This window comes from Glutamicibacter sp. (assembly GCF_050701915.1).
In the GTDB taxonomy this organism is placed as follows: domain Bacteria; phylum Actinomycetota; class Actinomycetes; order Actinomycetales; family Micrococcaceae; genus Glutamicibacter.
In genome coordinates this window covers 1-56539 of sequence record NZ_JBOGEG010000021.1, presented here as the reverse complement: position 1 = coordinate 56539, position 56539 = coordinate 1, and the positions used below count along the sequence as shown (strand labels likewise).

Annotated in this window: 56 protein-coding genes (1 of these 56 cut by a window edge); 39 read left to right on the top strand and 17 right to left on the bottom strand. The window is 63.0% G+C overall.

The genetic code is table 11. From position 1 onward, the window contains the following. The 3 genes in view from miaB to dapF are tightly spaced (at most 32 nt apart) and all read left to right on the top strand, a layout consistent with a single transcriptional unit that may run on beyond the window. Positions 1-413: the end of a tRNA (N6-isopentenyl adenosine(37)-C2)-methylthiotransferase MiaB gene (miaB, locus tag ACRDT3_RS12805; RefSeq protein ID WP_431493341.1), read on the top strand. It extends 1117 nt beyond the left edge of the window; the window shows 413 of its 1530 coding nt (coding positions 1118-1530); the start codon falls outside the window, past its left edge; the stop codon is at positions 411-413. A gap of 4 nt (positions 414-417) precedes the next feature. Then, on the top strand, positions 418-1320 hold the full coding sequence (miaA, locus tag ACRDT3_RS12800; RefSeq protein ID WP_431493340.1) for a tRNA (adenosine(37)-N6)-dimethylallyltransferase MiaA: 903 nt from the start codon (positions 418-420) through the stop codon (positions 1318-1320). A 32-nt stretch (positions 1321-1352) separates the two neighbouring features. After that, on the top strand, positions 1353-2288 hold the full coding sequence (gene dapF, locus ACRDT3_RS12795) for a diaminopimelate epimerase (protein ID WP_431493339.1): 936 nt from the start codon (positions 1353-1355) through the stop codon (positions 2286-2288). Positions 2289-2357: 69 nt separating this feature from the next. On the opposite strand, the gene ACRDT3_RS12790 is transcribed toward dapF, so the two are convergent. Then, on the bottom strand, positions 2358-2963 hold the full coding sequence (locus tag ACRDT3_RS12790; RefSeq protein WP_431493338.1) for a class I SAM-dependent methyltransferase: 606 nt from the start codon (positions 2961-2963) through the stop codon (positions 2358-2360). A 326-nt stretch (positions 2964-3289) separates the two neighbouring features. Here ACRDT3_RS12790 and hflX point away from each other — a divergent pair, with 326 nt between their 5' ends. The 3 genes from hflX (at position 3290) to ACRDT3_RS12775 (ending at position 8128) form a co-directional block, all read left to right on the top strand. Further along, complete coding sequence (gene hflX, locus ACRDT3_RS12785; RefSeq protein ID WP_431493337.1) at positions 3290-4951, top strand: GTPase HflX; 1662 nt, start codon at positions 3290-3292, stop codon at positions 4949-4951. Beyond that, complete coding sequence (locus ACRDT3_RS12780; protein ID WP_431493336.1) at positions 4944-6941, top strand: ATP-dependent DNA helicase; 1998 nt, start codon at positions 4944-4946, stop codon at positions 6939-6941. Before hflX ends, ACRDT3_RS12780 begins: the two co-directional genes overlap by 8 nt. Before the next feature lie 110 nt (positions 6942-7051). Next, positions 7052-8128 carry a glycoside hydrolase family 76 protein gene (locus ACRDT3_RS12775; protein ID WP_431493335.1) on the top strand — a complete coding sequence of 359 codons (1077 nt, stop codon included), beginning with the start codon at positions 7052-7054 and terminating at the stop codon, positions 8126-8128. A gap of 59 nt (positions 8129-8187) precedes the next feature. On the opposite strand, the gene lexA is transcribed toward ACRDT3_RS12775, so the two are convergent. Next, positions 8188-8907, bottom strand: a complete 720-nt coding sequence (gene lexA / locus ACRDT3_RS12770) for a transcriptional repressor LexA (protein WP_105658157.1) — start codon at positions 8905-8907, stop codon at positions 8188-8190. A gap of 258 nt (positions 8908-9165) precedes the next feature. Here lexA and ACRDT3_RS12765 point away from each other — a divergent pair, with 258 nt between their 5' ends. From ACRDT3_RS12765 to ACRDT3_RS12730, 8 genes are all read left to right on the top strand, one after another. Next, complete coding sequence (locus ACRDT3_RS12765) at positions 9166-9519, top strand: LysM peptidoglycan-binding domain-containing protein (RefSeq protein WP_431493334.1); 354 nt, start codon at positions 9166-9168, stop codon at positions 9517-9519. An 81-nt stretch (positions 9520-9600) separates the two neighbouring features. Further along, a complete protein-coding gene (locus tag ACRDT3_RS12760) occupies positions 9601-10707 on the top strand; it encodes a histidinol-phosphate transaminase (RefSeq protein WP_431493333.1) in 1107 nt (368 codons plus the stop codon). A gap of 22 nt (positions 10708-10729) precedes the next feature. Next, positions 10730-11350, top strand: coding sequence for an imidazoleglycerol-phosphate dehydratase HisB (gene hisB, locus ACRDT3_RS12755; protein WP_013348471.1), 621 nt, complete (start codon positions 10730-10732; stop codon positions 11348-11350). Next, positions 11351-11986, top strand: a complete 636-nt coding sequence (gene hisH / locus ACRDT3_RS12750) for an imidazole glycerol phosphate synthase subunit HisH (protein ID WP_431493332.1) — start codon at positions 11351-11353, stop codon at positions 11984-11986. A 2-nt stretch (positions 11987-11988) separates the two neighbouring features. Continuing rightward, positions 11989-12138, top strand: a complete 150-nt coding sequence (locus ACRDT3_RS12745; protein WP_431493331.1) for a hypothetical protein — start codon at positions 11989-11991, stop codon at positions 12136-12138. 27 nt (positions 12139-12165) lie between these two features. Beyond that, on the top strand, positions 12166-12903 hold the full coding sequence (gene priA / locus ACRDT3_RS12740) for a bifunctional 1-(5-phosphoribosyl)-5-((5-phosphoribosylamino)methylideneamino)imidazole-4-carboxamide isomerase/phosphoribosylanthranilate isomerase PriA (RefSeq protein WP_431493330.1): 738 nt from the start codon (positions 12166-12168) through the stop codon (positions 12901-12903). Between the two features lie 221 nt (positions 12904-13124). Further along, on the top strand, positions 13125-14006 hold the full coding sequence (locus ACRDT3_RS12735) for an SseB family protein (protein ID WP_431493329.1): 882 nt from the start codon (positions 13125-13127) through the stop codon (positions 14004-14006). Between the two features lie 41 nt (positions 14007-14047). Further along, positions 14048-15385 carry an MFS transporter gene (locus ACRDT3_RS12730; protein WP_431493328.1) on the top strand — a complete coding sequence of 446 codons (1338 nt, stop codon included), beginning with the start codon at positions 14048-14050 and terminating at the stop codon, positions 15383-15385. Here the strand turns inward: ACRDT3_RS12730 and ACRDT3_RS12725 are convergent. Next, positions 15382-15927, bottom strand: coding sequence for a GNAT family N-acetyltransferase (locus ACRDT3_RS12725; protein ID WP_431493327.1), 546 nt, complete (start codon positions 15925-15927; stop codon positions 15382-15384). The genes ACRDT3_RS12730 and ACRDT3_RS12725 overlap by 4 nt on opposite strands. Before the next feature lie 104 nt (positions 15928-16031). Beyond that, entirely contained in the window at positions 16032-16397 is a 366-nt protein-coding gene (locus ACRDT3_RS12720; RefSeq protein ID WP_013348478.1) for a DUF1844 domain-containing protein, read from the bottom strand. 330 nt (positions 16398-16727) lie between these two features. On the opposite strand from ACRDT3_RS12720, the gene infC reads away from it, so the two are divergent. From infC to ACRDT3_RS12675, 9 genes are all read left to right on the top strand, one after another. After that, the gene (gene infC / locus ACRDT3_RS12715; RefSeq protein WP_388023856.1) at positions 16728-17378 is read left to right on the top strand and encodes a translation initiation factor IF-3; all 651 of its coding nucleotides are present in this window, start codon (positions 16728-16730) and stop codon (positions 17376-17378) included. Positions 17379-17543: 165 nt separating this feature from the next. Continuing rightward, a complete protein-coding gene (gene rpmI, locus ACRDT3_RS12710) occupies positions 17544-17738 on the top strand; it encodes a 50S ribosomal protein L35 (protein WP_013348480.1) in 195 nt (64 codons plus the stop codon). A 104-nt stretch (positions 17739-17842) separates the two neighbouring features. Further along, a complete protein-coding gene (gene rplT, locus ACRDT3_RS12705; protein ID WP_431493326.1) occupies positions 17843-18493 on the top strand; it encodes a 50S ribosomal protein L20 in 651 nt (216 codons plus the stop codon). A 135-nt stretch (positions 18494-18628) separates the two neighbouring features. After that, positions 18629-19483: a TrmH family RNA methyltransferase gene (locus tag ACRDT3_RS12700; protein WP_431493325.1), complete on the top strand. Its 855-nt coding sequence runs from the start codon at positions 18629-18631 to the stop codon at positions 19481-19483. A 25-nt stretch (positions 19484-19508) separates the two neighbouring features. Continuing rightward, the gene (locus ACRDT3_RS12695; RefSeq protein ID WP_431493324.1) at positions 19509-19949 is read left to right on the top strand and encodes a (deoxy)nucleoside triphosphate pyrophosphohydrolase; all 441 of its coding nucleotides are present in this window, start codon (positions 19509-19511) and stop codon (positions 19947-19949) included. An 84-nt stretch (positions 19950-20033) separates the two neighbouring features. After that, positions 20034-20663, top strand: a complete 630-nt coding sequence (locus ACRDT3_RS12690; RefSeq protein ID WP_431493323.1) for an LppM family (lipo)protein — start codon at positions 20034-20036, stop codon at positions 20661-20663. Between the two features lie 142 nt (positions 20664-20805). Beyond that, positions 20806-21885 (top strand): phenylalanine--tRNA ligase subunit alpha, encoded by a 1080-nt coding sequence (gene pheS, locus ACRDT3_RS12685; protein WP_431493322.1) that lies wholly within the window; start codon positions 20806-20808, stop codon positions 21883-21885. Between the two features lie 3 nt (positions 21886-21888). Further along, complete coding sequence (pheT, locus tag ACRDT3_RS12680) at positions 21889-24432, top strand: phenylalanine--tRNA ligase subunit beta (protein WP_431493321.1); 2544 nt, start codon at positions 21889-21891, stop codon at positions 24430-24432. A 154-nt stretch (positions 24433-24586) separates the two neighbouring features. Continuing rightward, the gene (locus tag ACRDT3_RS12675) at positions 24587-24796 is read left to right on the top strand and encodes a hypothetical protein (RefSeq protein WP_431493320.1); all 210 of its coding nucleotides are present in this window, start codon (positions 24587-24589) and stop codon (positions 24794-24796) included. Here ACRDT3_RS12675 and ACRDT3_RS12670 read toward each other — a convergent pair. The 4 genes from ACRDT3_RS12670 to ACRDT3_RS12655 form a co-directional block, all read right to left on the bottom strand. After that, positions 24793-25023, bottom strand: coding sequence for a GNAT family N-acetyltransferase (locus ACRDT3_RS12670; RefSeq protein WP_431493345.1), 231 nt, complete (start codon positions 25021-25023; stop codon positions 24793-24795). The genes ACRDT3_RS12675 and ACRDT3_RS12670 overlap by 4 nt on opposite strands. Next, a complete protein-coding gene (locus tag ACRDT3_RS12665; RefSeq protein WP_431493319.1) occupies positions 24993-25274 on the bottom strand; it encodes a hypothetical protein in 282 nt (93 codons plus the stop codon). The genes ACRDT3_RS12670 and ACRDT3_RS12665 overlap by 31 nt, the downstream gene beginning before the upstream one ends. Positions 25275-25350: 76 nt before the next feature. Further along, positions 25351-25944 (bottom strand): hypothetical protein, encoded by a 594-nt coding sequence (locus ACRDT3_RS12660; protein ID WP_431493318.1) that lies wholly within the window; start codon positions 25942-25944, stop codon positions 25351-25353. Positions 25945-25989: 45 nt separating this feature from the next. Then, entirely contained in the window at positions 25990-26262 is a 273-nt protein-coding gene (locus ACRDT3_RS12655; protein WP_431493317.1) for a hypothetical protein, read from the bottom strand. Positions 26263-26396: 134 nt separating this feature from the next. On the opposite strand from ACRDT3_RS12655, the gene ACRDT3_RS12650 reads away from it, so the two are divergent. Next, the gene (locus ACRDT3_RS12650; protein ID WP_431493316.1) at positions 26397-27098 is read left to right on the top strand and encodes a hypothetical protein; all 702 of its coding nucleotides are present in this window, start codon (positions 26397-26399) and stop codon (positions 27096-27098) included. Here the strand turns inward: ACRDT3_RS12650 and ACRDT3_RS12645 are convergent. Then, a complete protein-coding gene (locus ACRDT3_RS12645; RefSeq protein ID WP_431493315.1) occupies positions 27087-28070 on the bottom strand; it encodes an N-acetyltransferase family protein in 984 nt (327 codons plus the stop codon). The genes ACRDT3_RS12650 and ACRDT3_RS12645 overlap by 12 nt on opposite strands. Positions 28071-28188: 118 nt before the next feature. On the opposite strand from ACRDT3_RS12645, the gene ACRDT3_RS12640 reads away from it, so the two are divergent. After that, positions 28189-28662, top strand: a complete 474-nt coding sequence (locus tag ACRDT3_RS12640) for a GNAT family N-acetyltransferase (RefSeq protein WP_431493314.1) — start codon at positions 28189-28191, stop codon at positions 28660-28662. Positions 28663-28722: 60 nt separating this feature from the next. On the opposite strand, the gene ACRDT3_RS12635 is transcribed toward ACRDT3_RS12640, so the two are convergent. Continuing rightward, complete coding sequence (locus ACRDT3_RS12635; protein ID WP_431493313.1) at positions 28723-29244, bottom strand: phosphoribosyltransferase; 522 nt, start codon at positions 29242-29244, stop codon at positions 28723-28725. Positions 29245-29538: 294 nt separating this feature from the next. On the opposite strand from ACRDT3_RS12635, the gene ACRDT3_RS12630 reads away from it, so the two are divergent. Beyond that, entirely contained in the window at positions 29539-31053 is a 1515-nt protein-coding gene (locus ACRDT3_RS12630) for a DUF5129 domain-containing protein (protein WP_431493312.1), read from the top strand. After that, positions 31053-31733 carry a 4'-phosphopantetheinyl transferase family protein gene (locus ACRDT3_RS12625; RefSeq protein ID WP_431493311.1) on the top strand — a complete coding sequence of 227 codons (681 nt, stop codon included), beginning with the start codon at positions 31053-31055 and terminating at the stop codon, positions 31731-31733. Before ACRDT3_RS12630 ends, ACRDT3_RS12625 begins: the two co-directional genes overlap by 1 nt. A 22-nt stretch (positions 31734-31755) precedes the next feature. Here the strand turns inward: ACRDT3_RS12625 and ppk2 are convergent, their stop codons facing one another. The 5 genes from ppk2 to ACRDT3_RS12600 all read right to left on the bottom strand — a co-directional run bounded on the left by ppk2 (position 31756) and on the right by ACRDT3_RS12600 (position 40094). Further along, positions 31756-32652 carry a polyphosphate kinase 2 gene (gene ppk2 / locus ACRDT3_RS12620; protein ID WP_431493344.1) on the bottom strand — a complete coding sequence of 299 codons (897 nt, stop codon included), beginning with the start codon at positions 32650-32652 and terminating at the stop codon, positions 31756-31758. Between the two features lie 131 nt (positions 32653-32783). After that, the gene (locus ACRDT3_RS12615; protein ID WP_431493310.1) at positions 32784-34085 is read right to left on the bottom strand and encodes a M1 family metallopeptidase; all 1302 of its coding nucleotides are present in this window, start codon (positions 34083-34085) and stop codon (positions 32784-32786) included. 13 nt (positions 34086-34098) lie between these two features. Beyond that, positions 34099-38034, bottom strand: coding sequence for a Pls/PosA family non-ribosomal peptide synthetase (locus tag ACRDT3_RS12610; RefSeq protein WP_431493309.1), 3936 nt, complete (start codon positions 38032-38034; stop codon positions 34099-34101). Positions 38035-38199: 165 nt separating this feature from the next. Next, positions 38200-39123, bottom strand: a complete 924-nt coding sequence (locus ACRDT3_RS12605; protein WP_431493308.1) for an amidohydrolase family protein — start codon at positions 39121-39123, stop codon at positions 38200-38202. A 2-nt stretch (positions 39124-39125) separates the two neighbouring features. After that, positions 39126-40094, bottom strand: coding sequence for a quinone oxidoreductase family protein (locus ACRDT3_RS12600; protein WP_431493307.1), 969 nt, complete (start codon positions 40092-40094; stop codon positions 39126-39128). A 180-nt stretch (positions 40095-40274) separates the two neighbouring features. On the opposite strand from ACRDT3_RS12600, the gene argC reads away from it, so the two are divergent. From argC to ACRDT3_RS12565, 7 genes are all read left to right on the top strand, one after another. Further along, positions 40275-41306 (top strand): N-acetyl-gamma-glutamyl-phosphate reductase, encoded by a 1032-nt coding sequence (gene argC, locus ACRDT3_RS12595; RefSeq protein WP_431493306.1) that lies wholly within the window; start codon positions 40275-40277, stop codon positions 41304-41306. Further along, positions 41303-42517 (top strand): bifunctional glutamate N-acetyltransferase/amino-acid acetyltransferase ArgJ, encoded by a 1215-nt coding sequence (argJ, locus tag ACRDT3_RS12590; protein WP_431493305.1) that lies wholly within the window; start codon positions 41303-41305, stop codon positions 42515-42517. Before argC ends, argJ begins: the two co-directional genes overlap by 4 nt. A gap of 21 nt (positions 42518-42538) precedes the next feature. After that, positions 42539-43492: an acetylglutamate kinase gene (argB, locus tag ACRDT3_RS12585; protein ID WP_431493304.1), complete on the top strand. Its 954-nt coding sequence runs from the start codon at positions 42539-42541 to the stop codon at positions 43490-43492. Then, positions 43489-44751, top strand: coding sequence for an acetylornithine transaminase (locus ACRDT3_RS12580; protein ID WP_431493303.1), 1263 nt, complete (start codon positions 43489-43491; stop codon positions 44749-44751). The genes argB and ACRDT3_RS12580 overlap by 4 nt, the downstream gene beginning before the upstream one ends. A 52-nt stretch (positions 44752-44803) precedes the next feature. Next, positions 44804-45763, top strand: a complete 960-nt coding sequence (gene argF / locus ACRDT3_RS12575; RefSeq protein ID WP_431493302.1) for an ornithine carbamoyltransferase — start codon at positions 44804-44806, stop codon at positions 45761-45763. 1 nt (position 45764) lies between these two features. After that, a complete protein-coding gene (locus tag ACRDT3_RS12570; RefSeq protein WP_431493301.1) occupies positions 45765-46268 on the top strand; it encodes an arginine repressor in 504 nt (167 codons plus the stop codon). Positions 46269-46380: 112 nt separating this feature from the next. After that, positions 46381-48255, top strand: a complete 1875-nt coding sequence (locus ACRDT3_RS12565) for a hypothetical protein (protein ID WP_431493300.1) — start codon at positions 46381-46383, stop codon at positions 48253-48255. Positions 48256-48335: 80 nt separating this feature from the next. Here the strand turns inward: ACRDT3_RS12565 and ACRDT3_RS12560 are convergent, their stop codons facing one another. Then, positions 48336-48887 carry a macro domain-containing protein gene (locus ACRDT3_RS12560; RefSeq protein ID WP_431493299.1) on the bottom strand — a complete coding sequence of 184 codons (552 nt, stop codon included), beginning with the start codon at positions 48885-48887 and terminating at the stop codon, positions 48336-48338. A 252-nt stretch (positions 48888-49139) separates the two neighbouring features. Between ACRDT3_RS12560 and argH the strand changes: the two genes are divergently transcribed. The 5 genes from argH (at position 49140) to tyrS (ending at position 56133) form a co-directional block, all read left to right on the top strand. Further along, a complete protein-coding gene (argH, locus tag ACRDT3_RS12555) occupies positions 49140-50555 on the top strand; it encodes an argininosuccinate lyase (RefSeq protein WP_431493298.1) in 1416 nt (471 codons plus the stop codon). Between the two features lie 121 nt (positions 50556-50676). Continuing rightward, a complete protein-coding gene (locus ACRDT3_RS12550; RefSeq protein ID WP_431493297.1) occupies positions 50677-51417 on the top strand; it encodes a maleylpyruvate isomerase family mycothiol-dependent enzyme in 741 nt (246 codons plus the stop codon). A gap of 105 nt (positions 51418-51522) precedes the next feature. Beyond that, positions 51523-52062: an adenine phosphoribosyltransferase gene (locus tag ACRDT3_RS12545; protein ID WP_431493296.1), complete on the top strand. Its 540-nt coding sequence runs from the start codon at positions 51523-51525 to the stop codon at positions 52060-52062. Positions 52063-52340: 278 nt separating this feature from the next. After that, positions 52341-54623 carry a HelD family protein gene (locus ACRDT3_RS12540; RefSeq protein WP_431493295.1) on the top strand — a complete coding sequence of 761 codons (2283 nt, stop codon included), beginning with the start codon at positions 52341-52343 and terminating at the stop codon, positions 54621-54623. Positions 54624-54813: 190 nt separating this feature from the next. Then, positions 54814-56133 (top strand): tyrosine--tRNA ligase, encoded by a 1320-nt coding sequence (gene tyrS, locus ACRDT3_RS12535; protein ID WP_431493294.1) that lies wholly within the window; start codon positions 54814-54816, stop codon positions 56131-56133. 110 nt (positions 56134-56243) lie between these two features. Here the strand turns inward: tyrS and ACRDT3_RS12530 are convergent. Next, on the bottom strand, positions 56244-56539 hold a 296-nt coding region (locus ACRDT3_RS12530; RefSeq protein WP_431493293.1), incomplete at its 5' end, for a hypothetical protein.

Below are 56539 nucleotides of genomic sequence, written 5' to 3'. Positions count from 1 at the left end.
AGGAGCGCTACGAGCGCTTGACTGCGCTCCAAGACCGCATTGCCAAGGAAGAGAACGCGAAGCAGCTGGGCCGCACCGTAGAAGTGATGGCCACCGAACAGTCCGGCCGCAAGTCCGGGGAAACCCGGCGTCTATCCGGACGCGCGCAGGACCAGCGCCTGGTGCACTTCTCGGTTCCTGGCGGTGCCCAAGCCCCGCGCCCAGGCGACCTGGTCACCCTGCCCATTACCGAAGTGGCATCATTCCACCTGATTTCCGATCCAACCGCTGACCAGTACTCCCTGCGCCGTTCGCGTGCCGGGGATGCCTGGGACCGTGCCCAAGCCGAAAGCTGTGGCGTACCTTCCCCAGCTGCGAACGGCTCCATCGGCCGCACGAGCTTGGGCATGCCAACCTTGAAAGTGCGTAGCTAAGTACATGACCAATTCGAACCTGCCGGTCATTGCCATCGTCGGCCCCACCGGTACCGGCAAGTCAGATTTGGCCATCGCCCTGGCCCGGGAGCTGGGCGGGGAAATCGTCAATTCCGACGCCCTGCAGTTCTACCGCGGCATGGATATCGGCACCGCGAAGCTGCCGGTGGATGAACGCGGAGGCATCGAGCATCATCTGCTCGACACCATGGCCATCGCCGAGGAAGCTTCCGTCGCTGCCTTCCAAGCCCAAGCCCGTGACCACTTCGCCCAAATCCGTGCCCGCGGCAGGATTCCGGTGATGGTTGGCGGCTCTGGACTGTACGTGCGCGCAGCACTTGACGTCATTGATTTCCCGCCGACGGATCCAGGCGTCAGGAAACGGCTGGAGGCTGAGGTCGAGGCCGAAGGCGACGGACCTCTGCGCTGCCGTTTGGCCGAGGTAGACCCGGTTTCCGCTGGACGCAACTTGGACTTGCGCCGCGCGATCCGGGCCCTTGAAGTCTACGAGATTTCTGGTCGGGCCTTCAGCTCCTTCATGCCGCAACGTGAGTATTCTGCACCGGCAATCCAGATCGGTTTGAACTATGACCGGCATGCATTGCACGAAGCACTGGAAGCCCGCGTGCACAAGATGGATGCCATGGGATTAGCCGAAGAAGTCGCAGGACTTCTTGAACAAGGATTACGCGACGGCAAGACCGCCTCGCGTGCCATCGGGTACCAGCAGTACATTGACTACTTAGATGGGCAGATCACCCGAGCCGAAGCCATCGACCAGACGATCATCGCCACACGCAAGTTCGCGCGACGGCAGATCACCTGGTTCAACGCAGATGAGCGGGTCAACTGGCTGAACCCGATCGAACCGGGACTGCTGGAAAAAACGCTAAAGATCATTGGCTAGCCAACGTACGTACGAAAACTCTAGGAGCATTGATGTACCGCACCGAACTAGGACAGCTGGCTGGACAACGTTTTGCCAAGGGCCACGCCACCGGCAACGACTTCGTACTGGTGGCAGACCCGGAAGCAAAGCTCGACATCAACCCCGAACAGGTAGCGGCCCTGTGCCACCGCCGATTCGGCATTGGCGGCGACGGGCTCATCCGTGCCGTGCCGACCTCCAAGGTTCCCGGATACGAAGAGCAGTTCCTGGAGAACCCCAAGGCCTACTGGTTCATGGATTACCGAAACAACGACGGTTCCATCGCCGAAATGTGCGGCAACGGTGTGCGTGCTTTCGCGCACTACCTGATTGCCGAAGGGCTGGTGAGCCTCCAGGTGGGGCAAAGCTTCCAAATCGGCAGCCGTGCAGGCGTCAAGGAAATTACCCGCCTGGTCGATGGCTACGCGGTGAACCTGGGCCCTTGGGGCTTGATCTTCGAACAGGAAGCCACCGAAAAATCCGTGGACTCCATGGTCAAGCCACGTGGCTGGGAACAAGCGCTGCCAGCCTTGAGCATCACCATGGGCAACCCGCACACCGTTGTGGCGTTGCCCGATACCCGAATGCTCGAAGAATTGGACCTGTTCCAGGCACCAGAGGTATCTCCCGTTCCTGCCAACGGCACCAACGTGGAATTCGTGGTTCCTTCCGAACCGCTGATTGAAGAAGACGGAGTTGCCCAAGTCCAGATGCGCGTCTATGAACGCGGGGTAGGAGAGACCCTCTCCTGCGGTACCGGTGCCTGCGCGGCTGCTGCTGCGGTACGCTACTGGGCGCGCAGCACCGCGCTGATCAATCAGTGGGCTGTTACGGTGCCAGGAGGCATAGTCGGCGTTGAATTCCGCGGCAATGCAAGTGGCGAAGAAGATACGATCCTCAGCGGTCCAGCAGATCTGGTTGCGCGCGGGATCATCGGTTCGGAGTAGAACTGATCCGGTCCATCGAAAAACCGCAGATTGACGGGGCAAGTCAATCTGCGGTTTTCCATCGGGCATTTAGGCCGGGCGCGCTACCTTCAGCACACGGAAGGCCTTGGCGGTCGCTTCGCGGGTGATCTTCCAATCCGAGGGAAGCTGTTCAACCAGCCACTTCTGCAACGAATCACTGCCAAGGTTCTTCTGCACAACCATCCATGCCTCACCGCCCGGGGCCAAACGCGGCAACCAAAGCATCAGCAACTCATGCAGGGCATCCTTGCCGATGCGAATTGGCGGGTTGGACCAGATGGTATCGAATTGCAGGCCCGGATCCACGGAATCAGGAGTGCCGACAACAACGTTGGACAAGCCGAACGCCGTGGCGTTCAAGCGGGCCAGGTCGATGGAACGCTCGTTCACGTCGACGCCGTAGACCTCGGACTGCGGGGACTGCTCCGCAGCGGCCAAGGTGATGGGCCCCCAGCCGCACCCGATATCCAAGATGCGTCCGCGAGGGGTTGGCACGTACTGCAGCAATACCGCCGTGCCTTTATCCAGCCCGGCAGGGGAGAAAATTCCCGAGGCCGTCTGCACTTTGCGCAGCGAGCCGTTGAGCTCGACTTCGATGGTGCGACGTTCGTCTGCTGAGGCCGGGCTGGAGGTGAAGTAGTGATCCGAGGTCATAGGCAAAGTTTATCGTCCAGTTCGGTTACCCCAAAGATCAGCGTCGGCAACGTGAGCAAAGCGATATAGGCACGACTCGATATCACTGATAGAGTTTTCCCTATGACTTTCATTTTCGTCTAATACGTAATCCTCTTGGTTACCCGCGATTCCATATGCTGGCCGCGCACTGCTTGCGCGCCCACCTGCACGAATCAGCAGACAGCAAAGTCATCTCCCCTTCTTGGCAGTTCTTCTTTTTGGAACCCCGCATTCGCCTTTGCTCACCGGTAACCATGCATTCACCTGTCTGCTAATAGACCTTTACTCCTTGCAAAGGACCACGAATGTTTGATGAACCGACCGAAACTGAACGCGCCACGTCGCAAAGTGGGGTCCACCCGCACTATTCTGGAAAGAGAAGTACTTCTAAGGAGACCATGACTAACTCCGAGTCACACGAGCACGATTCGGCATCTATGGATGATGCCCAGATCCAGGCCGCCATCGATCGAATCCTCGCAGCCGATGATGCACAGAGCCCGCAGGTCCAGCACTTCGGCGAAGAAGAGAATTCCATTTTCGCCGGGCAAGCCACTGCGCTGAACCGTTTTTCCTCCGGCCTCACCCATTTCGACGGGGACCAGGAAGACTTGGACGATCGACGTGCGCTGCGCCGCGTCGCAGGCCTGTCCACAGAACTGGAAGACGTCACCGAAGTCGAATACCGCCAGCTGCGCCTGGAACGCGTCGTGCTGGCCGGCATCTGGAGCGACGGCACCGTTACCGACGCCGAGAACTCCCTGCGTGAGCTCGCCGCTTTGGCAGAGACCGCCGGCTCGGAGGTCCTGGACGGACTGGTGCAGCGCCGCAGCAAGCCGGACCCCTCGACTTTCCTCGGCTCGGGCAAGGCTGAAGAGCTGCGCGGAATCGTTGCGTCATCAGGTGCCGATACCGTGGTTGTCGATGCAGAGCTGGCTCCTTCGCAGCGTCGTGCGTTGGAAGATATCGTCAAGGTCAAGGTCATCGACCGCACCAGCCTGATCCTGGATATCTTTGCACAGCATGCCCAGTCGCGCGAGGGCAAGGCACAGGTTGAACTGGCCCAGCTCGAATACCTGCTGCCGCGCCTTCGTGGTTGGGGCGAATCGATGTCCCGCCAGGCCGGTGGACGCGTGGGTGCCGCCGGTGGCGGTATCGGTTCGCGTGGACCGGGTGAAACCAAGATCGAGATGGACCGCCGCCGCATTCGCGACCGCATGGCGAAGCTGCGCCGCGAGATCAAGGCCATGAAGCCTGCGCGCGAAGCTAAGCGTGCCAATCGCAAGCGCAATGAGGTTCCGGCCGTAGCCATTGCCGGCTACACCAACGCTGGCAAGTCATCGCTGCTTAACCGACTGACCAACGCCGGTGTGCTGGTGGAGAACGCGCTGTTCGCGACCCTGGATCCGACGGTTCGCCAATCGGCGACCGAAGACGGGCTGACCTACACCTTGGCCGATACCGTTGGATTCGTTTCCAACCTCCCGACCCAGTTGGTGGAAGCCTTCCGTTCCACTTTGGAGGAAATCGCCGATTCGGATCTCATCCTGCACGTCGTTGACGGGTCCCACCCTGATCCCGAAGGGCAGATCCAGGCCGTGCGCACCGTGCTCGGCGAAGTCGATGCGTTGAACATTCCAGAGATCATCGTGGTGAACAAGGCCGATGTGGCTGATCCGTTCGTTATCGAGCGCATCCGCAACAGGGAATCCAACACCGTGGTTGTCTCTGCGCACACTGGTGAAGGCATCCAGGAGCTGCTGGAAAAGATCAGCTCCTCGATTCCACGCCCCGGCGTCCAGCTTGAGGTACTCATTCCCTACAACCGCGGGGATTTGATCGCCAAGCTGCACCAGAGCGAATCCGAGATCTTGGAAAGCGAACACCTGGAAGAGGGCACCCGATTGATCGTCAAGGTGCGCGATTCCTTTGCTGCAGAGTTGGAGACCTTCAACCTTCATGGATAAGCAAGAGCAGGCCCTGGGGCTCCTAGAGGCTGCGGTCACTTCCATGGGCGGCGCCATGCGCACCGGCCAGCAGGAAATGGTCAAGCACGTCGTCAGCGCGTTGGAAGACGAAAAGCATTTGCTGGTGCAGGCCGGTACCGGAACTGGCAAGTCGATGGGCTACCTGATTCCGGCACTGGCCCACGCGCAGACCAGCGCCAAGCCAGTGATCGTTTCCACCGCGACATTGGCGCTGCAATCGCAGATTGTTGGACGTGACGTGCCGCGGTTACTCGACTCGCTCAAGGGCAAGCTCTCGCGCCCGATGGATGTCGCCCTGCTCAAGGGGCGCTCGAACTACCTGTGCCAGTACAAGCTCGGTGGCGGGTACCCGGATGACGAAGGCACTCTTTTTTCCATGGATGAGCCGGCAATACCTGCTGGCACCACTTACTCGCCGTTGGCTAGCGAAGTAATGAAACTGCGCGAATGGGCCGAAGAGACCGATACCGGTGACCGCGATGAACTGGTGCCTGGGGTCAGCGACAAGGCTTGGAAGCAGGTCTCGGTTTCGGCCATGGAGTGCCTGGGCTCGCAGAAGTGCCCGATGGCGGACGAATGCTTCTCGGAAATGGCCCGTGCCCGGGCCGCCGAGTCCGACGTCGTCATTACCAACCATGCCTTGCTGGCGGTTTCCGCCTTCGAGGGGCTTTCAGTTCTCCCGGACTTCGAAGTCGCGATCATCGATGAGGCCCACGAACTGCAAGATCGTGTGACCAGCTCGGTTTCGGGCGCGCTCTCCTCGCGCATGGTGCTCACCGCAGCTGGCGGTGCCAAGCGCCATTGCGGTGTCAACGTGGATGAGATGGTCAAGGCCTCAAACCGCCTGGAAAAGGCGTTGACCGGGTTGCCAACAGGCTTGCTGGAACACGGCCTTCGCGAAGACATGGGCATTGCCCTGAACGACATCGTGGAGCAGGCCCGGCTGGCACTGGCGCTGTCCAAGCCCGAAGCCAATGCACCGGCTGATGGTGGCCGCCAGACCGCGCGCTCCCAGCTGCAGGCAGTGATGGATGATGCGATTCGCATGCTCGAATCCGAAGAGCGCCGCGAGGTGCTGTACACCACCCGTCCGCGGGAATTTGTCGAAGGCCGGGGCTACGTCGAGGCTGATGAAAGCCAGCCAGCTACCTTGAACGTGGCACCGTTGTCGGTGGCCGGCAAGCTGCGCGAAGGCCTCTTCGACGGGCGCACCGTCGTACTGACCAGCGCCACCTTGGCCATTGGCTCGCAGTTTGACTCGGTAGCAGGCTCCCTGGGCCTGATGGGCGCCGGCGCACCATCATGGACCGGCGTGGATGTTGGCAGTCCTTTCGATTACCCGAAGCAGGGGATCCTCTACGTGGCCAAGCACCTGCCCAAGCCAGGTCGCCAGCTGGCTGCGGAGACGCTGGATGAGATCGAAGATCTCATCCAGGCCTCCGGTGGCGGCGCCCTGGCGCTGTTCACTTCCAAGCGCTCCGCCGAGGAAGCTGCAAGCATCTTGCGCGAGCGTCTCGACGTGGAAATCCTGTGCCAGGGCGAAGCCAGCATGAAGTCGCTGGTCGAGCAGTTCAGCAGCGAACGCGACACCTGCCTGTTTGGAACCATGACCCTGTGGCAGGGCGTGGACGTGCCAGGCGATTCCTGCCGGCTGGTCATCATCGACAAGATCCCTTTCCCGCGCCCAGATGATCCCATCTCCAAGGCCCGTTCCGAGGACGTGGCCAAACATGGCGGCAATGGCTTCATGCAGGTTGCTGCCACCCATGCGGCGATTCGTTTGGCCCAGGGTGCTGGACGCTTGATTCGTTCGGTCGGGGATAAGGGTGTTGTGGCGATCCTTGATTCGCGCATGGCCACAGCGCGGTATGGCAGCTTCTTGAAAGCTACCCTGCCGCCGATGTGGCCGACTGTCGATAAGAAGGTCATCACTGGTGTTCTCAAGCGCTTGAACCCCGGCGGGGAATAGCCGTAGCTAGAACATGAACTCGAGCTGTCCTTGGATAAGGGGCAGCTCAAGTTCGTTAACCCCTCTCAGCATGATGCTTCCAGATGCACTAATGTCTGTGACAAGAACTGATGCTGCTCGAATCGGAAGGCACTATGGAGTCCATGCAGGAATTGGCACGCCAAGCCGCGATCGACACCCACCGGCGCTTCGGGCGTCGTCTCATGGGGTTGCCCGGAACTTGGATTGGGCAGAGCTACAGCAGGGCGCATCGGTTGCGCGACGGAAGCATGCTCAGCAATCTCAACGGTTTCTCGCACCCCCTTGCGGAGTGGAACTATTGGTGGCAGGCACACTATCTGGATGCCATCATCGATGAGGGCCGCTCGTACTGGGCCGAAGGCAACGAACAACTGGCGCGCGAAGCGCTTGCCCGGGCCAACGGCCTATTGCGCGGCATTCGAATTCGAAACTTCGGGCTTTTGCCCAACTACTTCTTCGACGACATGGCTTGGCTTGCCCTGGCTAGCAGCCGCCTGGCAAAGTTCACCCAGCTCGCGACGGGACAAAAGAACCGCCATGCCGAGGCGGCAGTTCGGGCGCTGGGAAAGCAGCTTCATGCGGGCATGGATGAAGTGCTGGAGGGCGGCCTGTACTGGTCCAGGAAGAAGGACTTCAAGAATACGCCAGCCAATGCACCGGCAGCACTGTTCTTCGCCCGTACCGGGGAGCAGGAGACCGCACGAGAGCTTCTCCAATGGCTGGAGAAGAATCTGTTCAGCGCGAAGCGGGGACTGTATCTGGACGGATTGCGGTTGACCAAGCAGGGACACAGGGTGGAACCAGCGGTCTATACCTATAACCAGGGACCGGTACTTGGCGCGTTGCTTGCGCTTGGTGAGCCAGCCGATCTGGCTCACGCTCAAATACTTATCGAAGCGACCGCGCAGTCGCTGTCAACTGCTGCCGGAGTGCTCTCGTTCAACCGAGGGGGAGACGGCAACCTGTTTGCGGGGATACTGTGCCGATATCTGGCCCTCGCCGGTAACGATAACCGCTTGGAAGCCCAGAGCCGGGAGCGGGCCAAGGGATTGGTCATGGCAACTGCGCGCCATCTTGCTGACCAGGAACCACGCCGGCTTTCGGCGGCAGTCCAACGCTGGATGATCTTCTCGGCCGCTGCTCAAGTTGAGTTGAACACCGGCTAATAGCGGATTAAACCGGAATTGCGCTGGTGCCAGGCACCAGCGCAATTCCCGCACGTATCCTAGAGCGAGCGCATAACCGAGACGACGCGTCCCATGATCGTTGCTGCATCACCCAAAATTGGTTCGTAGCGCGAGTTCTGCGGAAGCAGCCAAGTATGCCCGTCGCGCTGCCGGAAAGTCTTTACCGTGGCTTCCTCATCGAGCAGGGCAGCTACGATGTCTCCGTTGTCCGCCGTCTGCTGGCGACGGACAACTACCCAGTCGCCATCGCAAATCGCAGCGTCAACCATTGAATCGCCGGAAACCTTGAGCATGAACAGTTCGCCGTGGCCTACGAGCTGACGAGGCAACGAGAAAACATCCTCGACGGACTGTTCGGCCAGGATCGGACCGCCGGCAGCGATACGGCCAACCAAGGGAACCATGGTGGTGTCAGCGGAAGTGCTCAGTTCAATGATCTTGGCGTCTTCGCTGGCATCTGGCTCGACTGGCTTCGAAACTTCGGCCTTCTCGGCATCTTCGGCCAGCTGCAGAGGCAGCAGGATTTCCATTGCGCGCGGACGGCGTGGATCCCGACGGATATAGCCGAGCTTTTCCAGTTGGCTCAGCTGGTGGGTGACGCTCGAAAGGCTCTTGAGCCCGACTGCGTCACCAATCTCACGCATCGATGGTGGATAACCGTTCTTGCCGATAGACCGCTGGATCGTCTCCAGGATCTTCTTTTGGCGAATCGTCAGCGAACGTGCATTCGATCGGGGAGTGCGTTGTGAAGCTGACATGAGATTTTGCCTTCCCTAGCAATCATTCGAAAGTTCGTGAGTCCAAACTGTCGGAGCTAGATGGTGAGATGTTTTCATTGCTCGTCTACTTCGAAATCTTAGTAGATAAGCGAGCTTCTTTCAAAGATTTGTTCGAAAACTTCTGGACAAGTTCCGCAAATCTCTGTTAGAACAGATATACGAGGTTCGAACAAGTTTTCGAATCTAGACTTTCGAATACAAATTCGCATCACTTGAATTTCTTGAGGAGACAAAGTCATGGCAACCGTCGCACTTGACTCAAATCAGTCCCAGGCACCACTGAAAATCCGCATCAACCGTCGCGGATGGGCCGTGCTTGTGGGAATGCCCATTTTCGCACTCACCATCGCCGCGGCTTTCTTCATCTCCATGTTTGCCTCTGACGCCCATGCCGCCGCCGATACTCCTGTAGGAGTTGGAACAGTTGATGTCACCGTTATCCCGGGGGATACGCTGTGGAGCCTGGCCCGGGATTATGCCACCGGTTACGACGTGACCTCGGCAGTTGGCCACATCGCGGAACTCAATGCCCTGACCGGCAGTGAAATCCAGGTTGGCGAAACCTTGTCAATTCCGGTCCTTGCCGGCTAGCTTCTCCCGTCTGCTTTGAATTTGTTACCTGCTGCCGTAGCGGATTCACCTGCAGGCACGCTGCGCACGTAGACTTGATGCGTGAATGACCGCAGTGAACTTTTGAGTCAGCTGCCCTTGCGTGAGAATCTCCGCGGGCTATCCCCTTATGGCGCACCACAAATTGACGTGCCCATCCAGCTGAACGTCAACGAGAACACCCATCCGTTGCCACCGACAGTCGTAGACGCCATTGCCCAAGAGGTGGCCAAGGCGGCGGCAACGTTGAACCGGTATCCGGACCGCGAGTTCACCGAGCTTCGCGAACTCCTCGCCGATTACCTCGGCCACTCGCTCACCAAGGACAACATCTGGGCCGCTAACGGCTCCAATGAAATCCTGCAGCAAATCCTGCAAGCCTTTGGCGGCCCCGGCCGTACGGTGATGAGCTTCGGCCCTACCTACTCCATGTACCCGCTGCTTGCCAGCGGTACTGACACGACCTATATCGCCGGTGAACGCGCCGCAGATTTCACCTTATCCGCCGATTCCGCAGCCGCACAGGTTCGCGAGCATAGGCCGAATATCGTTTTCCTCTGCTCGCCGAATAACCCAACCGGCACGGCCCTTGGCCTAGACGTCATCACCGCTGTATACGAAGCCATGAGCGAGCATAACGGCATGGTGATCGTTGATGAGGCGTACGCCGAGTTCTCTTTGGCCAGCACCAAGTCAGCGCTGAGCCTGCTTGAAGGTCGCCAGCGGCTGATTGTCTCGCGCACCATGTCCAAGGCTTTCGGCCTGGCCGGTGCACGCGTTGGCTACTTGGCCGCAGCACCGGAAATCACCGATGCCATCCGCTTGGTGCGACTGCCGTACCACCTGTCGGCAGTAACCCAGGCAACTGCCATTGCGGCCCTGAAGAACATCGAGTTGTTACTGGCCCAGGTGGAAGACATCAAGTCCCAGCGTGACCGCATCGTCACCCGGCTGAAGGAACTTGGCCTCAAGCCATCGGTCTCCGACTCCAACTTCGTCTTCTTCGGTGGCGTCGAAGACCCCCGCGCTATTTGGGAAGGACTGTTGGAAGCCGGCATCATCATCCGCGACAATGGAATCCCGGGAACCTTGCGTGTTACGGCAGGAACCGAATCGGAAACCACAGCCTTCTTGGAACGACTTGCCGAACTGCTCGGCTCGCAGAAGTAATCAAAGACAAGCGAAGGAAGACATGTCTGCCGAATTGATTGGCGCACGTCGCGCCCGCATGGAACGCGTGACCAGCGAATCGTCCGTATTCGTTGAACTGGACCTCGATGGTACCGGGGTCTCTGAGATCAGCACCTCGGTGCCGTTCTATGACCACATGCTGACTGCGCTATCCAAGCATTCGCTCATCGACCTTACCGTGCGCGCAACCGGCGATACCCACATCGACGTTCACCACACCGTCGAGGACACCGCTATCACCATTGGCGAAGTATTGCGCGTGGCACTGGGCAACAAGGCGGGCATCCGCCGCTTCGGCACCTCCTACGCCCCGCTGGACGAGGCCCTGTCCCGTTCGGTAGTCGATGTGTCGGGCCGACCATACCTCGTGCACTCCGGCGAGCCTGCGGGCCAGGAATACCACCTGATCGGTGGTCACTTCACCGGGTCGATGACCCGTCACGTCTTCGAAGCCATCACTTTCCACGCACAGATCTGCGCGCACATCGAGGTGCTCTCGGGTCGCGACCCGCACCATATCGTTGAAGCGCAGTTCAAGTCCTTCGCTCGCGCATTGCGCGAAGCCGTAGAGCGCGACGAGCGCATGGGCGACAAGATCCCATCCACGAAGGGTGCACTGTAAGTGGAAAAGAAAACAGTAGTTGTCCTGGATTACGGTTCAGGCAACGTCCGCTCCGCCGTGCGCGCTTTGGAAGCCGCCGGCGCCGAAGTCGAACTGACCGCAGATCCGAAGAAGATCGTGGCTGCTGACGGCCTGGTAGTCCCGGGTGTTGGCGCTTACGCCTCGGTTATGGAGCAGCTGACCAAAACCGGTTCCCTGCGCTGGATCGGTCGCCGCATTGCCGGCGGCCTGCCGGTATTGGGTATCTGCGTGGGCCACCAGGTCTTCTTTGAAGAAGGCGTGGAACACGGTGTGAAAACCGAAGGCATCGGGGAATGGCCGGGCAAGGTTGAACGCCTGCAGTCAGAGGTCATCCCGCACATGGGCTGGAACACCGTACGCCCGCCGGAAGGATCCAAGCTTTTCGCTGGCATCGAGGGTGAACGATTCTACTTCGTGCACTCCTACGCTGTTCAGAAGTGGGAATTCGACGTAACCCAGCCAGCGATGACCCCGCCACAGGTGACCTGGTCGACGCACGGAACGCCATTCGTGGCCGCCGTCGAAAACGGCCCGCTATCGGCAGTGCAGTTCCACCCGGAGAAGTCTGGCGACGCTGGCGCGCAGCTGCTTCGCAACTGGTTGGGGACCCTCTAAGCATGTGGACCCTTATTTTGGGCGTTGTCGGGGCCTTCCTGGTCGGCGGAGCCATCTCGCTGAAGAGCCAGAAAGCCCATATCTCATGGATCATCGCGCTGTGGGTACTTGCAGGCCTGAGCCTGATCGCAGCCTGGGCCTTGACCTACTAATCACATTACTTCTTCACTAAGGACATCATGAGCGAGCAACCAATCCTCGAACTTTTGCCTGCAGTAGATATCGCTGGCGGACAGGCAGTGCGCCTGGTCCAGGGCGAAGCCGGTTCCGAGACCGGATACGGCGACCCGCTGGAAGCAGCGCTCTCCTGGCAGAACGCCGGCGCTGAATGGCTGCACCTGGTAGACCTGGACGCGGCCTTTGACCGTGGCAGCAATGTTGAAATTGTCCAGCGCATTGCCAAGGAACTGAACATCAAGGTCGAGCTCTCCGGCGGCATCCGCGACGACGCTTCCCTGGACCGGGCCCTGGAATTCGGCGCAACCCGCGTCAACCTCGGTACCGCTGCGCTGGAAAACCCGGAATGGACCAAGCAGGCCATTGCCCGCCACGGTGACAAGATTGCCGTGGGCATGGACGTGCGCGGAACCACCTTGTCCGGCCACGGCTGGACCAAGGACGGAGGCGACCTGTGGGACGTCTTGGCCCGCCTCGAAGATGCCGGATGCGCCCGATACGTTGTCACCGACGTGACCAAGGACGGCACCCTGCGCGGACCAAACGTTGAACTATTGCGCGAAATCGCTGCCAAGACCAGCAAGCCAATTGTCGCCTCGGGCGGCATCTCCTCGCTGGAAGACCTCCGGGTCTTGCGCGAGTTGGTTCCAGAAGGCATCGAAGGTGCCATCATGGGCAAGGCGCTGTACTCGGGCCAGTTCACCTTGCAAGAAGCGCTCGATGTAGCAGGTCGCCACTAGGCCCCATGCTTCATCAGGGAAAGACGATTCAGAAGCTCGCGCTTTTGAATCGTCTTTTTTATTTGTGAAAGCGGAGCTCGTTGTTTCCATCGTCGGGCCCGCGACTGCGCGCGGGCGCTATGGAAAGAAATCTGAAATCCACGGATAGGGGTGTCCAAGCTCATGAATACAGTTTTGAAACTTCCCGCCAACAACCTCGAAACCACCGATAGCATGGAGCTATGAGTACCGAGCAACCTGAATCTGCACCCAAACGCCACCTGCCGGGACATATTGTCGCTGCACTGGCGCAGGCAGGCTCTAGAACCGACTCTGCCGGTCAGGACTGGGAAGGCCGAGACCTTAGCGGTGAAGGCAACCCCCTGCATAATTTCGACAAGGACGACGGCAAGGCCGACGCCAACGTCGTTGCCGCACTGGCGGCCTTGCGCGATGGCACCGCAGGGGAGGGCGAGGTGCACAAATCCTTGTCCGACGCACGCGTCTTCGTTGCGGTGGTAGCCCAGCTCGGTGAAGAAGCCATGACGGAACACGGCTTCGCATCCGACAAGGAAGCCGATATGGCGCTGGTAAAGATCAAGGCTCCAGATGGCCGCATGGCCCTGCCGATCTTCACGACCGTTGAACGATTGCAGGCTTGGCACAAGGAAGCTCGACCGGTGGCGGTTTATGCCCCGCGGGCGGCCCTCTCGGCGGTCAGTGAGGAATGCCAGCTACTGGTGCTGGATCCCGGAAGCGAATTCACCTTCGTGCTTCGACGACCGGGTGTCTGGAACCTGGCCAAGCAGATCGGCTGGATTCCGAGTTATCAGAACCAGCAGATCGCCAACCTGGTGCAGGATGCAACCGAAGGCTTTGGCCAGTTGCAGACCGTCAAGGTTGCCCCGGGCAGGGGAGTCGGCTCGCGCAGCAAGGACGGGCAAGTCGTCCTTGGCGGAGGTCCTGGACCGGAACTGAACCTGCAGTTCGTTTTTGCTCCCGGAACGAGCGATAACGACGCACGAGAAACGACTCGTGCAATCCACGGACGTTTGTCCCAAAACACCGAATTCGCTGAAGCAGTGGATTCCCTCGAACTCAGTTTGCACAGCGCGCCGAACTAAGCCGGCGGGCTCCTTTTGACCAGATAAGGAACTTTCCGGGCATGAAAAGCTACTGGCAGATTTTGCGTCAACCGCAGATCTCACTGTTGTTGCTGATTGGCATGATTGCCCGCCTTCCACACTCTGCATTGAGCATGCTGCTGCTCCTGCACCTGGTGAACAACCTCGGTCAATCCTGGGTTTCGGCGGGTCTGGTCACGGCCGTCATGACCTTGGGCATCGCCATCGGCGCCCCGTGGCGTGGTGCCCGCGTAGATGTCTGGGGGCTGCGCCGCGCGATGATCCCATCGGTGATCGTCGAAACCCTCGTCTGGTGCACGGTGCCGCATGTTCCACTGGTCTGGGTCTACCCGTTGGCCTTCATCGGCGGCCTCTTCGCGCTACCGGTTTTCTCCGTGGTGCGTACCGCGCTGGGCATCATGACCACCGGCGAACAACGCCGTACCGCCTTCGCCTTGGATGCAACCGCCACCGAACTGGTGTTCATTGTCGGACCGGCAAGCGCCGGCATTGTCGCCACCCAGATCAGCAGCGTCATCGGATTGAGCGTTATCGGCGTGACCTCGACGGTTGCCGGGTTGGCGCTGATGATCCTGAACCCGCCAACACGCAGCGATGATCCCAAGGCGCTCGCCTCCCGGGCCAACGTGCACGAAGAGCGCTTGGGCGCGGAAGCCAGCTTCATTGCCGCCGCTCCGATGGGCGTGCCCGAAGTCGAGGGCGAGCTGATCGCAGCCGGCATGAAGTCTGCCCGCGCCCGCATCAAGCAGCGTGGCCGCAACTTCAAGAACCGTTTCAACTGGGTCAGCGCTTCGGTCCTGGCTGTCTTCATAGCCTCGGCCGGGGCAGGCATGCTGCTCACCGGCACAGAAGTGGCCATCGTGGCCGAACTGGACGCGTCGGAGCAGAGCCACCAGCTGGGACTGGTGTTCTTCTTCTGGTGCGGAGCCTCGCTGGTCGGCGGCCTGATCTACGGGTCGATGAAGCGGGTTATTTCCCCACTGGTCCTGCTGCTGAGCATGGCAGTGCTGACCATCCCCATGTACTTTGCGTGGGATACCTGGTCATTGGCGCTGTTCTCGGCAATACCCGGCTTCCTGTGCGCGCCAACGCTGTCGGCGGCCTCTGAGTGGCTCACCGACCTGGTGGCCGAAAAGCGTCGAGGAGAAGCCATGGGCTGGTATGGCTCTGCGATGACCGCTGGCACCGCGTTGGGATCGCCGATCACCGGCATCTTCGTCGACAACCTCGGACCCGCCCCGGCCTTCATCGGCATCGGCGCGATGGCTACGGTCGTCGTGGTGATTGCCCTGATCGCCCAGCAGATCCGCCGCCGCGTACGCCGCGCCCGCCGCCGTCGCCTGGAAACGATCGCCTAGGCACTTGCCGCGGCTTTGAGCAGCGAGTACATGTACATGTCCCGGCGTGCGGTGCCCACCTGTTCCCAGCTGCGCAACAACCCTTCACGCTGGAATCCGCAAGCTTCAGCGGCCCGCCATGACCCCTCATTCCACGGTTCCACGTATAGCTCAACCCGGTCGATTCCCGGATGCTCCAATGCCCAGGCGCCTAGCGCTCCCAACGCGTGCTTGGCAATGCCACGCCTGCGGCACTCCGGCGCGATCCAGTACCCGATGCTGGCCCTGCCATGGTGGGCATTGCGCAGCCATAGGCCGATTTGCCCCACGGCACGATTCGTGGCCGTTTCGGCTATGGCAAATGAGTACCCGCTGCCCTCGGCAACCCGTAGGTGCTGTCGCTCGATGAATGCCGCATAGTCGGCTTCAGTTCCTTGCACCGGGACCGTGGTGATTTGCGTGATGTAGGGGTCCATGGAGGCCTGCCTCACGGCAGGGATGTCGCTGGGCTGGAAGGGGCGGAGCCGGAAAGCGCCGGCGTCGATCACTGGTTGTTCGAGCATCTGCATGATTCCAACCTAGCCCGGTGATCCAAACAACAATGGACCCGTTTCCCCAAAGGAAACGAGTCCATGATGTTAATCTCTTAAAATTCAGCCAATATTACTTAGTTGACCGGTCCGGTGAACTTCTCGCCCGGGCCCTTGCCTGGTGCATCCGGGATGATCGAAGCTTCACGGAAGGCCAGCTGCAGGCTGCGCAGGCCGTCACGCAAAGGTGCTGCGTGCTGCGAGCCAATCTCAGGCGCACCGGCGGTGACTAGGCCTGCCAGCGCGGTGATCAGCTTGCGGGCCTCATCGAGATCCTTCAGCTCATTGGCATCTTCGCCCTCTGCAAGGCCGCACTTAACTGCTGCTGCACTCATCAGGTGGACGGCGGCCGTAGTGATGATTTCAACGGCTGCAACTTCTGCGATATCGCGCACCTGCTGGTCGACAGCGTGCTGGTGCGAGTTGGTGTCTTCGTTAGTCATACTGCTAAGCTTGTCACAGACCGACTCGATGCCGGTACTTCTCGCAGTTCTCCAGCTAGCACTGGACGAGGGATTCGTACTAGTATTGAGCCATGCAAGTGGAGGCCAACTCCCACCCGCTGTCGCCGTTTCCAGGCTTCCGGGTATTTCGGCAGGATTGCAGCAATGCAATCCCCAAGCGCTTACGCAGGAGCAATCCTGTGTTCGGCTTTGTCGTTCTTTTTGGCCTTCGCCTGCAATCGCAGACGGGGGCCTTCTTTGTTTGCGGTCATGGATTACGAATTTCAGGAGTGACACATCAGCGATCCACGCATTAATGAGCGCATTCGCGTGCCAGAGGTACGTCTCGTCGGCCCTAATGGTGAGCAGGTAGGCATCGTCCGTATTGAGGACGCGCTTCGTCTTGCTCTCGAGTCCGATCTGGACTTGGTCGAGGTGGCACCCAGCGCCAAGCCTCCAGTGTGCAAATTGATGGATTTCGGCAAGTACAAGTACGAAGCCGCTGTCAAGGCTCGCGAAGCTCGTAAGAACCAGACCAACACGGTCTTGAAGGAAGTTCGCTTCCGCCTGAAGATCGACACCCACGACTACGAGACCAAGGTCGGCCACGCACTGCGCTTCCTGGGCGCCGGCGACAAGGTCAAGGCCATGATCCAGTTCCGTGGTCGTGAGCAGCAGCGTCCAGAGATGGGCATTCGCTTGCTTGAAAAGTTTGCAGCAGACGTCGCCGAAGTTGGAATCATTGAGTCCAGCCCGCGCATCGATGGCCGAAACATGGTCATGGTTGTTGGTCCGCTGAAGAACAAGGCAGAGGCTCGCCGCGAGCAGCAGCAGAAGTCGGGTGGCCGCAGCGCGGCCAAGCGCAAGATCCGCACCGACGCTCCGGCTGAGACCGAGGGCCAGAATGTCGCAGCTTCCATGGATGATGAAGCCCGCGCCAAGTTGGAGCAGGCACGTCAGGCAGCTGAAGGCGACGCCTAGCCAAGCCTGTTGGGCTTTCGAGCCCGTCGCCGTTCACGGTGAAGGATCTTCTTCCGGGAAGGTCCAACTACAAGAGAACAACAGCGGTCACCTTTATCGGGGCCCGCTTCGGATGATCCCCACCCGGTGCTTTACCGGGTGGAGCACGTAAGGAGAACGGCAGCTATGCCGAAGTTCAAGACTCACAGTGGCGCCAAGAAGCGCTTCAAGCTCACCGGTAGCGGTAAGCTCGCTCGCCAGCAGGCCAACCGTCGCCACTACCTGGAGCACAAGTCCTCGCGCGTTACCCGTCGCCTGGCTTCTGACCAGATCGTCGCTAAGGCCGATGTAAAGACCATCAAGCGGATGCTGGGCCTCTAAGCTCTCCCTTTCGCAATACGGGGAAGCAATACCCCACCACCCATAGATTTCACCCATCCCGCAAAATTGCGGGCACTGGGGAACTGACTTGAAGGAGTACACACGTGGCACGTGTGAAGCGGGCAGTAAACGCCCACAAGAAGCGTCGCGTCGTTCTGGAACGCGCAAAGGGTTACCGCGGTCAGCGTTCGCGCCTGTACCGTAAGGCCAAGGAGCAGCTGCTCCACTCGTTCGTTTACAGCTTCAACGACCGCCGTAAGCGCAAGGGCGACTTCCGCCGCCTGTGGATCCAGCGCATCAACGCTGCATCCCGCGCCAACGGCATGACCTACAACCGTCTGATCCAGGGCCTGAAGGCTGCTGAGATCGAGGTTGACCGTCGTATGCTCGCAGAGCTGGCTGTTTCGGACTCGAACGCTTTCGCCACCCTGGTAAAGCTTGCCAAGGATGCACTTCCAGCTGACGTCAACGCCCCAAAGGCTGCCGCTGCTGAGGTTGCTGCACCTAAGGCTGCCAAGGCTCCAAAGGCTGCTGCCAAGTCCGTTGAGGGCGAAGGCGTAGTCAAGGCCGTTGAAGGCGAAGACGCACCTGAGGGCTTCGTCATCAAGGGCAACGCTGGCTCGAACAAGTACCACGTTCCAGGCTCGACCTGGTACGACCAGACCGAAGCTGAGTTCTGGTTCAACTCCATCGAAGCTGCCAAGGCTGCAGGCTTCGAACCAGCTGGCGGCGAATCCCGTCAGCAGATGAAGTAAATCTCTTCTCCCTTTGAGCTGAGGCTCAGGTAGGACAGATCACACCGAAGGGTGGGTCCCGCGCACAGCGCGGACCCGCCCTTTGCGTGTTTCTACCGGTATTCTCGAGACATGAGCAGTTTTCCTCCAGAAGTGATGTCCAATCCACGCGCCGAACGAGTCAAGGCCATCGCGCGTCTGGCCAAGAGCAAGGGGCGCGAAGCCACCGGCGAATACCTCGTCGAGGGCCCGCAGGCCGTACGCGAAGCACTCAAGGCCCATCTGGAGGACGACAACCTGGTCCAGGGAGTCTACGTCGTTGGCGGCTTCCTGGAGAGCCACGAAGAATTCGTGCAGCTGCTCGATGGCGCCAAGGTTCCAACCCGCATTGTCACCGGTGAAGTGCTGCACGCCATGGCTGACACCCAGACCCCGCAGGGCATCCTTGCCGTCGTCGCCATGTCCCAGCCGCAGCTGAGCGAGGTGCTGGACACCAAGCCGAAGCTGATCGCCGTGCTCTGCCGCATCCAGGACCCGGGCAACGCCGGCACCATCCTGCGTGCCGCCGATGCCGCCGGAGCCGATGCGGTGATCCTGACCAAGGGCAGCGTGGATATCTATAATCCGAAGGCCGTGCGCTCCACCGCCGGTTCGCTGTTCCACCTGCCGGTGCTGAATAACATCGAATTCGACCACCTGGTCGCCGCCGCGAAGACCACCGGAAGCCAGATCCTGGCCGCCGACGGCTATGCGGCCCACAATTTGGACACCCTGCAGGATGCCGCCGTGCTGCGGGCAAACCAGCCAGGCAGCGAAGCGCCAGAAGGCCAGCCGGTGCTGGAAGCGCCAACCTTGTGGCTGTTCGGCAATGAAGGGCAGGGCTTGGACGAGCACGAGAAGGACGCCGCCGACTACCGCGTGGCAGTGCCGCTGTACGGTGTTGCCGAATCCCTGAACGTGGGAACCGCATCCACCGTCTGCCTGTACGCTTCGGCCCGCGCCCAGCGCTAAGCGAATCGGAGAGCACTGAACCCTTATGGCAGCTGAACTCAAGCAAATTGTTGCCGTGGCCATCGTCGATGACCTGGCCCGGCCCACCAGACTCCTGGCTGCGCGCCGCAACCGCCCGGAAGCCCTTGCCGGGCTCTGGGAATTCCCCGGTGGAAAGGTCGAACCGGGGGAGAGCGAAGTCCAGGCCGTGCACCGCGAGCTGCGCGAAGAACTCGGGGTGCAGATGCGTCTTGGCGCGCCGATCCCAGGCCCGCATCCGCAAGGGTGGCAGCTGAACGAGAAGGCCGCCATGCGCATGTGGTTCGCCCAGATCACCGAGGGCGAGCCAGCGACCCTGGACGGGCATGACCAGCTGGCTTGGCTGGAACTCGATGACTCGCTGTCCACCGTCGTCCCGTGGATTCCGGCCGATGCGCCGATCGTGGCGGCATGCCTGGCCCAAGCACGTGCCGGGGCGCAGCACTAAACACCCGTAAGCTTATTACCGCGCCAACTTCTGGCACTTTGCCTATAGCCGATATTTTGAGGAGCACTTTTCGTGAAGCGATTTATGAGCGTTATCGCTCTGGCATTCGCCGCCGTCCTAGCACTTTCTGGTTGCGTCAACATGAACGCAGAAGTCAACGTCTTGGGCAAAGACAAGGTCGCCGGGGCCATGCAGCTGACCCTGCACAAGTCGACGCTCAACGGCGTCAGCTTTGAAGAAGTCCTCAACAGCCAGGTCGATATCGAAATGATGGAAGAGCAGCTGGGGGACCAGTGGAGCTACAGCAACATCGATGATGGCGAAAACGTCGGCCTGCGCTTTGAAACCACCAGCCCGATGACCTACGTCCAGCTGGCCGACGCGTTCAGCGTCTTTGGCTTCGAGATCAACCTGAGCGATGACGGGAAGGAATACGCCTTCTCGATGCCGGGCGACAAAGCAGCCGTGGATTCTTCCTTCACCGAAGCGAACCTGCACGTCACCTTCCCCGGCGCTGTCACCTCGCACACCCCGGGTACCGTTGAGCACCACACCGTCACCTTCGACATGATCAAGGGCGCCGCCGCCTACCAGGCCACCGGCAAGGTCGACCACACCATGTTCTACTCCGCAGTATTCGGCGGGGCGCTGCTAGTTTTGACCTTCGTCTTCGTTGCCGCTTTCGCGCCAAAGGGTGCCAAGGAATCGCATTAATTAGCAGCAATCCTGCTTCAAGGTAAGAAGCTTCACGCTCAGGGCCCGTCATCGGTGAAACGATCACGGGCCCTTAGCCATAGAATGGAAGCAAAGTGTTCTACGCGTAAGTACAAGATAAGAGTAAGGATCGATCGATCCCATGTCTGATCAGACAACTGAACAAGCTCCTGTCGAGGAGTCCAATGTTCCGCACCCAACCGATGAAGCCGGCATCCAGGGCGCGGTAGACGCCGCCCTGGCAGCCATCGCGGCCGCCGGCGACCTGAACGAGCTGAAGGAAGCGCGCCTGGCCCACACCGGCGAGAAGTCCGCGCTGTCCCTGGCCAACCGCCAGATCGGCAAGCTGGACAAGACCCAGAAGGCTGTTGCCGGCAAGCTCGTCGGCGGTGCCCGCGGACGGGTCAACAAGGCCCTGGCTGCCCGCACCACCGTGCTCGAAGAAGCCGAAGCCGCCCGCATCCTGGTTGAAGAAACCGTGGATGTCACCGCGGCGGCCCGCCGCCGCAGCGTTGGCGCCCGCCACCCGCTCTCGGTCCTGCAGGACCGCGTAGCCGACATCTTCGTCGGCATGGGCTGGGAGATCGCCGAAGGCCCCGAGGTGGAATCCGAATGGTTCAACTTCGACGCGCTGAACTTCAAGCCGGATCACCCGGCACGCGAAATGCAGGACACCTTCTTCGTGGAGCCTGCCGACGCGCACCTGGTGCTGCGTACCCACACCTCCCCGGTACAGGTCCGCTCGATGCTCGAGCGCGACGTTCCGGTCTACGTGCTGTGCCCTGGGCGCACCTTCCGCACCGATGAGCTCGATGCTACCCACACCCCGGTTTTCCACCAGTTCGAAGGCCTGGCCGTGGACAAGGGCCTGACCATGGCCGACCTGCGCGGCACCCTGGAGCACTTCGCCCGGCAGATGTTCGGCGCCGAAGCGCAGATCCGCCTGCGCCCTGCCTACTTCCCGTTCACCGAGCCTTCGGCCGAGCTGGACATCTGGCACCCGGGTGCCAAGGGCGGCCCGCGCTGGATCGAGTGGGGCGGCTGCGGCATGATCAACCCGAACGTGCTGCGCGCAGCTGGCATTGATCCCGAAGAGTACTCCGGCTTCGCCTTCGGCATGGGCATCGAGCGCACGCTCATGTTCCGCAACGATGTCCCCGACATGCACGACATGATCGAGGGCGACATCCGTTTCAGCCAGCACTTCGGGATGGAGATCTAAGCAATGCGTATTCCACTATCTTGGCTGCGCGAGTACGCGCAGGTACCAGCCGAGGCATCGGCTGAAGACGTCATGGCAGACCTGGTCAAGGTCGGCCTCGAAGAAGAAGACGTCCACCGTCCAAGCGACGAGCTCTCGGGCCCCATCGTGGTCGGCCAGGTGCTTTCCCTGGAAAAGGAAGTTGCCTCCAATGGCAAGACCATCAACTGGTGCCAGGTTCGCGTGGTTCCAGAAGGTACCGAGCAGACCCTGACCGGCAAGGGCATCGACCCATCCGGCGTGCAAGGCATCGTTTGCGGTGCGCACAACTTCGTGGAGGGCGACAAGGTTGTTGTCACCCTGCCCGGCGCCGTGCTGCCGGGGGACTTCAAGATCTCGCCGCGCAAGACCTACGGCCACACCTCGGCGGGCATGATCGCTTCCTCCCGCGAGCTGGGCATCGGCGAAGACCACGACGGCATCATGGTCCTGTCCAAGCTGGGCCTGGACCCGGAGCTCGGCACCGACGTCTTCGAGCTCTTCGGCCTGGATGACCAGGCGGCGGAGATCAACGTGACCCCGGACCGCGGCTACTGCTTCTCGATCCGCGGCGTAGCGCGCGAATACGCGCTGGCCACCGGCACCTCCTTCACCGATCCCGCATCGATCGTGAACGTCTCGGAAGCCACCGAAGCTGGCCATGAGGTAGTGCTCCGCGACGAGGCGCCGATCTACGGCGTACCGGGCTGCACCCGCTTCGTGACCCGCGAGGTCACCGGCATCGACCCGAGCCTTCCGACCCCGCGCTGGATGGCTTCGCGCCTGCAGCTGGCCGGCATGCGCTCGATCTCGCTGGTAGTCAATATCTCCAACTACGTCATGCTGGAACTCGGCGCGCCACTGCACTTCTACGACGCTGACAAGCTGACCGGTGCAATTACCGTGCGCCGCGCCAACGCCGGCGAAAAGCTGGTGACCTTGGATGGCAAGGAACGCGAGCTGTCGGTCGAGGACCTGCTGATCACCGATGAATCCGGCGCCATCGGCATTGCCGGCGTCATGGGCGGCGCAGCCACCGAGGTCTCGGAATCGACCAGCCGCGTGCTGATCGAAGCCGCGCACTTCGACACCGTGTCCATCGGCCGTTCGCGCCGTCGCCACAAGCTGCCTTCCGAAGCCTCCAAGCGCTTCGAGCGCGGCGTGGACCCGCGCGTCATGCAGATCGCGGCCCAGCGTGCCGTGGACCTGCTCGTGCAGCTGGCCGGCGGCACCGAGACCACCAAGGCCACCGACGCCGGCCAGATTCCTGCCGACACCCAGATCCAGTTGCCGGCAGGTTTCGCTGGAGCACTGATCGGCGTGGACTACACCGATGCGCAGACCATCACCGCACTGGAAGGCATCGGCGCAAGCGTTGCGCAGAACGCCGAAGGTTTCCTGGTCACCGCACCAAGCTGGCGCCCGGATTTGGATATCAAGGAAGACCTGGTCGAGGAAGTAGCCCGCGTAATCGGCTATGACAAGATCCCGGCGACCTTGCCGGTGGCTCCTCCGGGCCGTGGCCTGACCCGCGCCCAGACCCAGCGCCGCCGCCTGCTGCAGGGTTTGGCTGATGCAGGGCTGACCGAGGTATTGAACTACCCATTCGTTTCCGAAGCGCAGAATAGCACCTTTGGTGCTGCGCAAGCCGGTACCGAGGTCAAGGCCATTTCGCTGGCCAACCCGATTTCCAAGGAATTCCGCTTCCTGCGCACCTCGCTGCTGCCAGGCCTGCTGGAAACCGCTCGCCGCAACATCGGCCGTGGCTTCCGCGACCTGGCGCTGTATGAAGGCGGCCTCGTCTTCCTGCCAGGTACGCAGCTGGGCTCCTCGGTTCTGCCTCCGCTGGGTGAAAAGCCAAGCGATGAGGTCCTGGCCGAACTGTTCAACGGCGTCCCAAACCAGCCATGGCATCTGGCCGCGGTTCTCACCGGCCGCGAAGCATCGGCTGCGGCCGGCTTCGCGCCGCGTGCTTGGGACTGGGCCGACGCGCTGGATGCGGCGCACTGTGCGGCAGATGTCCTCGGCGTTGAGCTTGAGGTTGCCCAGGGCAGCCACCAGGCCTTCCACCCGGGCCGTGTTGCAGCACTGAAGGTTGCCGGCCAGGTCGTTGGCTACGCCGGCGAACTGCACCCAGCGCTGTTGAAGGATTCGGATCTGCCAGCACGTACCGTGGCCATGGAACTGAATGCTGCCGCACTGATGGCTGCTGCACCTGCAGTGGTTGTTGCCCAGCAGCACCTGTCCACCCAGCCGCTGGCTACCCAGGACGTTGCCTTGGTTGTCGACCAGGACGTCGTGGCGGGCGATGTGCTTGCCGCCCTTCGCGAAGGCGCCGGTGAACTGCTCGAAGACATCGCGCTGTTCGACGTGTACCAGGGCCAGGGCATCGAAGACGGCAAGAAGTCGTTGGCCTTCGGCCTGCGTTTCCGTGCCGCCGACCGTACCCTGACCGCTGACGAGGCGTCCGAGGCTCGTACCGCGGCGGTGGCTGTGGCTACCGAGAAGTTCGGTGCTTCCCAGCGCTAGGCTTTTGGCCTGCCAGATGCCCTGCTGCTTACCCGATTTTCGGGAAGCCGCAGGGCATTTTTGCTTTGTCGCCATGCCCGGGTTGGCCAGGTTGAGGACTACACTTGATCTGGGATAACCCGACAAGACGACTAGATGAGGGAAGAGGCTGGAAGTGAAGGGATTGCGTTCATGCGGCGCTGTGCTGCTGGTGTTCTTCCTCGGGATCCTGGCCGTTGCCGTACTCATCGCGGCAGGCTGGGCTGCGGTGCTGTTTATCCAGCGTGGCGCCGGAACGCACCTCGATGAGCCGGCGACCCCGAGTGTTACGGTAGAGGAAGAAGCACCCGATAGGTTCCGCCCGTCGGAAACCTACACGCCCTAGCTGGTAGCCGGCATCGGCACGGTGGGCAGAACCAGTGTCAGCGTGATGAGCCCAGGGCCTTCCTTCGCCTGCGCGATGAACCCGTAACGGGCAAGCACTTTCAGCGAAGCGATATTGGCGGCATCGGCGCGAGCGATAAATGCGCTTCGACCGGCTTCCTGCAATCGCGCGAGCCCCTCGCCGACTACTGCCTTCGCTAGGCCTTGGCCCCAGAATTCCGGGTCGATCCAATAGCCGATTTCGGTGGCAGCCTGCGTTCGGTAGCGGTGAAGAGACCAACGGGAGAATTCTGGCGGTGCGCGATAAACCAGGAGATCTCCGGACTGCTCAGGGCATGATCCACGCGCTGCGCGGTGTACTCATGGCTCCAAGTGCGGCCATCTGCGATAAAGCCTGTTACGCGTTCATCTGCCGCGAGGCGCGCAACGAAATCTGCATCCGCCTCGGCCATAGGCGTTAGCACCAGTGTAGGACCCATGGGTTCAGCCTATGCGGGCACGACGCGCGCGCAAACTCTGTTTCATTGTCCGTAGCGTTCCGGAAAAGGCGCAAGCTCAGCCTAGGAGGCGGGATTCAGCTGCTGCTACCGCCAGGCGCGAAGATGCGAGTTGATCTTCAGAAGCGTCCAGCGTCTGCCTTAGGGATAGGGAACTGCTGAAACAACCCAAGGCCTGGTCAAACTGGCCCTTGTCGAAATAGAGCTTGCCATGGTGTTGCAAGGCAAAAGCTTCAAGCGTGGAGGCGAAGTGTTTCTCTGCATCGGAGGAGCAGTCCTTATTCTGAATGGACGCTCGCGCTGACTCGAAAAGTGCATGGGATAGTTCGAAGCGACCTTGCCAATGCAGAACATGGGCTAAGCGAAGCGCTGCCGCAACGCCAGGATAGGGCAGTGCACTGCTGCTCGCGAGATCTTGGCTGGCAAAGCCACTTCGATGCAGACAGCTCCATGCGAGCTCTTCGGCTTCTTCCAGTCGCCCGATCATTCTCAGCCACCCAATGCGTTCTGCTTCGCCTGATGTCCCAAGTTCTTCAAGCTGGAGGATTCTTGCCTCCACGGCTGAAACGTCGGCAACTATTTCGCGCAGGGTCTGCGGATCAATCGAATATTCCGCTGCAACGGATTCTTGGCTTGACAAGCCGGTAGGCATATTCAAATCCTTCGATTGCACTCCACACCTTGCAAACTCTTCCAATTACTGGGCCGAGTCCTGCATGCGTATTGCCCTATGTTTTTCCAGTTCTTCATCAAGGCGAGCACACCACGCAGGCAACCAGCTTCTGACCGGCAGATCCATCACGGATGCACAGAGGGATTGATTAACGCCGAAAAGTCTTGCCAGATCGGCTTCGGCAGATTCCCTATTGGCAGCCTGATCCACTATCGCAAAAACTTCATCACGGCGTTCCAATGCCATTTTCATTACTTCAAGGGTTTCTTCGGTGAGAGATTTCGCTGGAGTGGACATGACCTAATCCTGCCAGATCCTTTGGAAACTGACGAGAATGAAATTTCAGGCATTTTAGTCCTGCACCGAACGACCATCTGGCAGTCCCGGTCATGTACAAGAACTAGAAATCGGAGCATGCTAAGGGCATGAGAATGGATGGACGTGTTGACGCGGCTACGCCGGATCCACGCATAGCACAAGCAGAACAACTCAAGCTCATGCCTGTTCCGGTGATGGGACTGAGCGTACAGCCACTGGTGGACGATGCTGGATACCTGAGCGTTCAAGACAACTACGATGACCATGGCCTGTGCGATATGAGTGTGTCTGTCAGCTACACCCTTTGGAAAGCTGAGGTTGATCGATCGAAATCCCTGGGTGGCTTGGAGCAAGATGCAGTCGAAGGGGTGGTGCCTGGCTCCGTTCACCAGTACAGGCTGCCACGGTGGCTGGCAGAATACGTCCGTCGCATGAACTATCCGCAACTATTCGAAGCCGTGAGAACTACTTGGACGCGCGACTCGGAAGCAGGTCAGACTTTGGCCGCAGCGTTAGTCGATCACGCTAACTACGTACTTATCAACCAATTCCGGCAGGAGCTCGGATTGCCTCAGGAATCGTCGGCGATACCGCCGCTGATTTTGACCGAGAAGACGGTCAACGGCCAGGCAGAGGTCCATATTGAGGATAGTAAAACCGCTGGTGCTGAGATCGACACCGACCCGTACATATATGCGGCGGGGGTGGAATTTCCTAGCGGCGCACTCATGACCGCGGTCCTGCCACGCAAGTACTTGGACCAGCTGGAGCTTCGATTCGCGGTTCGCCCGCAGGGCAGGGGATCAGCCGCCTAGAGGCGAGCAGTTCTTCTGGAAGACCGCTTCATGCTCGACGGGGACAAAGCCGAGTTCCTCATTGATCGCATGCATCCATGCATTCTGGTCATCGCTGCTTGTTCTTACCCGGTGGAGCGTTCCCATGCGTTTGGCAGCGTCCAGGCTGGCTGCCTTCACCGCTGACCCGAGCTGATGTCCTCGATGCTGGCGGAGTACGAGCGTCCCCTCAATATTCGAAGGGCTCTCCGGGGCCGGCGCAACAACAAGGCAGGTCCACGCCGCCACATCGCCGCCCTTGTCCAGCGCAATGGATTCAATGGCCGTGGAACCTTGGGCGATCCATTGCGTGATTTCCCGAGCGTATTCTTCCGCGGAAACCACTGACTCGCTCCAGCCTAAATCGCCGTTTGGAGCCTGCGCATCTACGAGCCCCTTGATTTGTCCCACTTGTTTTCGCAGGTGCTCCGGAACGCCGTTGATGTGTGTTGAAACCTCATAGCCAACGGTGACTCCTCGGAGCGATGGAGTCCAGGAATCAAGGTCCAGCTCCAGCACGGTTTCAGTTGTCGCTACGAGGTAGCCGAGCGGGGCAGCGAATCCCTGTTCAAGGGCACCAAGTTCAGCGGCGGTGCTGCGGTAGGCGCTGGAGACGAATCGTTTCACCGACGAAGGACTGCTCTCTTCAGCAGCGGAAACCAGCGCGCTTCCGATGGAATGCCACTGGTGGATGGGATGGACCCAAACATAGATCCACGACGTGTCGGGATCGGCGTGGTGAGTCATCGATGCCGAGAAGCCGAGCAGGGAAGAACCTTCCCAAGCACCGCGAAGGTTCTTGCTCCATCCGTCAGCGGCACGCCACTGGAGCATTCGAGCCTCGGCTCCGACTCCTTGCCAGCCAGGACGTGCCTTTTCATTCGCGGCGGCCTCGATTCGGCAGGCAGCGCGAAGCGCGTCGTCGTCGAAAATGCTGAGGCTGCCAATTCGCATGCCAACATCCTATGGCCCCGAATCGCTGAACTCCGCCAGGCGCTGCCGGAAGATGATAACGAACGGGAAAATCCATGGGGCGCACGCGACGCACCGAAAACGCTTCTAGGATCGATGCATGAGTACTACTTCGAATAGCATTCGCCGCGCCAGATCAGGCGATGCCGCCGAGATCTACCGGCTGGCTCGCTTGTTTACGCCGCGTTTAGGGCAGGATGCAGAAGACTTTGAAAAGAATTTCCAGTCGCTGGTAAATGATTCCAGCTGGTTCATCTGCGTTGCCGAATCCGTCCAGGGGCTATCGGGCTATGCGGCGGCCCAGGACTACGGACGGGGGCTGCGCACCCCGTTCACCGTTGGCCGGCTGCATGACCTATTTGTGGCACCTGCCGCCAGGCGCACGGGTACCGGGATGAAGCTGGTTGAGGAAGTTTTCCACTGGGCTAGGCAACGTTCGGTCCCGATGATTTTGGATTGGCAAGCCACCCCCGAATCAATTGCCTTCTACGAGTCCTTCGGGATGGACGCCGATTTCACCGGAGACTTTCCGCAATGCCCCGGATTCAGCCTGGACCTGCGCCCACGGCAGTAGCGGCTGAACAAAAGCAGGGAACGACGAAAGCTCGTCGTTCCCTGCTGATATTGAAAAACTCTACTTGGCTCCGCCAGCGGTAACTGGTGGCAGATCCGACCATGGGAAGGTAATCCACTTGTCGGTGCGGCGCCATTCGTAGTCCGGGACCATGATGGTGCGTGGCTTGGTGTAGAGGCAGACGGTCTTGACCTCGGCGCCCCAAGCGGACACCAGATCGACGACCTTTTCAAGGGTGCGGCCGGAGTCGGAGACGTCGTCAACGATCAGGATCTTCTTGTCGCGCAGGTGGCCATCGTCCAGCATTGGAGGAAGAACCACTGGTTCCGGCAGGACGGTGCCGATGCCGGTGTAGAACTCCACGTTCAGCGCACCGCAGGCCTTGACGCCCAGAGCGTAGGAAATCGAGCCGGCCAGCAGCAGGCCGCCTCGTGCTACTGCCAGAACGATGTCCGGCTCGAAGCCATCGTCGACAATGGTCTGTGCCAGTTCGCGGGAAGCCTCACCGAAGGTGTCCCAAGTGAGGATCTCGCGCTCTGGTTCTGAAAGGACGGATGCCCCGGAATCGTCAATGCTAGTCATTCTGCAATTTTAGCCCCGAATTTGGTGCAGCGTTGCACGGTTCAAACCAATCGTTCACTTTTTCCTCCCATGCCCGGAGGATTCCCATCCGTTGATTAGGCATGAATAGGCATGCAATGCACCTGCTTGAGGAATCCATCACTTTTCGGGAAATTGCGGTTGGAACAAGCGCGTTGTGGCCTGAATGCGCCGAAAGCCGCCTTAAGGATGACCGGTGCCACGCCCTGGCTCGCTAGGATAGGAGAAAGGCCATCAGCCGGAGATAACCCGGAAGTCCAAAGAGGGAGACGCATCGTGGGCCCACGAACCCGGAGCATTCGAATAGCTGGTACCGCAGCGGTACTTTCCTTGGTACTGGCGGGCGCCCTGCCTGCCGCGCAAGCGGTCACCGGAGTGCAGGTAGTTGCCGGGCAGAACCTGGAATCGGTCACCATCGATGACTCCACCGGCATGCTCAATGAGCAGCGGCTGCGTGACGCATTGGACGAGCTCGAATTCAATGAGCCGACCGACGTGGCAATTTACGCCCGCAACGGAGAATACTCCGATGACATCAACACCAAGACTCTTGAATACGCCAAGTCATCCCATCCGGAATGGATATCGGGCAAACCCGAAGACTACGGAGACTACTGGGCCGACGGGCTATTCATCATCACCCTGTCCATCGAGGGACGGGGAGATGGCCAGATCGGCACGTATTTCGGCGAAGACCGCAAAGTCTCAGAGAGCTCCATGCAGAGCATCCACGAGGCCGGCTACGACGACTTCAATCTATCCCGGTGGACCGACGGCGTCATTGCGGTAGCCGATCAGGCGGCCGTGATCATGAATCGGCCCTGGTACCAGCACCCGGCCTTGTGGATATCCGCGGGCGTCGGAGGCCTCGTGGCTTCCATTATCGGCGGCGTCGCACTGCACACTCGGTCAACGCGGCGGAAAACCTTCGCGGAAGAACTGCATCAGGGGACCTTGCACCTGACCAACGTCACCATGGATCTGGAAGAAACCGAATTGGCGGCTCGTACGCTGCCGTCGGCTTCAGCGCACGCTGCCGATCTGGAGCAGCGCTTCACCAAGTTCATAGCCAAATACCGTGCTTGTTTTGAAGCGCAGCAGGCACTGGAAGACTCGGGCAAGAAGGAGCGGTCCGGCTCCGAAGGCGTTCGCTTCGCCAAGGAGTTCCGGGAATCAGCGCAGTCCCTGGACCTGACCGATGACGCCATCATTGCCGCGGCGGCGCTTTATACTCGTTCGGCTTCCTGGGAAGAGGCGTGGCTTGCGCAGACCATGCCGCTAGAAGAGGACCTGGACGAGATCAGGGAATTGCTCAACGACGTAGAGCCGGAATTGATGGGCAGCGCGGCTGCCTTGGCCTCCTACCGGGAAATGGCAACCACGCAGCTCGACGAACTGTCGGCGCAGCTGACCGAAGAATCGATCACCGTGGACCAAGCGCTCGATGGATTATCGGCGTTGCGTACCGAATTGACCGAAAAGCTGGATGTCTTCGCCCAAGCTCAAATCGAAGTGTATGCGGAAAGTGCGGAAGAGAAAGCAGACATGCAATCGGCATTGAAGAAATCCCGCTACGAATCCAGGGCATATGACGGCCGTTCCGGCACCATCCTGGACGTTTTGAACCCCGCATCGATGTATTGGCGCGTCGGTGGCTACCACCACGGATTTTCCGCGGGCGTCAGCGCCGTGACTGCGTCGCGTGAAGCAGCGAGCTCATCGGGCAGAGTATCCAGCGGATACTCTGGTGGCGGAAGCTTCTCCGGTGCAGGCGGATCTTCCCGCTTCTAATGAAAGGGAACGATATCTTCGCAGAGCTGCTGCCGCCTTCGGTGCAAGTGGTCCAGACCCGTACCGAGCTGGAAGACGGCCGATCCTACTGGGAAGAAGAACGGTACATCGCCGAGGCGGTGCCTGAGCGGCAGCAGGAATTCCGTACTGTCCGGGTTTGCGCTCGCCGAGCGCTGGCACGACTGGGCCATGCGGGCGTTGCCTTGGTTCCAGATGAAAAACGGGCACCGATCTGGCCAGCTGGCGTGGTGGGGAGCATGACCCATTGCGCTGGCTTCCGTGCAGCGGCAGTAGCCTCCGCCAACGATATTCGCGGTGTTGGCATCGACGCCGAACTGCATGCTTCGCTGCCGGCAGAAATCCTCGACATCATCTTGCTTCCCGAAGAGCAGGTGATGGCCGCCGAGCTATCGGCGCACCATCCGGGCATCGCCTGGGATCGGCTGATTTTCAGCGCCAAGGAAAGTGTCTTCAAGGCATGGTTCCCGCTGACCAGGCAGTGGCTGGATTTCCTGGAGTGCCGGATTCTGATCGATGCTCAGGCGCACCGATTCCAGGCCAGCATCCGGGCCAGGGGACCGGTTGCTGCAGAGCATGAGCTCACGGCGATGAACGGACGCTGGATAGCCGAAGGACCGCGCGGCCAAGGGCTGCTGGGGACCTGCGTTATAGTTCCCTAGCAGCGGTGCCCTGGGAACGGATCTAGAATTCTTCGCCGTGGGTAATCACCTTGGCCGCGCGACCCACGATTTTCGGATCGGGGGAGCCCACCAGTTCGTGGTCCTTGCCCTTGTACTCGAAAAGGTTCAGCACATGGCGCATCGCCTGCAAACGGGCACGTTTCTTGTCGTTGGACTTCACCACGGTCCACGGGGCATGCTCCGTATCGGTCTTGCGGAACATCTCCTTTTTGGCTTGGGTGTACTTTTCCCACTTATCCAGGGACTCAAGATCCATGGGCGAGAGCTTCCATTGGCGCACCGGATCAATGCGGCGGATGGTGAAACGGGTCAGCTGTTCGCTGGAGGATACCGAGAACCAGAACTTCACCAGGTCGATGCCCTCATCGACGACCATCTTCTCGAAGGCAGGAGTCTGGTCCAGGAAATGATCCACCTGGGCTTCGGTGCAGAATCCCATAACTCGTTCGACGCCGGCACGGTTGTACCACGAGCGGTCGAAAAGCACGATTTCGCCAGCCGAGGGGAAATGCTGCACATAGCGCTGGTAGTACCACTGGGTGGACTCGCGTTCGCTCGGCTTTTCCAACGCCACCACGCGGGCGCCACGCGGATTCAGGTGCTCGGTGAAACGCTTGATCGTGCCGCCCTTGCCGGCAGCATCGCGGCCTTCGAAAACGATCATGATGCGACGGCCATGGGCTTTCGCCCATTTCTGCAGTTTCAGCAGTTCGATCTGCAGCGCCCGCTTTTCAACCTCATAGGTGGCGCGATCAAGTTTCTGGAAATACGGGTAGTTCTCCCGCCAGGTATCGACGATGCTTCCATCGGCGCGGACCAGCACCGGATCGTCATCGTCGTTATCGAGGACGGAATAGCCGTGGAAGGCTTCATCGAGCAGGGGGATCTCTACAGTCATGCCATGACCGTAGAGCCGTTCGATGAACAGCATGTGAACAAATGCTGAACAAGACCAAGCCAGAGGGCTGTTTGTGATGAAGGACAACAGCCATCCGGACCTGGCCGGAAAAGCATGGCGCCGTGCACCGATCAGGCGGGGAAGGGCGGAAGAGCTTCGGAAAACAGCCATGCGTCCAGGATGGCCCGGATCTCTTCAGCCGGCGCGTATTGGCCCAATAGATCAGCGAACTTCTGCGTGCTGACCGTTGAGTGCTGATGCGTGGCGGTCCATTGGCGAAGCATCGTGTAGAAGTCCGTTTCGCCCAGCCGCCTCATCAACGCATACAGGGTCAGCGCGCCGCGCTTGTATACCCGGTCATCGAACATGTCCTTGGGCCCGGGATCCCCGACCATGATGTCCTGGGGCAATCCGTCGAGCATTGTCCACGCGTTGCGGGCACGCTCGTCCAACGGCATCACCTGGGCTTCTTCCGAGTACACCCATTCGCTGAAGCAAGCGAAGCCCTCGTTGAGCCAGATATCCTTCCAGCGCCCCGGGGTCAGGGAGTTGCCGAACCACTGGTGCGCGAACTCGTGGGCGATCAAGCGCTGGGCTTCCCACTGCAGCGACAAATGGTTCTTGCCGAAGATGCTCAGGCCCTGGGCTTCGAGCGGGATCTCCAGCTCGTCATCGACCACGACGATCTTGTAGCTCTCGAACGGGTACGGGCCGAACTTCCGCTCGAACAGGTCAGCCATCGCGGCCTGCTTCGCAAAAGCGCCGCGCACTGGCAAGTCGGTCCCCGGAACCGAATAGGCAACCAGGTGGCCGCCCTGATCAAAAGGAATCTGGGAGTAGCGGCCGATCTGCAAGGTGGCCAGGTAGCTGGCCATCGGCTCATGCTGCTCGTACACCCACGTCTCGCGGCTGGCCGAACGGCGATGATCCACCAGCTGGCCATTGGCCACTACACGGTATCCGGCATCCGCGGATACCTCGAAGCGGTAGCTGGACTTGTGGCTGGGGTGGTCGTTGCACGGGTACCAGGTAGAGGCACCCACCGGCTGGCCGGAGACCAGGATGCCGTCGGTGAGCTCTTCCCAGCCAAGCTCGCCCCACAGCCCGTCCTGCGCCTGCGGGCTGCCGGCATAGCGCAGGTTCAGCTCCACGCGCTCACCGGCTTTCACAACTACTGGCAGGGAAACGACCATGCGGTGGTGCTTCTTGGCCACCTGCACCTTGCGTCCCTGGCAGGTGGCCTTGATGATCTTCAAGCCGCTGAGATTCAACGCGACCTCATCGATATCCTCCAAGGCGCGGATGCGCAGCATGGCCCGGCCATCGAGCAGATTGCTGGCGAGCTTGATGACCAGGGACAGGTCATAGTGCTCGACCGTGTACTGCGGGGACCCATGGTGCTTGGTGTACTCGTCGAGTATGTGGTGGGGCATCGGTGGGGAATCCTCAGGCTTGTTGGTCAACTGGCTGCTCGGTTTCGGTCTCGTGCTCGATGTTCCAGCGTACCGCCGGATTGCCGCGCCAGTAGGTATTGGCCGGAAGCACCTCGCCGCGCAGCACCAGGCTGGCCGGTCCGGTGGTGGTGCCTTCGGAGATCCGCGCGGCTGGCAGGATGACGCTGTGCGGGCCGAGCGTTGCCCCGGCACCCAAGGACACCGCATCGATGGACATGATCCGGTCATGGAACAGGTGGGTCTGCAAGACGCAGCCGCGGTTCACCGTGGCGTGGTCTTCCAGCGTCACCAGGTCCGCTTCCGGGAACCAGTAGCTTTCGCACCACACGCCATGGCCGATCTTCGCCCCCTGCGCACGCAGGAACCAGACCAGGGCCGGGGTGCCCGAAGCCAAGCGGGCGAACCATTGCGCGCAGACCAGCTCGGTGAACGAGTCCACCATTTCGGTGCGCCAGATGAATGAGCTCCACAGCGCATGTTCTCCCGGACGGATTACGCCGACCACCAGCCACTTGGCAACCACTGCCACCAGTGCGGCGACCGCTCCGGCCAGAACCAGCACGGCACCGGAGAGCAGGATCGCGGCCAGCGGGCTGAAGTAGGTGGTCAACGCGGCCAGCGCCCAGAGTACGCCGCCGGCAATCCCGACGGTGGTGAACACGGCCAGGCCACGGGTCAGCTCCCAGGCCGCCCGCATCGCCTTGAGCTTGCGGGTCGGGCGGTAGGTCAGATCCGATTCGCCTTCCACGGTGGTGCGGCGCAGCTTGTGCGGGGGCGAGCCGATCCACGAGGTGCCGGCCTTCATCTTCTTCGGCGTGGCCGAAAGCACCGCGATCAGCGAGCGCTTGGGCACCCGGCGCCCGGCATGCAGGATTCCGGAGTTGCCCAGGAAGGCCTTCTTGCCCACGCGGACCGGGGCGATGTGCATCCAGCCGCCACCGAGCTCGTAGGAGGCAACCATCGTGTCATCGGCCAGGAACGCACCGGAGGAAATGGTGGTCATCTTCGGGATGAGCAGCACCGTGGAGATCTCCACATCGCGGCCCACCTTGGCGCCCAGCAAACGCAGCCAGATCGGGGTGAACAGCGAAGCGTAGAGCGGGAAGAGCAGGTCGCGGGCGGTATCAAGGACGCGTTCGGTAGCCCATGCTTGCCATCCCACCCGGGAAGTGACCGGATGCCAGCCTTCCACCAGGCCGATGGAAAGCAGGCGGACAACCACGATGGTCACCACCATGGTGGAGAGGAACCACACGGCGGCGCCCAGCGCCACGGCCGGAATGAAACGCCAGCCGATTCCGGCCAGCGATTGCGCGGTGCCAATCACCGGGGCGATGGCCAGCAAGGCCGCGATGACCGGGATCCACTGCGCGAGGTTCAGGACGATGGAACCGATTCCGCCCAGCACGCGGGGAAGCGCCTTGTGCCCGGGTTCGGCCAGCGGCCACTTCGGCTTGGCCTTGCCCTCGCGGTGCGCCGGCGAGCCGGCATAACGGGAGTGGCTGCGGGCCTGGCCGTAGACTGCGGATCCGGCTTCCACGATGGTGTGCGCGCCGATAGCCGCGCCGGGGGCCAGGGTGCTGCGGGCGCCGATGGAGGCATGGGCGCCGATCTCAATGGTGCCCACGTGCAGCTTGTCCCCGTCGATCCAGTAGCCCGAGACATCCACCTCGGGTTCGATGGTGGCGCCGGGGCCGACCTTCAGCATGCCGGTGACCGGCGGCAGGGTGTGCAAGGTGGCGGTGCGATCGATCTGCGCACCGAGCATCCGCGCATACCAGGGAAGCAGGGGAGCCGAGGCCAGGGACACCGGGTCCACCACATCGGCAATGTGCTGGGCCAGCCACAGCCGCAGGTGCATTGACCCCGAACGCGGGTAGGTGCCCGGCTTCAAATCGTGCAGCAAGAGCTTCTTGGCCACGATGGACAGGCTCATGCGCCCAATGGGGGTCACGAAGACCAGCCAGAGGCCGGCAAGCACATACCAAGGGGCCGGCAGGCGCGCCTCGAATACGCCGAGGGATGCCAGGAACAGGTGGCCCAGCATGAGGTAGGTGAACCAGCGCAGGCCCGAGAGGATGAACAGCGGGACGGCGGCCAGGGACTGGGCCCACTGGGTTCCGCGCCGGGTGCGCGTGACGGTGCGCGGCTCGGCAGGGGCCGTGGCTTGCTGCTGTCCGCCGAGGTATTCCACCAGGGCGCCGAAGCGCGGGTAGTCGTAGAGCTGCGCGACGGTCAAATCCGGGTAGCGGGCGCGCAGGGCCGAAACCAGCTGGGCCGCGGCCAGCGATCCGCCGCCGGAAGCAAAGAAATCGGCATCGAAGCTGGCGGCCGGGGCTCCCAAGGCGCCTTGCCATGCGCCGGCAATGAACTGGCCGGTATCATCGAGGTCCGGCAGCTGCGAAGTATCGGCAGCAAGCCCTGTGCCCGGCAGCGGCCACGGCAGCGCATTGCGGTCCACCTTGCCGCTGGTCTTCATCGGCAGGCTGTCCATGACCGCCAGGATCGGCACCATCGGCGCTGGCAGGTCCGCCAGCAGCCGGGTGCGGGCGGCGGCCAGATCATAGTCTTCGGTGGCCTGCAGGTAGCCGACCAGGACCTTGTTTCCGGTGGCGGTTTCGCGCACCGCCACCGCGGCGGAGGAAACCCCGGGAAGGGAATTGAGCGCGGCGTCGATTTCGCCCAGCTCGATGCGGCGGCCGCCGATCTTCACCTGGTCATCCACGCGGCCAATGAAAATCAAGCCCAGCGGGTCGTTGACCACCATATCGCCCGAGCGGTAGGCACGATCCCACCCCAAGGTGGGCATCGGCGCGTACTTCTGCGCATCCTTTTCGGGATCCAGGTAGCGGGCCAGGCCCACGCCGCCGATGATCAGCTCGCCGGATTCGCCTTCGGCCACCGGGATCCCCGCGGGATCGACTACGGCCAGATCCCACCCGGCCAGCGGCAGGCCGATGCGTACCGGCACGCTGCCATCCATGGTGGCGCCGCAGGCCACGACGGTAGCTTCGGTCGGTCCGTAGGTGTTCCAGACTTCGCGGCCTTCGGTGGCCAGGCGTCCAGCCAGTTCCGGCGGGCAGGCCTCGCCGCCGAAGATCAGCAGGCGCACCGAGTCCAGCGCCTGCGCCGGCCACAGCGCTGCCAAGGTCGGCACGGTGGACACCGCGGTGATGGAACGGGAAATCAGCCACGGGCCCAGATCCATGCCGCTGCGCACCAGCGCGCGTGGCGCAGGTACCAGGCAGGAGCCATTGCGCCACGCGATCCACATTTCCTCGCAGGACGCGTCGAAGGCCACCGACAGCCCGGCCAGCACGCGGTCGGTGGTGTTCAGCGGATCTTCGGGCAGGAACATCTCCGCTTCGGCGTCGACGAAGGCGGCGGCCGAGCGATGGGTGACGGCTACGCCCTTGGGCTTGCCGGTGGAACCCGAAGTGAAGATGATCCATGCGTCGTCTTCCAGCCCGGGCATCCGCGGGGATGGGAAGGGCTTGGGTCGCTGGGCACTGGCCACGATGGTGTCCTTGCCCTTGATGATGCCAGCCACCTGGGCCTCGGTGAACACGGTCTTGGCGCGCTCATCGGGGTCATCGGCGTCCACCGGGACATAGGCGGCGCCAACCCGCAAGATCGCGAGGATCCATTCGTACAGGTGCCGGGTGCCGGATTCAACGCGCACGCCGATGCGGTCGCCAGCGCCCAGGCCCTGCTCATGCAAGCGCCGGGCCTTGTCCTTGACCTCGTCGAGAAGTTCCGCGTAGCTTTCCACGCGTTGTCCGTCGTCAATGGCCGGCGCATCGGGATGGGCATCGGCAGTGGCCTGCAGGATGTCCATGAGGGTGCGCGCAGCTGGCGCCAGGGCACCGGAGGGGAACTGGGGTGGGTGGATTGGTGCATCCGGCGCTGGAGATTGTTCGCTATCCATGCTGATCGGATCCGTCCCTTCACTAAAGAGCGTGTCGGGCCGCTGGGGGAAAGCGTCCCGGAAGTGAAGTGGATCCTGGAGGGGCGGAACGCGAGGTTCCAACAACCATTAAAGCGTGCCGCAGCGCGCAAGCGGAAAGAAAATGGTTGAAGTGTCATGCATCTCTCAACTGTTGCGCACCTCCTGCAGCAGCCTGAGCGGGGTGTTGTGCAGCACGTTGCGCATCCACGCCGCGCCCAGGCCCCATTCTTCCAGCGCCTGGATCTGGTGGCTGTAGGAATAGGGGATATTCGGGAAGTCGGAGCCGAACACGATCTTGTGCGAGAGCCCGGCCACGAGCTGCGGATAATCAGCCGGCAGCGGGGCCCTGCGATTCATGAACCCGGTGCCCACCATGGTGGTATCCAGATAGGCGTTGGGATGCTCTGCGGCCAGCTGCGCGAACTGCGCATAGTCGGGCAATCCGGCATGGGCGATGACCAGTACCAGCCCGGGATGCCGGGCAATCAATTCCCGGATGGGCTCGATCCCGGTGAACCGGCCGCGATGCGGCCCATTGCCGCAATGGATCACCACCGGTGTGCCGGCCTCGGCGAGCAACTCCCAGGCCTGGTCGAGCAGGGGATCGAGCGGGGTGAAGCCGCCCACCTGCACGTGCACCTTGAAAACCTGCACCCCGTCGGCGATGGCGCCGCGCACCAGCTCGGTGACCCCGGGCTCCGGGTAGAAGGTGCCCGAACGGATCGCTTCGGGATGGCGCGCGGCGAATTGCCGCGAATAGTCGTTGAGCCAGGCGGCCATCAGCGGACGGTGGGCATAGCTCAGGGTGCCATAGGAGATCACGCCCAGCTCCTTGAGCGCCGCTGCGCGCCGGGACTCGGGCAGCCGGTAGCTGATCGGCCAAGCGTGGCCGCTGCGCTGCGCTTCGCCATCGAAGTAGGACCAGACCTTGGCCAGCACGTTCTCGGGCATGAAATGCACATGCAGGTCAATCAGCCCGGGGATGCCCAGGGCCCGCAGATACGCCGGGACCGCCGAGTCGTTTTCGGGGCGGATGCCGGCGTCCTGGCGCAAGAGGTGCTCGGCCATCGCTAGGGAACCAGGATGACCTTGCCGGTGGTGCCGCGCGATTCCAGCGCGGCATGGGCCGCGGCGGCTTCGGCCAGCGGGAATTCGGCGCCGATGCGCACATCGATGTCCCCGGTGGCGACCCAGCCGAAGATATCGCCGAAGCGCCAGTGCAGCTCCTGTTCGGTGGCCAGGAAGTCATCGAGCTTCGGCCGGGTCACGCTCAGCGAACCGCCGGCGTTCAGCCGCTGCAGGTTGAAGTCCGGGACCTGGCCGCTGGCCCCGCCGAAGAGCACCAGGGTGCCGCGCCGGCGCAGGGCTGCCAGCGAGGTCTCGAAGGTGTCCTTGCCGATGCCGTCGTAGACCGCGTGCACGCCCGCGCCGCCGGTGACCTGCTCGACGGTGTCCGCCACCTGGTGGTAATCCACCACGTGGTCGGCTCCGGCCGCCTTGGCCAGGTCCTTCTTTTCCTGCGTGGAGGCGGTGGTGATCACGGTGGCGCCCTTGAGCTTGAGCAGCTGGGTGAGGATCAATCCCACGCCGCCGGCGCCCGCGTAGGTCAGGATGACATCGCCGGAGCGCACCATGTAGCTCGAATGCACCAGGTAGTGCGCGGTCATGCCCTGCAGCGGCAACGCAGCGGCGATGCTCAGGTTCACCGCATCGGGCACCTTGCCCGCGCGCTTGGCCTCCACCAGCGCGTACTGGGCATAGCCCCGGGAGCCGGAGGCGGTGGCCACCCGGTCGCCCACCTGGTAATTCTGCACGCCGTCGCCGATCTGCTCCACCACGCCGGAGAACTCGGTGCCCGGGGTGAAGGGGTAGTCCACCTTGTACACGCCGCTGCGCTGGTAGGTCTCGATGAAGTTCACGCCGGTGGCCGCGATCTTCACCAGCAGCTGGCCCGGGCCCGGGGCAGGGACCGGGATCTCGCCCGGCACCAGCCCGCTGGCATCGGACGGTTCGTGAACCACAATGGCTTGCTGCTTCATAGTGCGGCGCTCCTTAGCTGCGTGTTTCGATCCCGGCGCTGGATGCCGGGGACGGTCTTAGGGCCAGTTTAGGACTTCGGGCAGCTGCACGGGCACCTTGGGGTGGATGTCCGGTTACGTGACGAAGAATTTTATGAATATTTATTAGCGTGCATGAATATTTCGCGGTAGAATCTGGTCATGACGATTTCAGTAGCCGTTTCCGGCGCCAGTGGATACGCCGGTGGCGAGGTCCTGCGCATCCTCGCGGCCCACCCAGAAGTAGAGATTGGCGCGATCACCGCGCATTCGCAGGCCGGGCAGCGGCTCGGCTCGATCGCCCCGCACCTGCATGCGCTCGCCGATCGCGTCCTGGTGGACACCACCGTTGAAAACCTCGCCGGGCACGACGTCGTGTTCCTGGCCCTGCCGCACGGCGCATCGGCCGCGGTGGCCGCGGCACTGCCCGAATCCACCCTGGTCATCGACGCCGGCGCGGACCACCGGCTGGAATCGGCGGCCGCCTGGGAGAAATTCTACGGCTCGGAGCATGCCGGCTTCTGGCCCTATGGCCTGCCCGAGCTTCCCGGGGCGCGCGAAAAGCTGGTCGGCACCAAGCGCGTGGCCGTCCCGGGCTGCTACCCGACCGGCGCGCAGCTGGCCCTGGCTCCGGGCTTCGCCGCCGGCCTGCTGGAAGCCGACGACGTGGTCATCGTTTCCGCCTCGGGCACCTCGGGTGCCGGCAAGTCGCTGAAGCCGAACCTGCTGGGCAGTGAAGTGATGGGCTCGATGAGCACCTACGGGGTGGGCGGGTCCCACCGCCACATCCCGGAAATGGAGCAGGGCTTCTCCAAGCTGGCCGGCGAACCGGTCACCGTCTCCTTCACCCCGACCCTGGCCCCGATGCCCCGCGGCATCCTGACCACCGCCACCGCCAAGGCCAAGCCCGGTGTGACCGAAGCGCAGCTGCGCGAAGCCTGGTCCGCGGCCTACGCCGGCGAGCTCTTCGTGCACCTGCTGCCCGAGGGCCAGTGGCCGACCACCGGCGCGGTGCAGGGCTCCAACCACGTCCAGCTGCAGCTGGCCTTCGACACCCACGCCAACCGCGTGATCGTCACCGCCGCACTGGATAATCTCACCAAGGGCACCGCAGGTGCCGCGGTCCAGTCGATGAACATCGCACTGGGACTGGAAGAAAACACCGGATTGCTCATGCAAGGAGTTGCACCGTGAGCCTCGCGCACACCAACACCCACCCATCCGCTGCCGCCACCGGCGTCACCGCACCGGCAGGCTTCGCCGCCGCCGGAGTCCCGGCAGGCCTGAAGTCCACCGGCAAGAACGACGTGGTCGTGGTCAAGAACCTCGGGCCGCAGTTCACCGCCGCCGGCGTGTTCACCTCCAACCGCGTGGCCGCCGCCCCGGTGCACTGGTCCAAGCAGGTGCTGGCCGACGGCCGCATCGACGCCGTGGTGCTCAACTCCGGCGGAGCCAACGCCTGCACCGGCGCCGAAGGCTTCGCGAACACCCACAAGACCGCCGAATACGCCGGGCAGCTGCTCTCGGTTTCCGCCGGCGACGTGGCGGTGGCTTCCACCGGGCTGATCGGGATGCAGCTGCCCATGGACAAGCTGCTGCCCGGCGTCCAGGCCGCCGCCGAGGCGCTGGCCGCCGACCAGAACGCGGCCGATGAGGCCGCTGCGGGCATCATGACCACCGACACCGTGCCGAAGCTGGTCTCCCGCATCGTCGGGGCGCCGGGCTCCGGCCAGGTGATCATCGGCGGCATGGCCAAGGGCGCGGGCATGCTCGCCCCGGCGCTGGCCACCATGCTGGTGGTGCTCACCACCGACGCGGTGCTCACTTCCGAACAGGCCGACGCCGCGCTGCGCGCCGCCACCGCGATGAGCTTCGACCGCGCGGACTCCGATGGCTGCATGTCCACCAACGACACCGTGCTGCTGCTGGCCTCCGGCGCCTCGGGCGCCGCCCCGGACCTCGCCGAGTTCACCGCGGCGCTGACCGACGCCTGCTGCGAGCTGGCCGCGAAGCTGATCGAGGATGCCGAAGGGGCGGAGCACACCATCGCGATCCGCACCTGCAACGCCGCCACCGAGGCCGACGCCCTGGAAGTCTCCAAGGCCGTCTCGCGCTCCAACCTGGTCAAGACCGCGGTCTTCGGCAAGGACCCCAACTGGGGCCGGGTGCTCTCCGAGGTCGGCACCACCAAGGCCGCGTTCGAGCCCGATGAGCTGAATGTGTCGATCAACTCCGTGATGGTCTGCAAGAACGGCGGCGTCGGCGAGGACCGCAACCTGGTTTCGCTCGAAGAGCGCAATGTCCTGATCGAGATCGACCTGAACGCGGGCACCGAAGAAGCCACCGTGCTGACCAACGACCTGACCCACGACTACGTCCACGAGAACTCCGCCTACTCCAGCTAGGCAGAAACAAGGAACACTCCCATGGCCCACACCGCCCGCACCAACCTGGATATCGCCCAGTCCAAGGCCGAAGCGCTCATCGAGGCGCTGCCCTGGATCCAGCGCTTCGCCGGGACCACGATGGTCATCAAGTACGGTGGCAACGCGATGGTCAACGACGAACTGCGCCGCGCCTTCGCCGAGGACATCGTGTTCCTGCGCCACGCCGGGATCAACCCGGTGGTGGTGCACGGCGGGGGACCGCAGATCAACAAGATGCTCGACACCCTCGGGATCGAATCCGAGTTCCGCGGCGGGCTGCGGGTGACCACCCCCGAGGCCATGGACGTGGTGCGGATGGTGCTCACCGGCCAGGTGCAGCGCGACCTGGTCGGCCTGATCAACTCGCACGGCCCCTACTCGGTGGGCATGTCCGGCGAGGACGGCGCCACCTTGCAGGCGGTGCGCACCGGCACCGTGGTCGACGGGCTGCCCGTGGACCTGGGGCTGGTCGGCGAGGTCACGACCGTGCGCACCGACCAGGTGGACTCGCTGGTGGACGCCGGGATGATCCCGGTCATCTCCACCGTCGCCCCGGAGTTCGACGAATTCGGCGAGCCCACCGGAGCGGTGCTGAACGTCAACGCGGATACCGCCGCGGCCGCGCTGGCCACCGCACTGGGCGCCGCCAAGCTGGTGATCCTCACCGACGTGGAGGGCCTGTACGCCGCCTGGCCGGACAAGTCCTCGCTGATCAGCTCGATCACCAACGACGAGCTGCGCTCCATGCTGCCGTCCCTGGAATCGGGCATGATCCCGAAAATGGGCGCCTGCCTCAAGGCCGTCGACGAGGGCGTGGGCCAGGCCCACATCGTCGATGGCCGCCAGCCGCACTCGATGCTGCTGGAAATCTTCACCACCGCCGGCGTGGGCACCCAGGTGCTCCCGGCCGCCACGGACACCGCAATGAACACCGCAAAGAAGGACGCCAAGTGAGCGAGCACGCCGCTGAAACCACCTCCTCCGACCTGCCCGGCGCAGCCGCCGAAGTTGCCGGGCTGGCGCAGCTCTCCTCGGCCGCCCTGGCCGAACGCTACTCCAGCTCCCTGCTGGGCGTATTCGGCACCCCGCAGCGGGTGCTGGTGCGCGGGGCCGGCTGCCACGTCTGGGATGCCGACGGCAAGCAGTACCTGGATCTGCTCGGCGGCATTGCGGTCAACACCCTGGGCCACGGGCACCCGCTGCTGACTTCCGTGATCAGCAGCCAGCTGGCCACCTTGGGCCATGTCTCGAACTTCTTCACCAGCCCCAGCCAGATCGCGCTGGCCGAGAAGCTGCTGGAAATCTCGGCCGCCCCGGCCGGCTCCAAGGTCTTCTTCGCCAACTCCGGCACCGAAGCCAATGAGGCCGCGCTGAAGCTGACGCGCCGCAACGCCGGCACGCAGCAGGCCCCGCGCACCAAGGTGATCGCCCTGGAGCATTCCTTCCACGGACGCACCCTGGGTGCGCTGTCGCTGACCTACAAGGAAAAGTACCGCGCGCCTTTCGCCCCGCTGCCCGGAAACGTCAGCTGGATCCCGGCCGGGGACATCGACGCGCTGCGTGCCGCGGTGGACGAAACTGTCGCGGCGGTGTTCATCGAACCGATCCAGGGCGAAGCCGGCGTGCTGGAGCTGCCGGGCGAATACCTGCAGGCCGCCCGCGAAATCACCCGCGAAGCCGGCGCCCTGCTGGTCTTCGACGAGGTGCAGACCGGCATGGGCCGCACCGGGGCGTTCTTCGCCTCGGCCCCGGTGATCCCGGATGTGATGACGCTGGCCAAGGGCCTGGGCGGAGGCTTCCCGATCGGAGCGATGATCGTGTTCGGCGAGGAGAACACCCGCTGGCTGGCCCCGGGCGACCACGGCACCACCTTCGGCGGCAACCCGGTAGCCTGCGCCGCCGGCCTGGCCGTCATCCACACCATCGAATCCCAGAACCTGCTGGCCCACGTGCGCGCCACCGGCGCCTGGCTGCGCGAGCAGCTGGCAGGCGTCGAGGGCATCGCCGCCGTGCGCGGCGCCGGGCTGCTCACCGCCTTCGAACTGGCCGCCGCCAACGCCCCGAAGCTGGTTGCCGCGGCGCTGGATGCCGGATTCATCGTGAACGCCACCGACGAGAAGACCATCCGCCTGGCCCCGCCGCTGGTGATCACCACCGAACAGCTGGGCACCCTGATCGCGGCCCTGCCGCGGCTGATCAGCGCGGCCAGCTAGCGGCCAGCAGCAACTTCGCGACCACCCCCTGCGACAGCAAAGGACTAACACCATGAGCGCAACCCGCCACTTCCTGACCGACCTCGATTTCACCCCCGACGAGCAGTCCAAGGTGCTGGACCTGGCCGCGGCGATGAAGGCCGACAAGTACGGCTACCAGCCGTTCGCCGGCCCGCAGAGCGTCGCGGTCTTCTTCGACAAGACCTCCACCCGCACCCGCGTGTCCTTCCACGCCGGCATCGCGCAGCTCGGCGGCTCCCCGCTGATCATCAACTCGCTGGATTCGCAGCTGGGCCACAAGGAATCCATCGCCGACTCCGCCAAGGTGCTTGAGCGCATGGTCTCCACCATCGTGTGGCGCACCTTCGCCCAGTCCGGCCTGGAGGAAATGGCCGCGAACTCCTCGGTTCCGGTGATCAACGCGCTGTCCGACGACTACCACCCCTGCCAGCTGATCGCCGACCTGCTCACCGTGCGCGAGCACAAGGGCGCCACCGCGGGCCTGACCATGAGCTACCTGGGCGATGCGGCCAACAACATGGCCAACTCCTACCTGCTGGCCGGGGTCACCGCCGGCATGCACGTGCGCATCGCCGGGCCCAAGGGCTACCTGCCCGAGACCCGCATTGTCGAAGCCGCCAAGCAGCGCGCCGCGCTGACCGGCGGATCGGTCATGATCACCACCGATGCCGCCGCGGCGCTGGCCGACGCGGACGTGGTGGTCACCGACACCTGGGTCTCCATGGGCCAGGAGGCCGAGAAGGCCGAACGCCAGCAGCTGTTCACCGATTACTCGGTGACCGCCGCAGCCATGAAGCTGGCCAAGGACGACGCCATTGTGCTCCACTGCCTGCCGGCCTACCGCGGCTACGAGATCGACGCCGAGGTCATCGACGGCCCGCAGTCGGTCGTGTTCGACGAAGCCGAGAACCGCGTGCATGCGCAGAAGGCCGTCATGGCCTGGCTGATGGTCGCCTCCGGCCTGGCCGAAGATCCACGAGTGGAGCTCTAGGATGTCCGCCCAGCCAAGCACCAAAACCGCCCGCCAGGCCCGCATCCGCGCGTTCCTGGGCAACAACTCGGTCAAATCCCAGGCCGAGCTGCTTGGCCTGCTCAAGGACGACGGGCTGGAGGTCACCCAGGCCACGCTCTCGCGCGACCTGGTGGAAATCGGAGCGGTGCGCATCCGCGACAACTCCGGGCAGCTGATCTACGCGGTGCGCCAGGAAGGCGGGGACCGCTCCCCGAAGACCGCCATCACCCAGGAAGTGCTCGACGCCCGCCTGGCCAAGATCTGCGCCGAGCAGCTGGTCACCGCCGAGGCCTCCGGGAACATCGTGGTGCTGCGCACCCCGCCGGGCGCGGCGAACCTGCTGGCCCTGGCCATCGACCACTCGCAGATGCCCTCGATCCTGGGCTGCATCGCGGGGGACGACACCATCATGGTCACCACCCGCGCGGTCGACGGCGGCGCCGAAGTGGCCGCCCGCTTCCTGCAGCTGGCCGAACCGCGCTGATCGGCGCCGCGCACCGGCGCCGCCAGGCAAGCCCCCGCAAGCCGCCGCGAACTTTTCCACAGTTCGCGGCGGCTTTGCCATGCCCGCCCCGGCTGCGCCCGATGATCGGGGCATGGAACAACACGAGAGCGCCAGCGCCAAGAGCACCGCTGGACCCGCGCAGGCCGCCAACCTGGCAACCGTGGCGCGGCAGCTGGACAGCGGCACCCCGCTGGACGCCGCCGGACTGCTGCGCGCCGAAGCCGCGTGCCTGTGCCTGTTCCAGGACCTCTGCGTCCAGGCTTCGCGCTCCTCAGATCCGCGCCTGGCGCTGGCCCACGCCCACTTCGCCGAAGCATTCAGCCGCCAAGCTACCCGCACCGTCATCACGGCGGCGAGCCTGGTGGAAACCACCGCCGCCCACGCCCTGGACCTCGCGGAATTCGACCACCTGCGCGCGGGCACCACCGATTTCAGCGCCCCGCCGCGATTCGCCCCTGGCCGCACCCTCTACCTCGATGCGGCCACCGTCCTGTCCCAGATGCTCGATGTGAATTATTTCGAAGCCGACCGCCGCGTCAAGGACGCCCACCTGGTCCACGCCCGCAAGGATATCGCCGGCGCCGCCTGCGCCCCGCGCTTCACCCTGCTCGCAGAACACTTCGCCGGCCCGGCCCCGTCCACGGCAGCCTCGATCTGTCCTGCCGGATGGGCCCTGCCCGGCCTGCACAGCGCGCCGGACCCCCGCGAGGTGCTGAAAACCGCCCGCGCGCTGGATAAATTCGAACCCGAAGACAGCACCTTCGACGGCTTGCCCACGACGGCCACGGCCAAGGCCGCCGACGGCACCTTGCTGGAGGAGCATGCCGCCGCGCACCTGAAGGAAGACCAGATCCGCATCCGCCAGAAGCGCATCAATGGCTTGATCAAGGACTACAAGGACGCCCACGACCAGTCCACGACCCCGAAGCTGGGCCTCTTCCGCGGCAAGGTGGTCAACGGGGTGCATGAATTCATCGTCCGTGTCCGGGAGCTCGACGCGGAACTCTGGGAATCGCTGATCACGCAGGCCGACAACAAGCGCACCAAGGCCGGCGCCGCCGCCCGCAAGGCCGCAGGCACCGCCAGCGAGGATGCGCCCGGGCACCGCCCGCCCGGCGACAGCCCTTCCGGCCAGGATCACGGCAATACCGGGGAGCCGTCCGCCAGCGGGCCGCCCACCGGCGGCCACCCCGGCCAAACCGGCGCAGAAGCGGACGGTGTCCCAGAGCCCGATGGGGATCAGCAAGCGCAAGATGGCAAGGCCGGATGGGAAACACCCGCCGACCACCTCTGGCACGGCGACCAACCTCCTCCGGACTGGGCGTGCGTTGGCCTGCAAGCTCCACCGGACGATGCCGGACCAGATCCGAACCCGCCGGACACGCCACCACCGGGCATACCGGCTACCTGTTCGGTACCCGAACGCCGGCTCAACGCGCTGAACGCAATCCTGCGCAATATCGGCCCCGACTGCAGCGGCAAGCGCATCACCCCCGAAATCGTGGTGCACGCGCGCTTCGAAGACCTCCAAGATCTCGCATCGCTCACCGGGATCAGCGCGCACGGCGTGAAAATTTCCGCGCCCCAGCTGCGCACCATGCTGTGCGAAGCCAAGGTGCTCAGCCCGATCTACAACGCTGACGGGGTCATCATGGATATCGGCCGCGACGCCAGGCTCTTCCCGCGCTGGATGAAACTTGCCGCCCGCGACCGGGACGGCGGCTGCCTGGTGCCAGGCTGCACGGCAGATCCGGCGCTGATCGAATTCCACCACTTCAAGCCGTGGGCCAAGGGCGGCCATACCCGGCTCCAGGACTGCTGCCCGCTGTGCGCACTGCACCACACCATGGTCCACAGCGGCTACCTGAAACTGGTCAAGATCAAGGGCCTGCCCTATGTCATCCTGCCCAAGCATCTTGATCCGCAGCAGCTGCCGCGGCGCAACACCTATTTCGCCCGCACCTAGCTGCCCGACCTCGCAAAACTGCCGCGCCCTCGACTGGGAGTGCGCGGCAGCGGTCGTGCATTGATGGTATTCGGGCCCGGTCAGGCGGCTATGTCTTCTACGGCATCCAGCGCGAACGCCCGCTCGAAGGCGGCCTGGACCTCATCGGTATGAGCGACCAGGATGATCTTGTGGATCGGCGAAATATGCTTATTGGTCTCGATCCACCGGCTGATGGCTGCATAGGCGATGTCGGCAACCTGCTCAGGATCCCATCCGAACGCCCCTGCTCCAATCGCCGGGAACGCGACGGAGTGGGCCTCGTGGCGGGCCGCGACATATAGGGAATTCACGAAGCAGTCATCGAGGATCTTGGGGTTCGGCTTGATCAGCGCCAAATTGGGAGCCGCGGTGTGGACGACCCACTTGGCATGCAGGTTCCCGGCCTTGGTGGCTACGGCAATGCCCGAAGGAATCCCGTCGGGGTAGCGGTTGGCACGAATTTCCCGGCAGGCGGCCAGCAGGCTGGGACCGGCAGCTGCATGGATGGCGCCGTCGACGCCGCCTCCACCGAGCAGCGAAGGATTGGCCGCATTGACGATGGCATCAACATTCAGGGTGGTGATATCACCCCGGTACAGTTGGATTTCCATTTGGTACCTCCGAAGAACGTTCCGTATCGGCTCTATGATCACACCATACGCCGGGGCGCTGAGTACTGGAAGAGGCAAAACTTAAGGTTTCCTGCGTGTTCCGGAGCCTTCCCAAGCACTGCAGTGCCGGCCACGGCGAAAAGCATGTGATGCATGAATCGGCACAACGTTGCATAAATATGAGTTGCATTGCATAAAGCTTTGCTAGAGTAGGGTGCAGTGCAAATTTTCTCCGGCAGAAAGGAACGGGCCATGGCCTCGTCAACAAATGAAGGATCGCTCTGGGGCGGTCGCTTCTCCGGCGGCCCAGCGGATGCAATGGCAGCGCTGAGCAAGTCCACCCACTTCGACTGGCGCCTGGCCAGCTACGATATTGCCGGATCCCGCGCCCACGCCAAGGTGCTCAACCGCGCCGGCCTGCTCACCGATGCCGAGCTGGCAGACATGATCACCGCCCTGGACCAGCTTGAAGCAGACGTCATCTCCGAGGCCTACGTCGCAGCGCCAACCGACGAAGATGTCCACGGCTCGCTGGAACGCGGCCTGCTGGAGCGCGCTGGCACCGCCCTGGGCGGCAAGCTGCGCGCCGGCCGATCGCGCAATGACCAGATCGCCACGCTGGGCCGCATGTTCCTTCGCGACCACGCGCGCATCATCGCCTGTGGCGTGATCGACACCCTCGACGCGATGGTCGAGCAGGCCAAGGCCCACCCCTATGCTCCAATGCCCGGCCGCACCCACCTGCAGCATGCCCAGCCGATTCTGCTCTCGCACCTGCTGCTGGCCTACTCCTGGCCGCTGCTGCGCGACGTGCAGCGCCTGGTCGACTGGGACAAGCGTGCCGCCGTGTCGCCCTACGGTTCCGGTGCGCTGGCCGGCCAGACCCTGGGCCTGGATCCGAACTTCGTCGCCGCCGAGCTGGGCTTCGACTCGGCCGTGCACAACTCGATCGACGGCACCGCCGCCCGCGACGTGTTCGCCGAATTCTCCTGGATCGCCGCCATGATCGGCGTGGACCTCTCGCGCGTCTCGGAGGAAGTCATCCTCTGGGCCACCAAGGAATTCAGCTTCGTGAAGCTGCACGACTCCTTCTCCACCGGCTCCTCGATCATGCCGCAGAAGAAGAACCCGGACATCGCCGAGCTGGCCCGCGGCAAGGCAGGCCGCCTGATCGGCGACCTGACCGGCCTGCTCGCTACCCTCAAGGCCCTGCCCCTGGCCTACAACCGCGACCTGCAGGAAGACAAGGAGCCGGTGTTCGACGCCGCGGACACCCTGGAGATGCTGCTGCCAGCGATGGCCGGCATGATGGGCACCCTGACCTTCAATACCGAGCGCATGGCCGAGTTGGCGCCGCAGGGCTTCGCGCTGGCCACCGACATCGCCGAATGGCTGGTCCGCCAGGGCGTGCCGTTCCGCGACGCGCACGAGCTTTCCGGCGCTGCCGTGCAGCTGGCCGAATCGCGCGGCGTGGAACTGTGGGATCTGACCGACGAAGAATTCGCCGGGATCTCCGAGCACCTGACACCGAAGGTTCGCGAAGTGCTCTCCACCGAAGGATCGCTGAACGCCCGCAACGGCCAGGGTGGCACAGCCCCGAGCGCTGTCGCCGCGCAGCTGCTCGAGTTCGAACGCCAACTCGCAGAGATCAAGGCCTGGGCCAAGTAGCACCAGGTTGGGCCAATCGGCCACCGCGCAGGAGAAATCTTGCCCGGTGGCCGTTTTGCGTCTATAACGGCGGTATCCACGCCTTGCGCATTTGCGCCCGGTTCGCGCTAAAGTGTGCTTCATGACTCAACTTCTGGAGCCGGCCGAACTTATCGCACAGGTCACCACCGCATTGGACGAACTGTCCGTACAGCTGCGCGAGGTTCCCGACACGCAGTACGCCAAGCCAAGTTCGCTGCCGGGCTGGAATACCGCGCAATTGATCGCGCATCTGGCTTCCTTCGCGAAGGCCGCGGTGCGCCAGTTCCAGAACGCCGGCACGGATCAGCCGCCCATGATGTATGACGGGGGAGCGGAGGGGCGGATCGAAGCGATCAATATGACCGCGCTGATGCGGCCGGAGTCCCTGCGCGAGCTGGCCACCGAGGCACTGGCCCAGCTGCGTGCCGTCTTGCCCAGCGTTGAAGCCCGGTGGGACCAGCCGGTGGGTTACCGCCCGGGTGCCACAGCGGCAGACATGATGTGCGCGACCTGGCGCGAGATGCTGATTCACGCTACCGACCTGGACGAATTTGTCCGCCCGGCGGCCAGCTGGCCACCGGCTTTCAGTGCCCACCTCTTCCGTGCACTGGCTGCCCGCGTACCGTCAGACACCCGCTTGGTGCTTCAACCACACGGCAAAACGCCGATCGTCCTGGGCACGGGCGCGAAATCCTGGGTGCTTTCGGGGACCGACTTTGATCTTGCCGCGTGGCTGGCCGGTCGTCCAGCTGCCGGCCCGGTGCAGGTGACCGCGGCCGCCGACGGTGCCGCCGACCCGAAGCTGCTGCCCTGGCCCAGCGATCGCTTGATGAATCGCTAACCTGGATGGTTGACCGCCGTACCGCATGGGCGCAGCCCAAAATGTGCTCATGATTATGCACAATCATGTAACTTGCAGCGCGCAAAGGGACTAAAATTACTAGGCGTGACTACTTCTGAGAGCATTAGCGAACTGTTGGACCGGCTGTGCGAGATCGTGCCCGACTACCCGCAGCCAGGGATCTCCTTCAAGGACCTCACCCCGGTCTTCGCCGACCCGACCGGCCTGCGCCGCATGGTCGACGAGCTGATCGCCCCCTTCGAGGGGCAGTTCGACATCGTCGCTGGCCTCGAAGCCCGCGGTTTCGTGCTGGCGGCGGCGGCGGCCTACGCTTCGGGCAAGGGCATGCTGACCATCCGCAAGGCCGGCAAGCTGCCGCGCGAGGTCTATCGCGACGAGTACACCTTGGAATACGGCACCAGCTGCCTCGAGGTGCACAAGGACGAGATCGCCCCGGGCACCCGCGTGCTGATCCTCGACGATGTGCTGGCCACCGGCGGCACCGTGGGTTCAGCGGTCCGCCTGCTGGAGCAGACCGGTGCCAGGATCGCCGGCGTCGGCGTCGTGCTGGAACTCGATGGCCTCGAAGGCCGCGCCAAGCTCCAGGGGCAGAAGGTACTCTCCTTGCAGGTCGTCCACTCCTAAGCCGGAAATCGCGGTGCCCGCAAGGGCCAGCGCGCCCCGCGCGGTGCCGAAGCGGTACGCGGGAAGCGGCCGCAGGTAACAAACCGCCACGGTTCCACGCCGCTGGCGAACAGCCCCGCGGCGGGCCCGGCCAGCGCTTGGGCACCCGTGCGCGGGATTACCTGCGCCGGGCAAAAGGCGCGTATCATTATCTGTCCTGTGTTTTTACGTGGGAACCGTTTTACGTAGGGCCCTGTGCTTTGCGCAGGGGCACATTTTGAGCGCGAGGGGAAACTGGGTTGACCGATACGATCGAGGCCGATCTGTTAGCTGAATCCGACTATGTGGGCCGCCTTTACGCGCGGCTGGACGAGTTGCGCGCCGAAAAGGTGGAGCAGCTTGAGCGCACTCGGGCCCAGGGGGCGGTGGGCACCTTCCAGAACATGTCCGAACGCGACTCTTTCGCCACCCTCTACGAGGACCGGATTGCCCAGCTCGACGCCGTCGAGGACCGCCTGGTCTTCGGCCGCCTGGACATGGCAGCCAATGGCCAGGGGCAGGAAGCCGGCAATGGCGAAACCTCCGATGCCCCCCGCTACATCGGCCGCATCGGCTTGTCCGACGAGGACCTGAACCGCTTGATGATCGACTGGCGCGCCAGCGAAGCAGCTCCCTTCTACCAGGCCACCGCGCTGAATCCGCGCGGGGTGCGCCGCCGCCGCCACCTGATGCTCAAGGGCCGCACGGTGGCGGGCATCGAGGACGACGTGCTCGACGAGACCTGGCTGGATGAGGGCCACACCCATCACGGCGAGGGCGCGCTGATGGCCGCTTTGCGCGAAAAGCGCACCGGCCGCATGGGCGATATCGTGGGCACCATCCAGGCCGAGCAGGATGCGATCATCCGCGCGCAGCTGCCCGGCGCCGTGGTGGTCCAGGGCGGTCCGGGCACCGGCAAGACCGCCGTCGCGCTGCACCGCGCGGCGTTCCTGCTCTACGAGTACCGCGAACGGCTGAAGAACGCCGGCGTGCTGATCGTCGGCCCGTCCAACTCCTTCATGCGCTACATCGAGCGCGTGCTGCCTTCGCTGGGTGAGACCGGCGTGGTCATGTCCTCGGTGGGCGAGCTCTACCACGGCATCCACGCGGTGCCGGAAACCAATCGCACCGTCGCCCGGCTCAAGGGCCAGCTGTCCATGGCCAGGGTGATCGCCAACGCGGTGCGCAACCGCCAGCGGCTGATCCCGCAGAACCGCACCCTGGTGGTGGAGGGCACGCGCCTGACCCTGACGCCCAAGATGGTCAAGAACGCGCGCGAACGCGCCCGCCACACCCACAAGCCGTACAACGAGGCGCGCGAAACCTTCGTCAAGGTGCTGGTGGGCGACCTGGCCGAGCAGCTGCGCCGCAAGCTGGAGGAATCGGCCGGGCAGTCCTCGACCACCGACCGTTCCTACCTTCCGCAGGAAGTGCGCGAATCGAACGATGTGCGCGTGGCGCTGAACCTGTGCTGGATGCCGATGACCCCGCAGCAGCTGGTGGCTGAATTGCTCGCCACCCCGCACCTGCTGGCCGCCGCGGCGCCGCATCTGAAGGAAAAGGAGCGCGACGCCCTGTACCGCCGGGCCGGATCGCCCTTCACCGAGGCCGATGTGCCGCTGCTCGATGAAGCATCCGGTCTGCTCGGCGAGTTCGCCGACCCGCTGGCCGGCACCCACACCGCCCAGTACGAGGCCGACGTGGAAAATGCCAAGGCCGCGCTGCGCAATATGCACACCATGCTGGAAAACGCCGGCATCGACGGTGTGGTCACCGCGGAGCAGGTGGCCGGGGTTAACCAGGAAACCGCGGCCCGGCTCACTGCCGCCGAACGCGCCGTCGCCGATCGCACCTGGGCCTACGGGCACATCGTTGTCGACGAGGCGCAGGAGCTATCGCCGATGCAGTGGCGCCTGCTGGTTCGCCGCTGCCCGATGAAGTCCTTCACCATCGTGGGCGACATCGCCCAGACCTCGGCCGCATCGGGCGCCAGCAGCTGGTCCCAGGCCCTGGAACCGTTCTTCGGTGAGCGCTTCGAGCTCGAAGAGCTGACCGTCAACTACCGCACCCCGGCGCAGATCGCCGACGCGGCGGTGCGCGTTGCCCAGGCCGCCGGCCTGCGCATCACCACCCCGCAGGCGGTCCGCGAAGGCGACTGGCCACCGGTGCTGACCAAAACCACCGAGGCAGAGGTCCAGGACGCGGTCCTGGCCGCGCTTGGCGAAGAGCTGGAGTACTCGGCCGGGGGACTGCAGGCGATTATCGTGCCGCAGCAGGACCTGGCCCGCATCCGCGCGGCGGTCGAGAACGTTTATGGCGACCGTGTCGGCGCCGGTTCGGGCGGGTTGAGCCAGGACATCGTGGTGATCACCGCGCGCGAGTCCAAGGGCCTGGAATTCGACGGCGTGCTGATCCTGGAACCGGCCGAGCTGGTGGACGAGGTGGACGGCGGAGTGGGCGATTTGTATGTGGCGATGACCCGCACCACCCAGCGCCTGCGCGTGGTCCACACCCGCGAACTGCCTGAAGGCCTGGAAGGCTAGCAGCGCACCGCGAGGTCGGCTATGTGACCAAGGGGCGGGCCGGGCAAGTGGCACGAGCCTGCCACCAAGCGATAACCTTAAACCTATGCGCCGGGAAGGCAACCCCAACTCCCGGTGCAATCACAGGTGCACGCACGCAGGAACGCGTGCACTCGGGGCAGAACGAAGACAGAAAATGGTCACAGTGAGCATGTCTGATACGAAGCAGAATCCCGTGATTGCGGGACAGAGCAACGACGCATCTTTCGAGAACGTCTGGCAGGAACTGAAGTGGCGCGGCCTGGTGCACGTGTCCACCGACGAAACCGAGCTGGAACGAGCCCTGTCCGAAGAGTCTGTGACCTACTATTGCGGGTTCGATCCCACTGCGCCATCCCTGCACCTGGGCAACCTGGTGCAGTTGCTGAACATGCGCCGCCTGCAGCTGGCCGGCCACAAGCCGCTGGCCCTGGTTGGCGGTTCCACTGGCCTGATCGGCGACCCGCGCCAGACTGCGGAGCGCACCTTGAACACCAGGGAGACGGTGACCGAATGGGTCGCCAAGCTCCAGGCGCAGGTTTCCCGCTTCCTCTCCGATGAGGGCGAGAACGCGGTGCAGCTGGTCAACAACCTGGACTGGACGCAGCAGCTCTCGGCGCTGGACTTCCTGCGCGATGTGGGCAAGTACTTCCGTGTGGGCACGATGATCAAGAAGGAGATCGTCGCCGCGCGCCTGAACTCCGACGAGGGCATCAGCTACACCGAGTTCTCCTACCAGGTGCTGCAGGGCTACGACTTCCTGGAGCTGAACCGCCAGTACGGCTGCACCCTGCAGACCGGCGGCTCGGACCAGTGGGGCAACCTGACCAGCGGCACCGACCTGATCCGCAAGGTCCAGGGCAACTCGGTGCACGCTTACGGCACCCCGCTGATCACCAACTCCGATGGCACCAAGTTCGGCAAGTCCGAGGGCAACGCCATCTGGCTGGATGCCGAAATGTGCAGCCCGTACACCTTCTACCAGTTCTGGCTGAATACCTCCGACGCGGATGTGATCGACCGCTTGAAGGTGTTCACCTTCCTGACCCGCGAGCAGATCGCGGAACTGGCAACCGAAGTTGCAGAGCGACCGTTCAAGCGAGTCGCCCAGCGTACCTTGGCCTGGGAAGTCACTTCCCTGGTCCACGGTGTGCAGGCTACCGAACAGGTTATCGCCGCTTCGGCTGCGGTCTTCGGCAACGGCGATCTGGGCGCGATCGATCTTCCTACCCTGGAATCGGTCATCGCCGAGCTGCCATCGGCAAAGGTCGCTGCGGACGACCTGGGCATCCTGAATGTCCTGGTTGCCTCGGGCCTGAGCAAGTCCTTGTCCGAAGCGCGCCGTACGGTAGCTGAAGGTGGCGCCTACGTAAACAACGGCAAGGTTGGCGGCATCGAAACCGAACTGGCCGAGGCGGACTTCCTGCATGGCCGCTACGCGATCGTGCGCCGCGGCAAGAAGAACATGGCAGTGGCTGAACTGGTCAAGTAAGGCCCAAGAACTACCGCACTACACGAAACCGCCGGAAAATCTTGTGAACCAAGACACTTTTCTGGCGGTTTTGTTGTACCTAATTAAGGAAACGCCTAGTCAAGTTCGGATTAGGGGTTGAAATTCGGCTCGCTGGCCGATTTTGCGTCCTGGACGAACCCGTGTAAAGTTTTATCTCGCGCCGCTGATCCGGACAGCCTGAAAGGGCGAAACGGAAAAGGCGGGGTGAACGAGACTGAAAAGTCGAGTTGACAACGGTCAACTTGGTGGTAAGCTTGTAAAGTTGCTCCGGAGCGAAGCAGTGATCTTCTGAAACGGTCATTGTGGTGTCGAGAGTGTTTGTTGTTTGAGAACTCAATAGTGTGCCAAGTTTGTTGATACCGAATATTTTTATTTGGTGAATACA

Excerpts from the sequence above, each read along its gene's own strand:
- miaA (WP_431493340.1), top strand. The coding sequence starts at position 418 with ATGACCAATTCGAACCTGCCGGTCATTGCCATCGTCGGCCCCACCGGT.
- dapF (WP_431493339.1), top strand. The coding sequence starts at position 1,353 with ATGTACCGCACCGAACTAGGACAGCTGGCTGGACAACGTTTTGCCAAG.
- ACRDT3_RS12790 (WP_431493338.1), bottom strand. The coding sequence starts at position 2,963 with ATGACCTCGGATCACTACTTCACCTCCAGCCCGGCCTCAGCAGACGAA.
- hflX (WP_431493337.1), top strand. The coding sequence starts at position 3,290 with ATGTTTGATGAACCGACCGAAACTGAACGCGCCACGTCGCAAAGTGGG.
- ACRDT3_RS12780 (WP_431493336.1), top strand. The coding sequence starts at position 4,944 with ATGGATAAGCAAGAGCAGGCCCTGGGGCTCCTAGAGGCTGCGGTCACT.
- ACRDT3_RS12775 (WP_431493335.1), top strand. The coding sequence starts at position 7,052 with ATGCTGCTCGAATCGGAAGGCACTATGGAGTCCATGCAGGAATTGGCA.
- lexA (WP_105658157.1), bottom strand. The coding sequence starts at position 8,907 with ATGTCAGCTTCACAACGCACTCCCCGATCGAATGCACGTTCGCTGACG.
- ACRDT3_RS12765 (WP_431493334.1), top strand. The coding sequence starts at position 9,166 with ATGGCAACCGTCGCACTTGACTCAAATCAGTCCCAGGCACCACTGAAA.
- hisB (WP_013348471.1), top strand. The coding sequence starts at position 10,730 with ATGTCTGCCGAATTGATTGGCGCACGTCGCGCCCGCATGGAACGCGTG.
- ACRDT3_RS12745 (WP_431493331.1), top strand. The coding sequence starts at position 11,989 with ATGTGGACCCTTATTTTGGGCGTTGTCGGGGCCTTCCTGGTCGGCGGA.
- priA (WP_431493330.1), top strand. The coding sequence starts at position 12,166 with ATGAGCGAGCAACCAATCCTCGAACTTTTGCCTGCAGTAGATATCGCT.
- ACRDT3_RS12735 (WP_431493329.1), top strand. The coding sequence starts at position 13,125 with ATGAGTACCGAGCAACCTGAATCTGCACCCAAACGCCACCTGCCGGGA.
- ACRDT3_RS12730 (WP_431493328.1), top strand. The coding sequence starts at position 14,048 with ATGAAAAGCTACTGGCAGATTTTGCGTCAACCGCAGATCTCACTGTTG.
- ACRDT3_RS12725 (WP_431493327.1), bottom strand. The coding sequence starts at position 15,927 with ATGCTCGAACAACCAGTGATCGACGCCGGCGCTTTCCGGCTCCGCCCC.
- ACRDT3_RS12720 (WP_013348478.1), bottom strand. The coding sequence starts at position 16,397 with ATGACTAACGAAGACACCAACTCGCACCAGCACGCTGTCGACCAGCAG.
- rpmI (WP_013348480.1), top strand. The coding sequence starts at position 17,544 with ATGCCGAAGTTCAAGACTCACAGTGGCGCCAAGAAGCGCTTCAAGCTC.
- ACRDT3_RS12700 (WP_431493325.1), top strand. The coding sequence starts at position 18,629 with ATGTCCAATCCACGCGCCGAACGAGTCAAGGCCATCGCGCGTCTGGCC.
- ACRDT3_RS12695 (WP_431493324.1), top strand. The coding sequence starts at position 19,509 with ATGGCAGCTGAACTCAAGCAAATTGTTGCCGTGGCCATCGTCGATGAC.
- ACRDT3_RS12690 (WP_431493323.1), top strand. The coding sequence starts at position 20,034 with ATGAGCGTTATCGCTCTGGCATTCGCCGCCGTCCTAGCACTTTCTGGT.
- pheS (WP_431493322.1), top strand. The coding sequence starts at position 20,806 with ATGTCTGATCAGACAACTGAACAAGCTCCTGTCGAGGAGTCCAATGTT.
- pheT (WP_431493321.1), top strand. The coding sequence starts at position 21,889 with ATGCGTATTCCACTATCTTGGCTGCGCGAGTACGCGCAGGTACCAGCC.
- ACRDT3_RS12665 (WP_431493319.1), bottom strand. The coding sequence starts at position 25,274 with ATGGGTCCTACACTGGTGCTAACGCCTATGGCCGAGGCGGATGCAGAT.
- ACRDT3_RS12660 (WP_431493318.1), bottom strand. The coding sequence starts at position 25,944 with ATGCCTACCGGCTTGTCAAGCCAAGAATCCGTTGCAGCGGAATATTCG.
- ACRDT3_RS12655 (WP_431493317.1), bottom strand. The coding sequence starts at position 26,262 with ATGTCCACTCCAGCGAAATCTCTCACCGAAGAAACCCTTGAAGTAATG.
- ACRDT3_RS12650 (WP_431493316.1), top strand. The coding sequence starts at position 26,397 with ATGGATGGACGTGTTGACGCGGCTACGCCGGATCCACGCATAGCACAA.
- ACRDT3_RS12645 (WP_431493315.1), bottom strand. The coding sequence starts at position 28,070 with ATGCGAATTGGCAGCCTCAGCATTTTCGACGACGACGCGCTTCGCGCT.
- ACRDT3_RS12640 (WP_431493314.1), top strand. The coding sequence starts at position 28,189 with ATGAGTACTACTTCGAATAGCATTCGCCGCGCCAGATCAGGCGATGCC.
- ACRDT3_RS12635 (WP_431493313.1), bottom strand. The coding sequence starts at position 29,244 with ATGACTAGCATTGACGATTCCGGGGCATCCGTCCTTTCAGAACCAGAG.
- ACRDT3_RS12625 (WP_431493311.1), top strand. The coding sequence starts at position 31,053 with ATGAAAGGGAACGATATCTTCGCAGAGCTGCTGCCGCCTTCGGTGCAA.
- ppk2 (WP_431493344.1), bottom strand. The coding sequence starts at position 32,652 with ATGACTGTAGAGATCCCCCTGCTCGATGAAGCCTTCCACGGCTATTCC.
- ACRDT3_RS12615 (WP_431493310.1), bottom strand. The coding sequence starts at position 34,085 with ATGCCCCACCACATACTCGACGAGTACACCAAGCACCATGGGTCCCCG.
- ACRDT3_RS12610 (WP_431493309.1), bottom strand. The coding sequence starts at position 38,034 with ATGGATAGCGAACAATCTCCAGCGCCGGATGCACCAATCCACCCACCC.
- ACRDT3_RS12605 (WP_431493308.1), bottom strand. The coding sequence starts at position 39,123 with ATGGCCGAGCACCTCTTGCGCCAGGACGCCGGCATCCGCCCCGAAAAC.
- ACRDT3_RS12600 (WP_431493307.1), bottom strand. The coding sequence starts at position 40,094 with ATGAAGCAGCAAGCCATTGTGGTTCACGAACCGTCCGATGCCAGCGGG.
- argC (WP_431493306.1), top strand. The coding sequence starts at position 40,275 with ATGACGATTTCAGTAGCCGTTTCCGGCGCCAGTGGATACGCCGGTGGC.
- argB (WP_431493304.1), top strand. The coding sequence starts at position 42,539 with ATGGCCCACACCGCCCGCACCAACCTGGATATCGCCCAGTCCAAGGCC.
- argF (WP_431493302.1), top strand. The coding sequence starts at position 44,804 with ATGAGCGCAACCCGCCACTTCCTGACCGACCTCGATTTCACCCCCGAC.
- ACRDT3_RS12570 (WP_431493301.1), top strand. The coding sequence starts at position 45,765 with ATGTCCGCCCAGCCAAGCACCAAAACCGCCCGCCAGGCCCGCATCCGC.
- ACRDT3_RS12565 (WP_431493300.1), top strand. The coding sequence starts at position 46,381 with ATGGAACAACACGAGAGCGCCAGCGCCAAGAGCACCGCTGGACCCGCG.
- ACRDT3_RS12560 (WP_431493299.1), bottom strand. The coding sequence starts at position 48,887 with ATGGAAATCCAACTGTACCGGGGTGATATCACCACCCTGAATGTTGAT.
- argH (WP_431493298.1), top strand. The coding sequence starts at position 49,140 with ATGGCCTCGTCAACAAATGAAGGATCGCTCTGGGGCGGTCGCTTCTCC.
- ACRDT3_RS12550 (WP_431493297.1), top strand. The coding sequence starts at position 50,677 with ATGACTCAACTTCTGGAGCCGGCCGAACTTATCGCACAGGTCACCACC.
- tyrS (WP_431493294.1), top strand. The coding sequence starts at position 54,814 with ATGTCTGATACGAAGCAGAATCCCGTGATTGCGGGACAGAGCAACGAC.